The following is a 41,139-nucleotide window of genomic DNA, read 5'->3' as shown; positions in this document are numbered from 1 at the left end:
ACCCAATTGCAGACCACTGAAATTCAAAACGAGTGTGAGGATGTTAAACCCTTTTTGGCAGAGAATACAGACGGATTGACTGCACAGGAAAACCCTCAAACCAACATTCTGCCTTCTGCCTTCTGCCGTCTGCCGTCTGCCTTCCCTCAACTTAGATCACCAAAAGTTGCCAAGAACCAAATCATAGTCCGAGTGATTGATTCTCTGTATGTACTGATTGCCAAGCAAGGCGATGTTTCCAGTGCGATGTAAAATTAAGTTGAACTGCTTGCTTAAAGTCTTCCAAAGCTGCTGAAAACGCTTTCTCTTTTTGCTCACCTTGGTTGTTCAACTGTTTAGGGCATTGTGGATTCCATACATATTTTTGACAAGTTTGGTGGGCAATTTCTACATCACTGCCTTTTTCAGGATTTTGAAAGACGGGATGATAATGTAATCTGTTGCAGCAAACTTGCAACCATTCTTGCCACCCACACTGCCACAAGCGGACTGTTCCATCAAGACTACCACTGGCAATCAGTTTACCATCAGGGCTAAAAGCTGCGGAATTTACCCAATACTCATGCCCGCGCCAAGGTTGACCAATGGGGTTGCCGTGAATATCCCACAAGCGCACTGTCGAATCATTGCTGGCACTGACAATCCACTGACCATCAGGGCTAAAGGCGACAGAATTAACTTCTTTTTCATGTCTGCGCCAAGGTTGACCAATGGGGTTGCCGTAAATATCCCACAAACGGATTGTCGAATCATTGCTGGCACTGATAATCCACTGACCATCAGGGCTAAAGGCGACAGAATTAACTTCTTTTTCATGTCCGCGCCAAGGTTGACCAATGGGGTTGCCGTGAATATCCCACAAGCGCACTGTCAAATCATTGCTGGCACTGACAATCCACTGACCATCAGGACTAAAGGCGACAGAATTAACTTCTTTTTCATGCCCGTGCCAAGGTTGACCAATGGAGTTGCCGTCAATATCCCACAAACGGATTGTAGAATCATTGCTGGCACTGATAATCCACTGACCATCAGGGCTAAAGGCGACAGAATTAACTTCTTTTTCATGTCCCTGCCAAGGTTGACCAATGGGGTTGCCGTTGCTATTCCACAAGCGGATTGTAGAATCATTGCTGGCACTGATAATCCACTGACCATCAGGGCTAAAGGCGACAGAATTAGCTTCTTTTTCATGTCCGCGCCAAGGTTGACCAATGGGGTTGCCGTGAATATCCCACAAACGGATTGTCGAATCATTGCTGGCACTGATAATCCACTGACTATCTGGGCTAAAGGCGACACAATTGACCCAATTCTCATATTTGCGCTGCGATCGCCCGATGACCCGATCTTGTAATATTTGATGTAGCTCCCACAAACGCACAGTGCGATCGCCACCACTGATAATCAGCTTGCCATCGGGGCTAAAGGCTAGGGAATTAATCTGTCCTTCATGTCCACGCCAAGGTTGAGTGATGAGGTTGCCATTGATATTCCATAAGCGTATTGTGCGATCGCAGCTACCACTAATAATAAACTTGCCATCAGGGCTAAAAGCTACAGAATTTACATGTCCTTCATGCCCGTGCCAAGGTTGACCGATGGGATTACCTTGTATGTCCCACAACCGCACTGTCGAATCACTACTACCACTGACAATAAACTTGCGATCGTGGCTAAAGGCGACGCAAATAATTTTTGCCTCATGTTTGTGCCAGGGTTGAGTGATGGTGTTACCTTGTAAATCCCACAAACACACCGTTCCGTCAAAACCAACACTGACAATAGAATCGCCATTTAGGCTAAAGGCGACAGAAATAACTCCTTCCTTGTGTCCGCGCCAAGGTTGAGCGATGGTGTTACCTTGTAAATCCCACAAACACACCGTTCCGTCAAAACCAACACTGACAATAGAATCGCTATTTGGGCTAAAAGCGACGGAAATAACTCCTTCCTCATGTCCCTGCCACGGTTGAGTAATGAGATTACCTTGTAGATCCCATAAACACAAAATTCCGTCAATACTGCCACTAACAAGAAACTTGCCATCAGGGTTAAAAGCTAGACAATTAACCTCTTGCTCGTGCCCCAACAAAAATTGAGCAGTAGGATTGCCAATAATATTCCACAAGCACACCGTAGAATCGCTACTGCCACTAGCAATAAACTTGCCATCAGGACTAAAGGCTACACAATTCACCTCTTGCTCGTGTCCGCGCAAGCGATTCGTCTCTGTGGGTGTGTTCATTGCCTCCTTTAAGCTTCCTAAAACAGGAGCTAGAAGCTGGTTTGGGTATTTCTCTAAATTCTCACCCATTGTTTGAATTGCCAACACCAAACCCTCTAGCGGTTGGACAGGAAGTAAATTCAAAACCCTGGCGGACTGCTCGCGCAGTTTTAATTCAGTCAATGCAAGGTTTAACTTTTGAATTTCTTGTTCCTTTTCTCTCGAATGGCGATCACGCCATCCAACACTAGCATTAATAAATTGATTAGCTTGTTCGCTTAAATAACCAAACGTTTGCTCTTTTAGTTCTTTATAAGCCTTTGTCTTCAGAATTCCGTTTGCAATATTTTCTCTTTCCCACAATACATTCAGGGTGTATGCCAGAAGTGGTAAATAATCATTTTGTTGGTGAAAATCATGAATAATTTGCTCAACTAATCCTTGTTCAAAGGTAACGCCATTTCTAGCAGCAGGTTCAGCGATCGCTAACTTTAATTCTCCGTCGCTCATTCTAGTGAGTATACGACTATAGCGCTCGTGGATCTTTGCAAGTTGGGGATACTCACTAAATTTATCCAAAAAATCAGACCGCATTGTTAAAACAATTTTGACAGAGCTATCCTGCTGCTGGAACAGTTGAAATAGACTAGCAACAAATTTATCGCGTTCCGGTTTTTGAGTTTTTGTAAACAGTTCTTCAAATTGGTCAATAAAAATTAGAATGCATTGATAATCTTGTTTGAGGAATGTGACAATTTGAATTAGGGTATTTTCTCTTATTTCTCTAGCAATATCCGCTATTGGCGATTTTTTACCATAAGTAGAAGCAAGACAGTGATAAAGAGATTTAAAAGGATTTTTATCTGGGTGAAAACTTATATTAATTAATGATTTTTCATGAGATCCTAAATAAGGAATTAAACCTGCCCGAATCAATGATGATTTGCCAGTATCTGATGCTCCTAAAAGCAAAATTACATTATCTTTTTTTAAGCGATTGCTCAGATTAGCAATCCAATTCTCCCGACCAAAAAATTTGTCTTTATCTTTAATTTCAAAAGTTTTCCATCCTAAATAGGGAGAGTCTGTTTTCAGTGGACGACAATGAATGTCCTCAAAATTATTGTCAGAAAAAAAGTCGTATTCAGAAATACCTTGGACATTACACCCAATATTTATATCGCCTTCAGAACTGTTAACCATCTTATCTCTTTACCTTTGGACATCTCTGGCTAAATCTTTACCTCAGTTATAGTTCCTCGGCTAATCTTTGTAAGTAACTCAACAAAATTAATTACACATTCTCTTGTGAAGCTTTCCCTGTCGCCGCCCTATAGGATCGCAAGTCGAATTACCCCCCTTAATCCCACCTTGTAAAGGCTATCCATTACCCGGATCTTTCTTAACATTTGCGAGAGTATTGACTCAGGTTTTTATAACCCTGATTAGTTCGTTGTTCATTCTCAATAAAAACGCAGTTTTAGCGAGAAGATTAAAAGCGAATTTGTCAAGTATTCCTAAATTATCAGTGTCTAAGACGCTTATAGAACATGGGTTTCAAGATTGTAAAGAAAGATGTGGGTAACGCATAGCTTGTAAAGGGGGGAAAAAAGAAATCTAGTTCCCTCCCCTTTACAAGGGCAGGGTTAGGGTGGGGTAAAACCCGGATTTGTCAATTATTTCCAACTTGTGTGTACACGGTAGCTTATAGGATAGAAGTTTTGTAAATCCCATCCGTGAAAGATTAAGATTTGAAATACCTTTATTCAGGGAAATTACTTAAACAAACTTGAAAAATATGTAGTAAATTTATCCTAAAACGCCAGAAATGACAAACGGGATGGAACTTTTTGATAACCTACACCTTGCTATGTTTAGCGGCAAAGGTGGAGTCGGAAAAACGACAATCTCCTGCACCTTTGCATGTCGTTGGGCGCAGAAATTTGCTAATGAGCAAATTCTTTTAATCTCAACCGATCCGGCTCACTCTCTTGGAGATGTCTTACAAGTTAGCGTTGATGACATTCCTCGTCCCATAGCGGAACTACCAAATCTACGAGTAAGGGCTTTGGATGCAAAGCTTCTGCTACAAAAGTTTAAAGAACGTTACGGCCAGGTTTTAGAACTGCTAGTGGAGCGAGGTAGTTTTGTTGAAGGAGAAGACTTGTCTCCAGTTTGGGATTTAAATTGGCCTGGACTGGACGAGTTGATGGGCTTGTTAGAGATCCAACGCCTTTTTAAGGAGCAGCAGGTAGATAGAGTAGTAGTTGATATGGCTCCTAGCGGTCATACTCTCAACTTGTTTGGATTGATGGATTTTTTAGACACTTTCCTCCACTCTCTTGAACTGTTTCAAGAAAAGCATCGGATTATTAGCAAGACCTTTGCTGGAAGTTACACACCCGATCGCGCTGACGATTTTTTGCAAACCCTGAAAGCTGAACTGTCACAAGGTCGTCGTCTGCTTCAAGATCCCACCCATACAGCTTGTTTGTTAGTTGCGATCGCCGAACCAATGAGTTGGTTGGAGTCAAAACGATTCCTAGAAGCCTTACAAACCATGCAGGTTCCTTGTGGAGGGTTGTTTGTCAACCAAGTCCTTGCCAGTGCGACTGACCCAGATCGTTACCAAGAACAACAACCGCTAATCGGTCAGTATACGGCTCTTGCTAACGGAAAGCCGATGTTCATTGTGCCACAACAAGATAAGGAACCTTTGGGAATTGTCGCCCTCAGCAATATTATCGACCAAATCCATATTTCTCAGCTTGAACCGCTATCTCCTGTTCATCCACTCCCAATTCAATGGCCTGAAAAAATTCCTCCTAGCTTTGGAGATTTTCTGACCGAAGGTCGTCGCCTGTTACTAATTGGCGGTAAGGGTGGAGTAGGCAAAACCACAGTAGCAGCTGCCATTGGTTGGGCTATGGCTCAACAACATCCCGATCGCAAAATTCGCATGGTTTCTATCGATCCAGCCCACTCCTTGGGCGATGCCTTTGGTTTGAGTTTAGGACACGAACCATATCAAATAACTGCCAATCTTCGAGGTCAGGAAGTAGATGGCGATCGCATTGTCGATCAATTCAGAGCCGATTACCTATGGGAACTGGCCGAAATGATGAGTGGCGAAACCCAAACAAGCGAAGGTATTGAAATGGCCTATGCTCCTGCTGCCTGGCGCAAAATTGTCGATCAAGCTTTACCAGGGATTGATGAAATACTTTCCCTGTTAACAGTAATGGAATTGCTAGAGCAACAAGAAGAAGACTTGATTATTTTAGACACTGCTCCTACAGGTCATCTTCTGCGTTTTCTAGAAATGCCAACTGCATTAGCAGACTGGCTAGGTTGGATTTTCAAACTCTGGATCAAGTATCAGAATGTCCTTGGCCGTACAGAGTTTATGGGGCGTTTACGAACTTTGCGACAGCGCGTAGTCAAAGCCCAAAAAGTGCTAAAAGACCCACAACAAGCAGAGTTCATTGGGGTTACACTTAACCAGACTAGCGTACTTGCCGAACAAAAACGCCTGTTCAAATCTATGGAAGAAATAGGTGTAAGTCAGAATTACCTTCTTCTCAACCGTTTTACTTCTACAGCAACCATTAATTGCGATGACTGCGAGACAAATTTTCCAGGTTTGACAATAGTTCGCTTACCAATGCTTCCTCGCTCAGTTCAGCCTTTAGAACGCATCCAAGCAGCAGCAGGCTGTTTATTTTAACGGCTAATTAGACTAAATACTTTCATACCCAAAGAGATATTTATTATGCATCGCACTCCAAACCGCAGACAAATTCAAGCCAAACTTAGCACCATGCCTCCTCAACGTTCTCAAGCAACAGCTTACTTAAATGCTTACAAAATGATGTTAGAGAAGGAGCGTTTAGAGGAGGAACTAGAAAAACTCGAAGCACGCCGACATCAGATTCAGCAACGTCTTGCTATTTTAAATAGTCAAACAATTGCTGAAGAGAACACGATCCATCAGCAAGCAAATACTGGCTTAGAGGACAATACACCAAAATTCAAAACCTTAACATTGGAATACTAAGCAATAAGATTTCAGCTTGCCTATATCATTCTCATTCCCTTTGCTCTCTATTTTAGGAAATAAAACCCTGTACATACGTAAGGATTCAGGTGATACCAATTCACGAAAACCCTGATACAAATAAAGCATCAAGAATAAAACCCCAACCTGTAATAGAAGCAACAATTGATGTGTTTAATTTCTCAAGACGTTGCCAAATATCTGCTCTTAACTCATCTAAAGTTCCAAAGCATTCCCAACTTAAATACCTTTTAACTTCTTCCCATAATCTTTCAATGGGATTGACTTGCGGAGTATGTGGAGGTTGGAACAGGAGAATAATATTTTCTGGTATTTTCAGACTCTGGCTTAGATGAAAAGCACCATTATCTAATCGAATAATATGTATAGCTTGAGAATATGTAATCGCAAACTGTTCTAAAAAAATATTAAAACAAGCTGTATTGAGATGAGAAAATTCCCAGATATAATACTCTCCAGTTAATGGTTCCACTAACCCGTATAAATAAAAATTTTCTCTCTTCCATTGCATTCTACCGATAGGCTTAACCCCACGAAGTGTGATTAGTCTTCCAATTTCTGTTTTTAACCCCACACGGCTTTCATCACCACACCAGTATCTAATTCTTTTGTGTTTATCTTTTGGCTCTATGATGTGTTTCTTAATGACCTCTAGGTATTGTGGCAGTTTTTTTTAAATTCTGATTCGGCTTCGGAGTTATGTTTTATCCCTACTGCTCGTGGTACTTTTAACTTCGATTTCATTCGATAACGTACTGTATCGTGTACCACTTTATACGACGCCTCTACTCCCTCTTGTGCTTTCAACCATGTTCGTATTTCTTCATAACTTTTAAATCCTTCTGGCTGTTCAAGTTCTTTTGAAAGTTGTTCTCTGGCTGAAGCTTTAATAATTGGCGGTCGCCCTGTACTCTTTTTTGTTGATAACAGCCCATTTATTCCTGACTTTGTATAAGTTTTTAACCATCTCTGTACTGTCACCCTTTCTCTACCCACAACAACAGCCACATCCTGTATCGTTTATACTTGCCCCATCTTCAGCAAGTATAAAGCTTGAATTCTTTCACGGCTTGTTGCTGTTTTTTGTTTAATCAGTAGCTCATGTAACTCTCCTACTGACTCAAATATTTCTACTTTGGTGACTCCAGCCATTTTCTCTTGTTCATATTTGTCCTTTCACTATCTGTATCACACTTTTAGTGAATTAGTATGACCCTTTTTCCAAAAGCTTTGCCAGGATTCCATGTATGTATAAAACACCGGTGTTAAATACAGTGTGAGAAATTGGGAAAACAGCAATCCCCCCACCACTGCTAAACCAAGAGGACGGCGTGTATCTCCGCCTGCGCCCAACCCCAGGGCAATGGGTAAAGTCCCCATCAAAGCTGCCATTGTGGTCATCATAATCGGGCGAAACCTAACGACACAAGCTTCATAGATGGCATCATAGGGAGTCTTACCACTTTGCCGGGCTTCAATGGCAAAGTCAACCATCATAATGCCGTTTTTCTTGACAATCCCAATTAGCAGAATGATGCCGACAAAGGCGTAAATATTCAAGTCAACTTGGAATAGTAACAAGGTTAACAATGCGCCAAATCCGGCTGATGGCAAACTCGAAAGAATTGTCAAAGGGTGAATAAAGTTCTCATAGAGAATGCCCAGCACAATATAAATTACTAAAACCGCAACTAGCAGTAGTAATCCCAAACCTTGCAAGGAAGACTGAAACGCTTGGGCTGAACCTTGGAAACCTGTTGTGATGCTGGCTGGTAATGTTTGCCGGGCGAGTTGGGTAATTTTTTCTGTGACGTTACCTAGTGACACTCCGGGTTTGAGGTTAAAGGAAATAGTTACAGCAGCTAACTGCCCTGAGTGGTTGATAGTCAAAGGCCCCACACCTTTCGAGATGCTGGCGACGGCATTTAAGGGTACTATTTGTCCATTGGGGGAGTGAATTGATAGCAATTCTAAGGCGCTGGGGTCTCCCTGATATTTAGGTTCGACTCCCATAATCACTTGATATTGGCTATCGGAGGCGTAAATTGTGGAAACTTGCCGTGTACCGTAGGCATTACTTAGGGCAGTTTCGATTTGTTCGGCTGTTAGCCCCATAGATGCCGCTTGATCACGGTTGATGTCAACTTGTACTTGGGGGTTTTTGATTTGCAAATCACTGTTGACATCTTGTAAATCAGGTAGCCCTCGGAGTTTTTCTTCTAATGTTGGTGCATATTGATATAAATCTTGAATATTCGGACTTTGTAAGCTGAATTGATATTGGGCTTTGGTTTGTTGTCCACCAATATTAATCGCTGGTGGGTTTTGTAAGAAAACCTTCATCCCAGGGATGCGTGATAGTTTGGGGCGCAGTTCTTGGACAATTTCATCAGCACTCAGTTGACGTTCTTCGCGGGGTTTGAGGCTAATAAATAAGCGTCCTGTATTACTAGAAGCATTTGCCCCACCTGCACCAACGCTAGAGTTAATCGCTGCAATATTGGGATCACGATCTGCGATCGCCGCTACTGCCTGTTGATGTTTTACCATTTCAGCAAAGGATATATCTTCGGCGGCTTGGGTGGAGGCGGTGATTTGTCCGACATCCGCAGTGGGAATAAACCCTTTCGGCACAATCATAAATAGATAAACTGTGGCAACAACAATTGCCCCAGAGATAAACATTGTCGTGCGATGATATTTGAGCGATCGCTTTAAACTCCACGCATAGCCACCCAAGATGACATCGAAAAATTTTTCGGAAGTATTATACAGTCCCCGATTAAATCTTTGAATTCTGCCTTTGAAACCTTTTTTCGCTGGTTCTGATGCGTCTTCTTGCTGGTGATGGGGTGGAAGCAAGAATCGAGAACACAGCATTGGTGTCAAGCTGAGAGAAATTATTCCCGATACGAGAATTGCCACGCTAATAGTCACAGCAAACTCGCGGAATAATCGCCCTAAAATCCCGCCCATAAACAGCACGGGAATAAATACGGCGACTAAAGAAATGGTCATAGACAAAATTGTAAAGCCAATTTCCCGTGAACCATTCAAGGCTGCTTCTAAACGACTTTCACCCATTTCCATGTGACGGACGATATTTTCTAGCATCACTACCGCATCATCCACCACAAAACCGACGGAAAGAGTCAACGCCATGAGTGAGAGGTTATCGAGGGAGAAGCCCAGCAATAGCATTACCCCAAAGGTGGCGACTAAAGATAGCGGTACTGCCAAACTCGGTATAATTGTCGCCCGGAGGTTGCGAAGAAAGAGGAAAATTACCAACACAACCAAACCAATCGTCAGTAACAGCGTGAATTGTACATCATCGACCGATTCACGAATGGCTTGAGAGCGATCGTAGAGAATCTCCATATTCACCGCTGCGGGAATTTGTTCGCGGAATTTGGGCAGTAGTTTTTTAATCGCCTCGACCACTTCAACGGTATTGGTTCCCGGTTGCTTTTGAATGGCTAGAACAATTGCCCGCACACCAGAGTTAGATTTTTGATTTGGCTTTTGGGTCTTGCTAAAATACCAACTAGCAACTTTGTCATTTTCTACACTATCTAAGACTTGCGCGACTTCTCCTAGTTGGACTGGCGCACCGCCTTGATAGCTGACAATTAAAGAACGATAGCCAGCCGCATCATTAAGTTGTCCGTTGGCTTGAATGGTAAAATTTTGTTCTTGACCGTACAGTGTCCCCGTAGGAATGTTGGCATTACCTTTACTAATAGCTTCCGCAATTTCATCTACACCTATACCTTTGGCACTGAGAGATTCCGGGTCAAGCAAAACTCTCACGGCGTACTTTTGCGAACCGTAGACTTGCACCTGTGCCACCCCGTTGACCATTGATAAACGTTGTGCCAGTTGGGTTTCGGCATATTTATCTACGGTGGACAGGGGCAGAACAGCAGAATTGAGGGAGATGTAGAGGATTGGCTGATCTGCGGGATTGACCTTGCGATAAGATGGAGGGCTGGGCATATCCGCAGGTAATTGCCGCGTGGCTTTGGCGATCGCCGCTTGCACATCTTGGGCAGCCCCGTCAATATCTCGACTTAAATCAAATTGCAGTGTTACCTGACTACTGCCCAAGGAACTAGTCGAGTTCATGGAACTCAAGCCAGCAATACTCGAAAATTGCGCTTCTAAAGGTGTGGCTACCGATGCCGCCATTGTCTCTGGATTCGCCCCAGGCAAGTTAGCACTCACCTGAATTGTGGGAAAATCCACATTCGGTAAGTCACTCACAGGCAACATTCGGTAACTCATCAGCCCAAAAATCAACACGCCAACCATTACCAAAGTCGTCATGATTGGGCGACGAATAAATAACTCGGAAATATTCATAGATTTTCCTATTTTTTATAGCCAAGAGCATCTGGATAGAAAGTATTAATGTCAGAGTGGTTTACCTTCTGCCCTCCTGCCCTTTGCCTCCTGCTAATCCCTGCTTAACTTGCACTGCTGCTCCAGGTACAAGGTTGAATTGTCCATCGATGACTACTTGTTCACCTGGTTTGATGCCTTGGGCGATCGCAGTTTCATTATTGACTGTATCTCCCACAACTACAGGGCGCATTTCTACTGTTTTGTCTGGTTTGACTACATAGACAAATTGCTGTTGCTGTCCGGCTTGGATGGCTTTGGTAGGGACAGTAACAGCATTGGGTATTTCTGATAATTTGAGGACAACATTCACAAATTGCCCTGGTAACAATCGCTCGTCATCATTGCTAAATGTGCCTTTGATTTGAATTGTCCCAGTTTGCGTATTGACACCACTGTCAATAAAAGTTAAATAGCCATGTACAGGATTTCCTGCATCTTTGGGGGGGATGACATCAACTTCTAACTTGCCGTTGCTGGTGTACTTTTTTAAGTCGGGCAGCATTCGCTGGGGAAGGGAAAAGTTTACATATATCGGGCGAATCTGGCTGATGGTAATTAGGGGATCTGTGGAATTGGCGGTGACTAAATTACCTTGATTCAACTTGAAGCTACCAGTTCGTCCAGTAATTGGCGAATAAATAGAACTATAAGAAAGCTGGACTTTAGCATTATCAATTGCTGCTTCATCTGCGGCTACGGCGGCTTGGACATTTTTGACATCTGCCTCGGCGGCGACTACTGCTGCTTGGGCATTAGCTACCCCATCTTGATCTGCTTTGACTGTTGCTGTTTGAGCAACTGCACTTGTTTGGTATTGTTCAGATTGCTCTTTACTAATTGCTCCTTGTTGCAGTAAACCAGCATAGCGTTTTGCTTGAACATTGGCATTATTCGCCTGCGCTAAATCTTTGAGGACTGTGGTTTTGGCTTGGTTAACTTGGGCGATCGCTTTGGTAACATTAGCCTGGGATTGCTTGACTAATGCCTCGTCTTTGGCTTTGGCGGCGATCGCTTGCATCAGTGCTGCTTGCTGGGGACGAGAATCGATCCGAAATAGCAAATCCCCTTTTTTGACGTTCTTTCCTTGTTGGAAATAAACTCCTGTTAACAGCCCGCCAATTTGTGATTTGACAGAGACAGTTGAATATGCTTCAACTGTGCCTGTACCCCGAATCAAGATTGGTATCGTTTTTTGAGTAGCAGTTGCTACCATTACAGGTACAGGTCGTTTTTTCCCTGTATCTTTGCCTGTTGATTGCGCTTCGGAAGCTTTAGCACAGGCAGAACAGAGATAAGCCAAACCTAGAATCAATAGCCATAACCTCCTTTTTGGCAGGAAGTTGCGATCGCTCAAACTCTTGGGTAAGATTTGCAACACAGGATTTGTAATCAAGACAGAAAAACGGCTCATATTCACACAGAGTAGCTGGTGTTTTTCGCAAAAATGTTGAGTTTAATTAGTTAAGCCTTATGTTAGTTTATCTAAACATTAGAGCGCTAACAATTAATCCTAAGTAATAAACTAGTACAACAAGGCAAAAGTAAAAAGTCAAAAGGAAAAAGAAAGAATAGTGATACCACAAGCCTTTTCGCAATTCCAGATGGTCTGTTTATTTACGCCAACCTGTACTAGATGTAAGTATTAAAATTTTCCAGACATTTGGAAAGTGAATATAGATAGAATTTCTCTCCCCTCCACTGTGTACACACAAGTCAAAATAGGCAGTATGAAACGCATCCCGCCTAGAACTAAAGTTCCAGGCTCATAGCTAAAGTCCACAAAGCGTGGACTGGAATGAGTTTCTTGTTGAGTCCTCTTCAGAGGACTTGCGCTGTGAGACTCGGAATTCATTCCGAGGCGGGACTTAACCAAGATTTGTGTGTACACCATAGCCTGCACCCTTACACCCTTGCACCCATCTCAACATCTAAGATTCTGTCTTGAACTACTAACTACCCCCTAGCCGCAAACGCTCAGTAGTGTAAAAATATTCCTACCTTCGTAGCTACAAAAAACAAACTATGACAATACATTCTGCTCTACAACGTGCATTTACTAACGGCCGTGTTCTGAAAGTAATTAGCGGGTTACATAACTTTGACCGCGATCGCGTGGCTGCTACTATTAAAGCTGCTGAATTGGGTGGTGCGACTTTTGTGGATATTGCTGCTGATCCGGCAATAGTCGCAATGGCGAAAAGCTTGATTAATTTACCAATTTGTGTATCAGCAGTTGAGCCAGAAAAATTTGTCCAAGCTGTAGCAGCTGGCGCAGATTTGATTGAAATTGGCAATTTTGATTCCTTTTACGCCCAAGGACGCAGATTTGAAGCTGAAGAAGTGTTAGCGCTGACTCAGCAAACCCGCGCCCTGCTACCAGAAATCACCTTATCTGTGACAGTTCCCCACATCCTGAAACTAGATCAACAGGTACAACTGGCAGAAGAACTAGTCAAAGCTGGGGCTGATATTATTCAAACCGAAGGCGGTACCAGCAGCCAACCTATTCACCCTGGGACTTTGGGATTAATTGAAAAAGCTGCGCCTACTTTAGCCGCAGCTTACGAAATTTCTCGCGCTGTCTCAGTTCCAGTATTGTGCGCTTCCGGTATTTCTAACGTTACAGCACCTTTAGCGATCGCGGCTGGTGCGGCTGGCGTGGGTGTCGGTTCGGCTATTAACCAACTCAACAGCGAAATCGCCATGATTGCCGCTGTACGTGGTTTAGTTGAAGCTTTGGCGACTGCTAATAACCGCGCGATTGTCTAATTTGTCAGTAGAGGATGAAGGGTGAAACTTAAAACAAATGTTTCATCCTTCACACCTCATACTTTAACGCAATGTGCAACTTATTCTTGAAACCCCTCTCCAAACCTCTCTCCGCTTCGGGGAGAGGCTTTGAATCTTGCTCCCCTTCCCTACAAGGGAAGGGGTTGGGGGTTAGGTTTGAGAGAAAGTTGCACACTTCATACTTTATGGCAGTAGCCAAGTTGCTTAGGACATCGCTCAATAATAAAACTTAGACACCACAAAGCTTTTAACCCTGTCACCTGTCACCTACTACCTGTCCCCGGCTATATTTACGCCAAACAATCCTTCAGCGCATAAATTACCTGATCTTGTTGCGGGGTTGTGAGTTCGGGGAACATCGGCAAAGATAAAACCTCATGACAAGTTTGCTCGGCTACGGGCAATTGTCCAGGTTTGTAGTCTAAATGTTGATAGACTGGCTGTAAATGTAATGGATAGGGATAGTAAACCATCGAATTTACACCCCGTTCTTGCAATTGATTCTTTACCCAGTCTCGACGTGAAGCACTAGCACCGTTACGGGATTCACTCACAATGCGAATTGTGTATTGATTCCAGACACTTTTGCCACCGGGGAGTTCTTCAGGGACGACAATTCCCGGAATTTGCTTGAGAAACTGCTGATAATACGAGGCGATCGCTTGTCTTTGTTGATTCCAATTATCAAGATAACGCAGCTTAATTTGTAGAATCGCGGCTTGAATGGCATCTAGGCGACTATTTACGCCAATTTCTTCGTAGTAATAGCGATTTATTTGCCCATGTTCCTTAATTACCCGCATCTTTGCCGCTAATTCTGGATCATTAGTTGTAATCGCCCCACCATCGCCACAACCGCCAAGATTCTTGGTAGGGTAAAAACTAAAGCAACCAATATGCCCAAGGCTGCCAACTTTTTGATTCTCCCAAATTGCCCCAGTAGATTGAGCGCAGTCTTCAATTACAACCAAATTGTGAGTATTAGCGATCGCCATTAACTCTGTCATATCCACAGGCTGTCCGAATAAATGCACCGGAATAATCGCCTTGGTTTTGGGTGTAACTGCCGCAGCTATTTGCCGTAAATCTAAGTTAAATGTATTAATATCTATATCTACAAATACAGGCTTGGCTCCTACGGCGCTGATTACCTCAGCTGTTGCAATAAAAGTAAACGGTGTGGTAATCACCTCATCGCCTGCACCAATTTCTAAACCTCGTAGTGCTAAGTAGAGTGCATCAGTTCCAGAGTTACAAGCTATACAATTAGTAACACCATGATAGGCAGCAAATTGTTGCTCAAAGCTTTCAATTATTGGGCCACCAATATAACGCCCGGAAGCCAAAACTTCTAGCACTGCTGCACTCACTTCTGCTTCGATAGTGACGTATTGCTGCTTGATATCAAAGGCTGGAACAGAATTTACGCTTTGGAACATGAGTTTTTATGTGATTTGAAGATACAAAGGATGCACTTCGACAGCTAAATTTTAGCTGCTTGACTTTTGATCAAACAGTTGGCTAATAGACTGTCTCCCCGGATACGCATCAAGAAGGGTGATTACTGAAATTATTGTATGGGTAAAAATATCATACTAATTTGTAATTTGTAATTTGTAATTCCTAATTAGGCCACTCTGCAAAAGTGTCAATCTAAAAGCTTTCAAGGGAGTCATTTTATGAGTGCTGATACCATTTCACTTTATGGATGATGCAAATACAGGTGTAGGGGCAAACGGCCGTTTGCCCCTACTTGTCTGTGTATCAAGATTTTGGTGAATTGGTATGAGTGTTGAGTATAAAACCAGTAACTTAAGGCTTTGGTAATGAACACTGTTCTAAGCTCAGTGAATACGGCTATATATTAGGTTCATACTTAGCACTTGCTCAAGAGGTGGAAAGAAAAACTGTGCCGGATTTAATCAAACTAGATTTAGCTGATTTAGCCTTGGCTGTGGGGTTAATGGCGATCGCCATTGGTTTATCCGCTTGGGAAAAGTTGGGATTAGAGTTGAATTTGGCAATTGCTACGGGCAGAACTATTTTACAGCTGCTGGTATTGGGATACATTTTCGACTTTATCTTTGCTGTAAATAATGCTTGGGCGGTTTTGGGAATTTTAGCAATTATGCTGACAATGGGAGCGATTGTCGCCCGAAATCGAATCAGTCAGAAAATTCCTCTAGTATTACCTGTGGTTTGGGGCGCAATTTTAGTCAGTACCGCTTTTACGCTGTTTTACACCAACTTCTTAATTCTCCAACCAGATAGATGGTACGAAGCAAAGTATATGATTCCTTTTGCGGGAATCATCATTGGTAACGCCATGAATGCAGCTGCGATCGCTGGTGAACGTCTTGTTAGTACAGTAAATAATTCCTCTGGGGAAATTGAAACTCACTTGAGTTTAGGCGCAACTCCCCAACAAGCCGTTAGTCAGTACCGTAAAGAAGCTATTCGCGCCGCATTTTTACCGACGATTAATCAAATGATGTTGATTGGGATGGCTACCCTTCCCAGTATCACCGCTGGACAGTTATTAAGCGGAGTTAACCCTTTAGATGCTGTCTCTTATGAAATTTTGATTGTGTTTATGGTTGCTGTGGCTAATTTACTCACGACAATTTTAGTCACTAGGGGATTGTGTCGTCAGTTTTTTAATTCGGCGGCGCAGTTAATTAGATAATTGGAGAAATAAACAGGTAAAAAAAGTGAATCTCCCTTTAATTACTCGCGCTCAAGAACATAACCAAAGAACGGCGATTATTACAGATGTAGGAGCATTTACCTATGAGGATTTGCTGAATTTTTCCAGTCAAATAGCCACAAGTCTTTTGCAGAATGCAGCAGATTTAGAAGAACAACGAGTGGCTTTTCTGATTCCCCCAGGGTTTGAGTATGTGGCGACACAGTGGGGAATTTGGCGTGCGGGCGGAGTCGCTGTACCGCTTTGTACTGTCCATCCGCGACCAGAATTAGAGTATGTGATTATCAATTCCGGCGCATCAATTATTATTGCCCATCCAAACTTTGAGAATATATTACGTCCAATTGCCACAGAACACAATTTGCAATTTATCCTTACTTCTGACGCACTCCCAAATAATATTGCGCGGCTTCCAGAAATTGAGATTACTAAACGGGCGTTAATTCTTTACACCAGTGGTACAACAGGTAAACCAAAGGGTGTGGTGACAACCCACCAAAATATTCAAGCGCAAGTAACTAGTTTAATTACAGCTTGGGAATGGACATCAAGCGATCGCATTTTACACGTCCTTCCCCTACATCATATTCATGGCATTATCAACGTCTTAACTTGTGCTTTGTGGGCTGGTGCAGAATGCTATATGTTGAGCAAATTTGATTCTGAATTAGTTTGGCAGCGAATTTGCGACGGTGACTTAACTTTATTTATGGCAGTCCCGACAATTTATGTAAAATTAATCGCAGCTTGGGAAAACGCCTCTAGTGAACGCCAACAAATTATGACCGCAGGTTGTGAAAAAATGCGCCTGATGGTTTCTGGTTCCGCAGCTTTACCAGTGCAAGTTTTAGAAAAATGGCAGAAAATTAGCGGTCATTTCCTGCTGGAACGCTATGGAATGACGGAAATTGGCATGGCGCTATCCAATTCTTTACATGGTCAACGTTATTCAGGCTATGTTGGTCAACCTTTACCGCAAGTAGAAGTCAGATTAGTTGATGACAACGGAAAGTTAGTCCCGCCAGAAACACCAGGAGAAATTCAAGTTAAAAGTCCTGGAGTATTTTTAGAATATTGGCAAAACCCCCAAGCAACCGCTAAAACCTTTCAAGATGGCTGGTTTTGTACGGGAGATTTAGCGGTAATTGAGAAGGGAAACTACCGTATTCTCGGACGAATGAGTGTGGATATTATCAAAACCGGTGGTTATAAAGTATCTGCGTTAGAAATTGAAGAAGTGTTAAGAAATCATCCCGATATTCAAGAATGTGCAGTGGTGAGCGTGGCTGATTCGGAATGGGGTGAGCGAGTTTGTGCGGCGTTAGTTTTGAATCCCCAACGCCAATTAACATTAGAATCTTTGCGGAGTTGGGCAAAAGAGCAATTAGCAGTTTATAAAGTCCCCAGCAAAATTTTGATAGTTGCAGAGTTACCACGCAACGCGATGGGGAAAGTAACTAAGCCGACAGTGGTTGAGTTATTTTGTTAGTGTGCTGTTGAAAACGTTTAAATGCTGAGTGCAGAAATTAACAGTTATGCGGAAATGCGATCGCATTTTCTTTGTTTTGCGTAAGCTGTAGTAACTTCCGTTCTTGTTGTCAAAGCTTCCGTTCTCACGTTTCCGTGTTTTGCGTAAGCTGTAGTAACTTCCGTTCTCACGTTTCCGTGTTTCGCGTAAGCTGTAGTAACTTCCGTTCTTGTTGTCAGAGCTTCCGTTCTCACATTTCCGTGTTTCGCGTAAGCCGTAGTAACTTTTACTTTAACTATTGTTGTGTGAGCTACGTTGTAAACACAAGTTATTGAATTACTACTAGTTTTCAAATTACCCTACTCTCATTCCAATACATTTCGGTTAACATTTCAATCTTCTTCAGATCCCCCCAACCCTCTTAGAAAGGGGGGCTAATAACCATCTTTTACCCCCTTTTTAAGGCTACGGTGTACACACAAGTCATAAATTTTCATGTTCAACCACATCCCGCCTAGAACTAAAGTTCCAGGCTCATAGCCAAAGTCCACAAAGTGTGGACTGGAATGTATTTCTGGTTGAGTCATCTTCAGATGACTTGCGCTATAAGACTCGGAATTCATTCCGAGGCGGGACAGATGCACTCAACGAACATTTCATTTATTTGTGTGTACACCGTAGCTTTGCAAGGTGGGAATACGGAGGGTAATTCAACCTGTTTTCCAGTTAGTCCCTCATATCTTCGGCGGATTTGGTGGACACCAGAAAAGGTTTTTGCTGGAAATATCTAGAGATTCTAAAATTCCGCGCATGATTTCTGTGCAGTACATCCAATGTCCTAAGTCGTCATACATCAGATCAGGATTAAACTCGACATTGTAATGTAAAACATTTGGGATATCTAAAAACTCATCGGAGTTTTGGGGGGAAAGCAACAAAAGTTGAAATGGCTTACCTTGGCATTGTTTTTCCAGTTTATTCAGCAAATCTATCACGCCACCGCGATCGCAAATGCCAGTGCGAACAAAAAGCACTTCATCGCAATTTTTAATTGTGTACCAAAACCGTTGAGAACGTGCTGTATAACGTACACGCATCCGTTCATAAACGGGAGACATATCATTTACGGGGTCTTCTGTGTCTTCCACTTCATGGGCGAAGGATAAACCAGACCATTTGCTGTGGTAAATTCTCCCTGCTTCTGGGTTGTAATGCAGGAAGTTGGGATTCCACATATCATAAAACCGATTTTCAATAATATCTGCGATGTCGGCAATTTGAGTGGTGCGAGTTAAATCAAAGGGAAAAGCCGGGCCGTCATATTCCATTTTATACAGCATCATCCGCACAGCACAGCGATCGCCCAATGGTAAAATTGCCACGCGGCTAATGTCTGATAATTTACATTGATATTGAAATAACACCGCTGATTGTGCTGGTAGTTTCACCCGACTTTCTAAACCCTGATGACCAATCATCATCGTACGGAAAGGAATCTCAGGATGCAATGGGTCTGTATAAACACCTGTTGGCAGAGATTTTAAGGCGTTTCGCACCTCTTTCCACATTGGCTGGATATTGTATTCGTGGTCTGATTCGTTGATTACCCAGAGGTGATGTTCATCTTTTTGCAAAATTCCCAGATGCCCATCATAAAACAAAACTTGGGAGTTATTTGGCGCAAAGAGATTAAATGATGCAGTATATTCAACATCAGCACCGGGGGGTATTTCTACGGTTGTGGCGATCGCGCCATCCTCTTGTACCGCGAAGAAAGGGAGTGTTCCTGGCTGGGGATTTTTGGCAACATAAATACCAGGGAGCAATCCGGCTTTGCTTTGCAAGACTGTTTGGAGTTCTTGCCAATAAGGGGCAATGGTGTAACTATATTTTGATGGATTGCTGATTCGTAAACCCTTTTCTGCAATACAAGCGCAAACATAAAACCCTGCATTATCAAGATAAATGGGGATTTCGTTTGGTTGCCAGAAGTGTTGATTGTTCTTAGCTAATTCGGCTTTGTCGATGTCAAATAATTGTAAATTGATGGCTTTATACATCAAGCCATGACCGATAGTATTGGGGTGCGCTGGGTCAAAAGATATCTCCTCGCGCCAGCGTCCCTGGCCATTATCTAACACTGCCAACCAATCTAAAATTGGTACACCCCAATTTAACATTCGATTGTGTGTTTCCCGCAGTAGCCAATAATGCTCAAGAGAATAATCGTTATGGGGATAAACACCCCCCAAAATTGGCAACGCTCCCAGTTGGCGCGTCATTTTTACCAACTGCTGCAAACCGCTTTCAAACCGCCTTTGGATTGCTCGTCGTTCGTGAGGAGAACAGTAAGCTAATCCTTCGTTACCCAGAGATAGGGCAATAATAACTATATCTGGTTGTTCTGGTGTTACTACAGAGCCAAAGCGGGCGATCGTTCTGCTGACATTGGCTCCCACCTCAGAAACATTGACTAGTCTGCTGTGTCCATATTTTTGCTGTAAAGCCTCCTTTAGTAGTTCCACCCAACCGTCTAACAACCAGGCTTTATGACCCAACGCCACAGAACTACCAATGACGACAATTTTTAAATCTTCTGCTCCCAAAATTTGTTTAACAGGAGTTGGCTGTTGAATATAGCCGAAGGGATAAGGCTGTAAATAACCAAACACTCCATCATCTACAACAATAGTACCTGAATACTGGTGATTAATCGGCAGCCAACGATTAAAACCAAAACCTTCCCATTCACCCCAACCCTTAGCATCAAAACGGACATATTTATATTGCACCCTCTGGTCATCGCCTGATTCCCCAGATAGCTGAATATCAATTTCGTCTGTCCACCATAAAGGGTAGCTTTCGGCACTGGTGCGGAGGTGAATACATCTAGTAATATCCCACAATCCCAACTCGGAAGTAGAACCAACCAGAGCAATGGATTCACCAGTTTGTGTATTTGCACTAACCTGGAATCGATACATAGATTTTTTATTAATTTAAGAATAAAATGCTACAGAATAGGCTGAATCTTGAGATGTTTTGACAGTATCATATACTACATCTAAAGTTTGTATAGGAATCTGACTTGATTATTGAAATTATTTGTTTAGGTAGGGGATAGGGGACAGGGAAAGAAGTAATAGAGGTGTACTAAGTTTTTTTCTCCAAATCAAATATGATTCCTATATTCCTTAAATTAGGGCGAACATCCGTACCCTGTAAGAAGGCGGAGCCTAAGCCTTTGCATCATTTTTGGAGATGTTTATTCGCCTTGTATTACTTCTTGACATTCAAAATTTTATTTTATAAATAATCCTATTTTTGTTTCATAAATTATTAATCTGGACTTGATTATTTTATCCTAGATAAATTCAAAAGTAGTTTAAATTGTATTTTTAGAATTTTCTTAATAATGATTACCAAAGCTTAAATTTTAGTTAATCAATTAATAATTATTGCCTTTGCACCACAATGAAATTATTCCTGAATTTTTCCGCTGGCTTTGGGGAATTCTAAAATTAAGCAATTTATTCTCAAAATAAAGGTGATTTTATGGCTAGGTGGAAGATGCGTGACTTGATGAAATGGCGATTTCTTCCATTTATAGCGGGTTGGACAATCGTTATTTTGACAAATGTTTTGTGGCTTTCGGCTGCAAGTTTTACAACTGCGGTGCAATATCCGCTAAATATTGCCCAAATAAATGCGCCTAATGTGACTCGTGCGAATGCTCAACAAGTATATGAGCAAGGGAAAGAATTATATCAGCGAGGAAATCAGGAAGGCAAATCAGAATATTTGCTCCAAGCGATCGCTAAATTTGCACAAGCGTTGGTATTATATCGTCAAGCAGGCGATCGCACTTCAGAAGGTATTACTCTGGCTTACATTGGCAAAATTTACTCTAATTTTGGTGACAAATACAAAGCACTGGAATACTACCAGCAATCTCTAGCCATAGATAAAAATCTCGGTGACAAAGCCGGGGAAGCCACACTCCTCAACAACATTGGTAAAATCTACTCAGAATTAGGGGAAAAGCAAAAGGCGCTGGATTATTACAACCAGTCTCTACCCTTGAGACAATTGGTAAAAGATAAAGCAGGCCAAGCTATTACCCTTAGTAACATTGGGACTGTTTACAGTTTTTTAGGCGAACAGCAAAAAGCATTAGATTATTACAACCAATCTTTGATTCTCAAGCGACAAGTAGGAAACAAAGCAGCGATCGCTAGTACCCTAAATAGTATTGGCAAAACCTACTCCGATTTGGGAGAACAGCAAAAGGCGCTGGATTATTTAAACCAATCTCTGCCACTATTTCAACAAGGTGGAGACAAAGCCGGAAACGCCATTGCGATGAGTAATATCGGCAAAATCTACTCGGAGTTAGGAGAACAACAAAAAGCACTTGATTATTACAACCAATCTCTGCCTATCTTCCAACAAGTGGGCTATAAATTAGGACAAGCAATTACCCTAAATAACATTGGGGAAGTTTATTTTAAATTAGGTCAACAGCAAAAGGCTCTCGATTATTACAACCAATCTCTACCTATCTTTCAACAATTGCGAGACAAAGCCAGAGAAGCTCGTTCTCTCTATAATTTTGCCACTGTTGAATATGACAAAGGAGATTTGCACACAGCCCAAACCCAGATAGAGAAAGTCATCACAATTGTAGAAGACCTCCGTAACAAAATTGACTCTCAAGAACTCCGCACTTCATATTTTGCCACAGTGCAGAATTATTATCAGTTCTACATTGAAGTGCTGATGCAGTTGCACAAGCAGCAACCAGATCAAGGATATGCGGCTTTGGCACTAGAAACCAGCGAACGCGCCCGCGCCCGGAGTCTTTTAGAATTGCTAAATGAAAGCAACACTGATATTCGTCAAGGTGTAGAGCCGAAATTACTGGCGCAAGAACGGAAGTTACAGCAACAACTTGATGCTTTAGAAAAACGCCGCATCCAACTGTTAGAAGCTAACTATACTGAAGAGCAAGTGCAAGCTTTAGACAAAGAAAATGCCGCACTTTTAGCAGAATATCAACAAATCCAGGCGCAAATTCGGGCTACCAGTCCCCGTTATGCTGCACTAACTCAACCCCAACCGCTTACTCTGGCGCAAATTCAACAGCAAGTACTAGATGAAAACACCTTGCTTTTAGAATATTCTCTAGGGGAAAAACGCAGTTACTTGTGGTTAGTCACCAATAAAAATATTACTAGTTACGAACTACCCAAGCGTGCAAATATTGAAACAGCTGTGCAGAATTTCCGTCAAGCAATCACCACACCTTATTTAAAGCATAGTCAATCAATCGATGCCCTATCTCAGATGATACTTGCACCAGTCGCCCAACAACTACAAAAGCAACGGTTAGCGATCGTTGGCGATGGTGCTTTACAGTATGTACCATTTGCTTCTCTCACAACGGGTAATAGTCGTAAATATGAACCATTACTGCTCAACCATGAAATTATTACTCTTCCATCAGCATCAACATTAGCTATCCTCAGAAATGAACATAAACAACGTAAATCTGCACCTAAAATATTAGTTGTGTTAGCAGATCCCATTTTTAATCGCAATGATGAGCGTCTGCAAAATCAAGCCCCAGTGTCATCTTCACCTGTTGTCGAAAGCAATTTAGACAGTCTTGCTTTAAGCAAATCAGCCGCAGACTCAGATATTAATTTTGAGCGTCTGCACTTTACACGCCAAGAAGCCGAGCAAATTCTCGCTCTTGTACCCGTTAATGAACGCAAGCAAGCTGTTGATTTTCAGGCTAGTCGAACAACAGCCAATAGCGAACATTTGAGCCAATATCGCATCATCCATTTTGCTACTCATGGTATTCTCAACAGCAAACATCCAGAATTATCAGGAGTAGTGTTATCGCTATTTGATCATCAGGGAATCGCACAAAATGGCTTTTTACGCTTACGTGATATTTTCAACCTCAACCTCAAAGCAGAATTAGTAGTCCTCAGCGCCTGTCAAACCGGACTGGGAGAAGAAGTCAAAGGTGAAGGTTTAGTTGGGTTAACCAGAGGGTTTATGTATGCAGGTAGTCCGCGAGTTGTGGTGAGTTTGTGGAGTGTTGATGATCAAGCAACATCCAAATTAATGAAGGCTTTTTATCAGAATATGCTAAAAACTGGGTTAACACCTGCGGCAGCCTTAAGAAAAGCCCAGCTAGAAATTTGGCGCACTCAACAATATGCAGCACCTTATTATTGGTCAGCTTTCACTTTACAAGGTGAATGGAATTAACTGTGATTTAACTCTGTTACCTATCCCCTGTTACCTGTCACCTGTCACCTATCACCTATCACCTATCCCCTATTCCCTGCTATATTTTTTGGCGTTGCTGAATCATCGTAAAAATCTTTAACTCCTGATCCTCTCTGTGTGAGACAAATAATCGCACAGCAACGCCGCATTTTTTAAACAACCAAAGGTGTATTGCTAAATCTCTTAACTCCTGGTATCTCCAATACTAAATCAGCACCATAAACATTACCTGGAGTTTGAAATCCTGGCTTAACTTCACCGTTGATAATATGTTGAATCACTACTACAGCAGATAAAGCCGTAAAGTTATATGCTTCCGGGCCGATGAGTGTGGCTGTGACTTGGCGACCAGATTTATCTTTTGCAATACCCACCACTCCGACTTTACCTTTAGCGCGTTCTGCTTCACTTGGCCCAGGCGGAAGTTTTTTAATCAAATTAGCTAAGGTACTTTGAAAAAGTGATGAGCTAAATAACCAGCCTAAATACTGGCTACTTTCCATCAGAAAACTCACCGGGTTGGGAAAAACTGTGTAAGTTTCAATATTCGGAATTCCAGTGCTGTGAAATGCGGTGACAATATCAGCACGCCAGGGGTTAGTTACCGCTGTGACAACACCAGCACCAAAATCAACTTGACGTTTTTTCTCGGCTGGTCGAGCCGGAATCAATTTACCTTCAGTTCTGACTACACCCATTTCATGTAAGCTAGGCAAAACAGTGTTAGCAGTTCCCTGAGAAACACCGCCTTCAGTTTCGTAGATTAATGTGAGAATGTCGGCAGTTGGTAACTGAGATTTAAGATAAACTGCAAGACAATCAGTCGGGACGACACCAAACCCAACACCAGGAAGCAGCATAATTCCGGCACTTTTCGCTTCTGCGTCCCGTGCGGCTAAAGCTTGAAATTCGGGAACTTCCCCAGCAATATCTAAATAGTGGGTTTGAGTTTGCAAGCAGACATCAACCAGTGACTTGGCAGTTTTGGCAAAAGGCCCCGCACAATTGAGAACAACTTTAACATCTTGGAGAGATTGAGCGATCGCCTGCGCGTCATCCAAACTAAACACCCGAAAATCAAAGTTGAATTTCTCCGCAACTGATACCAATGCACCTTGATTTCTTCCCGCCAAAATTAATTCTACGCCCTGACGTTTAGCAGTTTCCGCTATTAGTTTCCCTGCATAGCCAGTTGCACCATACAATAACACCTTTGCAGCCATTGTTTTTACCAAATTAAATCTTCATAACTCCCCCTTTTGTATTCATCAATAACAAACATTCAAATCCCCCCCTTTTCTAAAGGGGGGTTAGGGGGGATCTAAACTTAAGTTGACTTAATGATTAACAATCTGCTGCAATAATTTAATTTCCGGTGGCTCTACCAAAAACTCTTCAGATTTAGCTCCCAAGGCTCGAATATAAGGCTGTTGCAAATGTAAATCCAAAATTGCTTGACTAGCCCAATTTTCATGCAGCAAAAATACAGAATGGTCTTCTATAGATTGATGTAAATCGTAATTAATACATCCATCTTCGGTACGGGTAAGAGCGATAACATGCTCAAATTCTTCTCTAAATCTATCTTCTAAACCTTGCTTGACTTTTAAACGAGCAATAACTGTAACTTGTTGAACTGACATGGAAATTCTCCTGTGTAAATAGATGCAAAATTAATCAAGTTAAAAATCACAAGTAAATTTGGTATTGCATAAATGTGGCATAAAATCATAAAATCCCACTTTACGCGATGTGCAACTTATTTTTGCAACCCCTATCCAAACCTCTCTCCGCTTTGGGGCTACGGTGTACACATAAATGTTCGTTGAGTGCATCTGTACCGCCTCGGAATTCATTCCGAGTCTCATAGCGCAAGTCATCTGAAGATGACTCAACTAAAAATATATTCCAGTCCACGTTTTGTGGACTTTGGCTATGAGCCTGGAACTTTAGTTCTAGGCGGGATACGGTTTCAGACTGCAAATTTTCGACTTGTGTGTACACAGTAGCCGCTTCGGGGAGAGGCTTTGAATCTTGCTCCCTTTCCCTACAAGGGAAGCAGGGCTGTTTCATTCTGAGAAGAAAAATCTGGAAGTCTTATTTTTTCGTTTGAATTTAGGTTAGTCGTAGAGGGCAGAGTCTCCCTGCCCCTCTAATACCCTGTGCTAAACTTATTTTCTCTGGAAAATGAAACAGCCCTGCTACAAGGGAAGGGGGTGGGGGTTAGGTTTGAGGGAAAGTTGCACACGACGTTACTTTTAAAACTCTTGCTCTTTGCGTCTACCCTGCGGGTTCCGCTTGCGGTATGCGTGAGAGCAAAAATTATCCCATCAATCAGCAACGCCGTAAATTTAAACCTCCTATCTAAGTATTGATACTGTTAATAATTTGCGAAGGTTTGAGAAAATTATAAGGTATAGGACGAGTTTGATTTCTAATATCAATTTTGCGTTCTATATCATGCAAATTCTGTTGGAATTGCACCACTAATTCCTGTGCCAATGGGTCAGCAAATTCTTCATCGTAATAACCTAATTTATCGTGGTGGTAAGATGTTAAAATATGCGTCCACATTACTTGATCAGCCGCTTGTTTGAAAGGTGGCAATATCTTCATGAGGGTTTGCATATCTACTCCCTTACTTTCTGGCGTTGGATGATAAGCTGCATAAGGCATATTCGGTACGAAAGCCATGTATTCGTACTGAGAGAAATTTAAAGCAGAGTGGAAAGGAGCGCAGGTGAAAATTACAACCGTGATAATTTGAATTAATTGGTCGATAGTTGCAATTTTTTCTGGCATTCCTTTCACTCGTCCACCATCTTCAGCAACTAATTCTCTTGCCCAATTTTGTAATTCATCATCTTCACTCAAATCCTGGGGAGCTTTATAATAAAGTTGCAGATAGTCGGTGACAAACTTTTGAATGGCATCCCAAATCAATATCCCATCATCCCGGAAAGGAAAATGCGGTAAGATTTCGGTATCATCCATGTTTTGACTTTTCATTAATGTCGGAAAAACAAACTTCTCAACACTCCAATCTTGATAAGTTTTGACGACAAAAGTTAAAGACTCTTCTAAAGAACCCGCCATGAATTCATCAACCGGGCCGCCTGGCTGTAAAAAATGAGTTCGTCCTAAATCGTTATCAAATAACATGAACCGAAAGTGCGGTTTCAATAACACAGCAATAGGGTGATTTGCGGCTAATTGACGCGCTGTAGCAATACAAAAAGGAGCCATAACTGCATGAGTATAAGCAAAATGACTACCTAATTCTTGATGATTTCCGTCGGCAATTTGCACGCTAGTTTTAGCCAGAAACCAATCTAGATAAGGGTCATCGGGAGTGTAAATCAATCCATCTGTGCCAGAGTCATTATTTAATTTGATGGCTACAGGACGTAGAGAATCACCATTAGGTACACCGTTGCTCTGCCAGTAAAATAAAGCTTGAGGCTTAGGTAAATACTTTCTCATATTTTGAGACGTACCACCTTTAATATCAAATAGTGTTGGATAATCTAACAGATAGAGTTTTCCTTCTTTTAAAGCCGCTTCTAAATTACTTTCTGTCCCAACAGCTTTTTGAAAATGGGCGTTTGTTACCCCCAAATTTTCAGGTAAGGTATCGATTCGGCGAATGGCTAGGGGGTTAGCGCCTGACAATCTTTGCTCGGCAAAACATGAATCTGTTTTGTAATTTTTCATCACTGCTGGTTTAGGTAGCAGTGTCAACAGTTCTTCGTATTCTTCTAATTCATTTAATGGGTCAAGGAAATTTCTCGCTTTGGCAGCCAGCATATTTGGGGCTAGATTTGCCATACTCGCTAGGCGTTTAGCTGTATATTCTGCGGAGAATAATTCTTGATGAGGTACTTTATCGATAACGGGAATAGGAGCTAGATAATTGTGATTAAATTTATAATCTGCTTGATTTTTCACTAGCTCATCTTTGCGGATATTTGGATTAGGATCTACCTGGGGTAAATATAGTTTCATGATGATTTTTGGGAAGTAATTTATAATTATTCGTGATTCGTAATTATTCAGTTTAGTGAATGGTAGGGATAGTGAAACCCAACAAAATTTTGATGATGTTAGGGTATTTTCTCTACCCAAACTGCTGAACTTTTGCAGGCAAGATGCCCGCACCACAAAAGTTACACTTAGACAGAACGCTAAAGTTAATTAGCTTTAGAAGCCTCTTGTTTGATAATTTGAATGATTTTTTTAATTACATCATCGTTGCGCCAGTAGCTACCATGTGGATTATCGGGTAGTAGGGACAGCAGTAAAGGTAATTTGGTTTGAGAAAGTGGAGTTTGTGCAATCAGATTTTCTAACCATCCTAACCATCCTGCGCTGTGGGTAATGGTATCTTGAATATCCAAGTATTCCGTGTAACCATCCACTAAATCTGTCATTATTTTTTGCAGTGGGTAGGCGATAGGATCACCAGGATGAATGTAGTTCCACCAGGGTAGTTTTTCTCTTGGGCTTGCTTCTTCTTGCAGAGATTTTAATAATGTTTGAAGTTTGGGTGTAATGTCGTGGCTACTGCTAGAACTAGTCTCGTTTTTACCTACGAATGTTTGGAGGTTGGGTGTAATGTCGTGATTACTGCTTGCATCTGTCTCATCTTGATCTGATTTGACATCGGTCAAACTAAAGATGGCGACAGGAGAACCCATTGTGTGAATACTCGCAATTTTAATACCTTCATAGCGATCGCGGTTTTCTCCGTCTACACCAAAAATGGCATCTCGGATAGTCATAACATCATTATGGCCAGGTGCGTTTTTATCCTCCCAACGACTAGCAAACAAGATGTCAAAAAAAATGACTGTTCCCCAACTGTGGGTGACTATATGCAATCGATCATCGGGTTTGGCGTTCAGTAGTCCACTGTCAGCTATTTGTTTTTTGAGTTTACGAACTATCTGTGCGCCTATATAACGGCTGATATAAAGTGCAGCATCGCCGGTAAATGGAAGAATTTGCTGTTCCCGAATGTTGTGGAACCACATCTTATCCCAATCGGATGAGCTTTTGAGTTGTCCCAGGAGTTTATTTTCTGGTTCTTTATTGACATCACCCCAGTAAAAAGGGATGTTTTGAAAATTGCGATCGCTGGCACTTTGTACTAAACGTTGAAACAGTTCATTGGCGTAGTTTGGGTTGCGGATAGTCACACCATGAATAAACAAAACGTAGTCTGTAGCCATTACAACACCCCTTTTCTGCAAGTTTGATCGAAACGACGATGCTGCTCAGGTCTACAAAGTTTTTAAGTACTCAATCAGTGCTTTTTTATCATCACTAGGCAAATCAGTACCATAAATATGTCCCTGATTGGAATTAGCAGCAACGGTCGTATCATATTTAAAACCTACACGTTTAGCTTCTTCTCCTGCGGAAATAAAGCCAATTTTTTGCGAATCGTAAACATCGTAACCCCGATAAAAGGTTTTGGGACGATTCTCTGGTTTTTCTAACAAATCTTGCAGAGATGGAACGGAACCGTTATGCAAATATGGCGCTCTAATCCATAGTCCATCTAGAGATACAGCCACATAGCCGTTGGTTTTGCGTAATTGGCTAAAGTCCCAAGGATAACCGTCACCAAAGTGGTTGTAGGTGTCGGCGGCTTGTTGTGTCCACATATCTAGTCGATGGCGGTCTGTTCCTACTTCGTCTACAGGGATAACTGTACCTGTTCTTTCTCCACCAAAGGCGTGACAAGATGCACAGGTGTTAGCAAAAATTTGACTACCTTTCGTCGCCAATTGATCATCCACCGTAAAAGGATATTTGGGTGGAGAAAGTTGGGTGATATAGTCTTCTACTCGTTGCAAATCAGCCACAGGTAAGGAATCTTTAGTTGCACCGTCGCCAATAGCGCCTGTTTGCACAGTTTCTTTGAGAGAAGTTTCTAAACCATCCCAATGCAAAGCAAATCCCTTGTGTAGTTTCTGATTCCAAATTGGCATCATATCGGAATTCCCAATGGTGTCATCTTTGGGCAGTTTTAAGGTATTGAATTTCACCGGATTAAAGGGATCAATCCGACCAGCCCCCCAGTTAGGGCGAGAATCCATCCAAGCGAAGTCTGCACTTTGTTGCAGTAGGGCTTTTTTGGTTTGGGGAATAATCAAAAAGCGATAAAGCAGGTTTTCTACCCAAGAAAACTCATGATTATATTTGATTTCGTCAAGGATATAGTCGGCGGTAAATCGAGGGTCGCTGGCGGCTGCACCCAAAAAGCGCACATAAGCTTGGGAGTTGAACTTGTTAGAAGGGCCAGCCGGAAAAATGTGGGGTTTTTCTAAGGGACTAGTTCTATAAGTAGCCGTATGACATACCGCACAAGTAATACCCACACGGGGAAAACCAATGGTTTTTTTCGTAAAACCCACTGGAGTTTCTTTGCCTTCTTCCCAGGTAATGCCTAAAGAAGTATAACCGCCTGGCCCTGGTAGTTTGTCAGGAAAGACGCGTGGAAGGACTAACCAAATCCAATAAGGTATACCTTGGGCAGCTTCTGTACCAATAGAACCATATTTAAAATGTTCTTCTGGCGATTCGTAGGTCACAGGTACATCCCGAAATAAATGATACCAAGCTGTGTATCCTACTCCCCCGACTAATAAAACAACAACTAAAGCAATGCTGGCGAGAATTCTGCCTAATTTCTCTTTAAATATTGTCATAACATTACATTGCTCCTTGGTAGAAATTAGGAGAATTGTTTGGCTGGTTCTGGAGCGATCGCATCAACATTTTCACTCCGCAAGGCTAGAGTCAGAAAAATCGCTTCTACTACACCAAAAAACAAGTCAACGAAGGCAATAGATAAAAAGCCTTTATCTTGCCCAAAAAAGAACACGGCACAGATAAAAAATGTCGAACCAAAGGCTCTGGAAGGAAATATTGAGATCCAAGCAGTTGCCTGATATCTATAAGGGTCAATGGCTCCGGGAATATAAAAGGCACTAATGATAAATAACAGCATTCCCGCCGTTCTTACCCAAATAATTGGGTCAGGTTGATGCATCTTTAAAAACCACAGCATAAACTCTGGAAAGAAGCAAGAGAAAATGACGAAAAGCATATTCACAATTATGCCTAGCCAAGTTATACGGCTAAACCATTTTGCGTAAGTATTCATTTTTTTGGCTCCTAATTATAGCTGCTTCATGTACTCAACCAAAGCATCTTTTTCTGCTGGTGAGAGTTCTACTCCATATACATGACCGCTGTTACTATTTCCAGGTTTTGTCGTATCAAATTTAAAATATTGCTTGCCTTTTTCTTCCGCTACAGTTGACACAAACCCGACTTTTTCTCGATCAATCACGTCGTAACCCCGATAAAATTCTTTGGGTCGATTCTCTGGTTTTTCTAGTAAATCTCGCAATGTCGGTACGGAACCATTATGTAAATAAGGGCCGCGTAACCAAATACCATCTAGTGGTGCATTGGCGTAGCCATTCGTTTTGCGGAAATCCTTAAACCGCCAATCATAACCGGCATACAAAGTATTTTGGTTAGATAGGGTTTGGTAGGTAAAGGAATTTAGGCGATGGGGATCTGTACCAATTTCTTGAATGGGGACAACTTTACCTGTATATTTTCCGCTAAAGGCGTGGCAACTAGCACAATTATTGGCAAATAGTGTTTCTCCGGTAGCAGCTAAAGTTTGATTAACTTCATAAGGATATTTGGGTGGTGGTAATGTCCACAACCAATCAGCTACTCGTTGAATTCTATCTAAATCGATTGTGGTGGGTGTAACTCCCGCACCTAAAGCAGCACTTTTGTTCCGTTCGTCAACAGATTTGTTATTTCCATCCCAATGTAATTCCATGCCTTTGCGTGGTTTTTGATTCCACACTGAGGGGAAATCTGATGTGCCAATTAATTCATCCTCACGCAATTTATCCATCGGAAAATGAAATTGAATTGCTTTATAAGGATTGAAAGTATCGACTCTACCTGGCCCCCAATCTGGTTGCTGATAGATGAAAGAAAGGCGACTTCTTTGATTAATTAGTGCGTCACGCGTTTGGGGAATGGCAATAAAGCGATAAACTAATTTTTCAATTGGGTTAATACCGCCACTCATCTTTTCAATTTCTGGCAGCATCCGGTTAGCAGTAAAGCGCGGGTCTATAGCAACTTCGGATAAGAATTTGATGTATCCCTGCAAGTTTAGTACGTTAGCTGGCATTGCTGTCTTGATTTGGCGATCGCTATTTGGTGTATCACGCAGTGTACCTGTATGACACACAGCACAATTCAAGCCAACACGGTTAATAATTACTCGCCGTTGCGAAAACCCAATCGGTAAATCCTTCCCCGGTTCTTGAATAAATCCCAAGGAAGTGTAACCTTTATCTGGCAATTTATCAGGAAATAATTCTGGCAGAACTTTCCATATCCAGTACGGAACGCCATTTACTTCTTCACTACCAATGGAACCGTATTTAAAATGGTCTTGGATATCGGCATAATCAACTGGGGAGTTAGAAATAGCAGGCCAAATCAGAAATACAATTACTGCGATAACTCCCACAATTGCACCCAAAACCCATTTGAAAACCGCTTTCGTTCCCTTAACAACGTTGGGAACTAGCGTAGGGCTTGTTTGAGTCATTACAAAGTCACTCTCTGGTTAATGGTCAAGAGTCAATGGTCATTTGTCCTTTGTAAATTAATGTTGTGTACAACTTTCTCTCAAATCTCAGCCCCAAACCTTTTCCTACAAGGGAAGATGAGAGTGTATACACAAGTTGGTGATTTTTATGTTAGAGCCATTCCCTCCTAGAACTTTAGTTCTAGGCTCATAGCCAAAGTCCACAAAGCTTGGACTGAAATAAATTTTTTGTGGAGTCCTCTTCAGAGGACTTGCGCTATGAGACTCGGAATTTATTCCGAGGCGGGACAGGTATTTTAGCAACATTTGTGTGTACACTGTAGCATCGCTAACAGGAGAGGTTTGGAAAGGGATTTAAAAATAACTTGCACACCGCATTAAATCTGAATGACCAAGAACAAATTAAACTCGTAATACTGGAACTTCTGCGTTATGTTTTGCTGACTCATCGCCATGAAAGACTGACATAACTTCTGCCATCATCGCTTCATAGTCATTATCAAAGCGACTTAATTCATAACAACCCAAGGGATTTTCAATGACGTTAAGTAGGCATTTATTACAGTAGGTACATGGTCTATCTGGTAAGTCTTTACCTTGTTGTAATTGTTTTGGTAAATCGTTATTGGCAATCAATTGTCGAGCAATTGTTACACCATCACAATAGCCATCATTAATGGCTTGGCGAATAAACGAACCTTGTTGAAAACCACCAGTACACAAAACCGGAATATTCACGGCTTGTTTAATTGCTTGGGATGAAAGTAAATTTTTCCCTTGGTTTTCTATCAAGAGTTTTCGCATTTCATCATCAGAAACATAATTACCACTAAATGCAGGTGCTGGAATTTGTTTCTTAACCTTATTCCAAAAAAATTTAAAAATTGGATTCAACAGTTTGTAACGGAATAAGATGTAGTTGCGAATTGTTTGATTACCACTGGAGAGCATTGTGTCATAGGTTTTAGTGATGACCTCAAAATTAAAATCTCCAATGGGGTTAAGGGGATGAGGAAATATACTTCCTACCGATACATGGACTGCATCTGCACCAGCTTCTTCAGCCCATTTACAAATTTGGACAGATTCTTCTAAGGTATTTCCTGGTTTTTCCCAAGGAATCACGGCGTTGTTGTAATCGACAGCACTAATTTTAAATTGCAGGTGAAAGTCATTCCCGACTTCTTTACGAATCGCCCGAATCACATCTAGTAAAAACCTTGCCCGATTTTCTAGTGAACCACCATATTCGTCGGTGCGATCGTTAATTCCTGAACTAAGAAACTGATTGAATAAATAACCGTTACCACTGTGTAGCTCTATCCCATCTAAACCAGCTAAACGCGCCCGTCTAGCACCATCAGCAAACATTTGGATGGTTTCTTTAATTTCTGTCAAAGTCATAGCTTGACAGAGTAAGCCGTGGAATGATTCAGTTTTGCTGGTAGAACTTAAGGCTTTTAAACCGTCATTTTCTACACCACCAATGTCTTGCTGTCTTCCTGAATGGCTGAGTTGCAAAATTAATTTACAGTCATATTCATGGACTTTTTCACCTACTTTGCGCCAAAAAGGAATTCTGTCATCAGAGTGAATTGTGGCGTAGTTGGGCATAATACGCCCACGAATCGCTACTGGTACAAAAGAAGTAATAATTGCCCCTACTCCACCACGGGCAAACTTTTCTTCCCAGTTAATTCTGGCTTGAGTACCGGAACCATCGTAGTTGTCCCACCTACCGGAGATACTGGAGCGAAAAATCCGGTTTTTGACAATGAGATTCCGAAATTGCAATGGCTTAAAAATAATATCGTTCTCCATACTCTCCTCTCTATTGGCAATAGAATCAAGTATTAAAATTGTTACTGTGTAAGCAAAAATTACCCAGATAACTACTGTTGTGTAGATACTCTGGGTTTGAGTTTTTAATACTTACAAGTTCAAACTTGAGATTTTCGGATGTGATATAAAAGATTGAGTTTTTGTTACTTAGTTTGCTGCCCAAATATGAAACTGAAGGCTTACCGGTTCACGGTTTAGCCATTAAATCAGATTTTTTTATAATTGAGTGAAACTAGCATCCTCAACAAATCAAATCTTAAGTTATCCTTTTTTTTGATACTAAGGTTAACGCAACATTAATACAATCTCCCATACAACGATTTGTTACAAAATTAACCCAGTTTGAAATGTCGCTTACACGATAACAAATGAACTTAGTCACACCCGGATAAGTTTACAATTTTTTAAAAAGATTCAGTTCATATAAGGATCAATTTTTTTTAGTGACGTTTGGCAAACTTGTGTAGTAACTTCATAGATGACCTTGCCTAAGTTAAGGAGCAATATTATTTATTCGCCCAAAATATCTGAAGGATAAATCAGTAAAATGGTGAATTAATGGTGAAGCTTTGCTATTAAGAAGCACCTGACTAGGTTTAGGTGTTACTCATTGAGAGTTTTATGAACAAAATACGCCTATTGTGTAAAGGCTGTTTGGTGGTTTTCGCCGCGATCGCAATTACATTTTGCAGTTGGCATAGCACACCAATAGCTCTAGCTAGTGAGTATAGTGAAACACCTGCTTCCATCTCTAATGAGTATAATGATGCGGCTTATACCGATAACTGCGATGGTATCGGATATCTCCCGCCATATACTAAGGAGAATCTTACCGAAGCGGAAAAAAGAGGTCGATGTACTTGGTACTTATGGACTGGTGGTAATGCTACATACTATCGGGATATTGCCAAGCGCACCCACGGTGGTGTTGACCTACTCCAGCTGATTAACTCGAAGCAGTATGACCATGATCAACGTTTGAAACGCTTTGGCGCAATTAACGACCCTGGATGTGAAAAAGCCACCGAAGCAGATGAATATGGGTTTTTGTTGGATAAGTGTAAAGACCCCCTTTCTACTGGTGTGATTGGGTTACGCAAGTTTCCCAACCCCAAATTTGACAGAGCAAAATGGAACTATCAGCAATATATTAAGAACTCAGAAATTGAGCCACCTTATCTGATTGGCCAGTCTTGTGCTATTTGTCACGTTGCTTTAGACCCACTGAACCCGCCCAAAGATAAAGAACACCCGCAATGGGAAAACCTCGTTCCCGCTTTGGGCAATCAGTATATTAAAGAAAGCGAATTATTTTCTACGAAACTAAGACAAGATAGTTTCATCAAGCAAGTCTTGATGGCACAGCGTCCTGGTACGTCTGACACTTCCCGGATTGCGACAGATCACATTAATAATCCTAATGCGATTAACGCCATTTTTAATTTAGGCGATCGCCCCACATACCCAGAGGTGATGAACGACGGTTCCATCAAAAATGTCAATCACATTCTCAAAGATGGTGCAGACTCCACAGGGGTAGCTATTGCTTCTTTGCGAGTCTACGTCAATATTGGGATGTGTGGTGACTATTGGTTAACTCTCCACGAAGCGATGTTAGGCCGAACTCCCCAACGTCCTTTTGATATTGAAACAGCCAGAAAAAATTGCGAAGGCTGGAGACAAACAGAAGCACGTATGGCTGATGCAGAAGCATTCCTCAAAACTATCCAACCGATGCACCTCAAAGATGCACCCGATGGTGAAGCTTTCTTAACCAAAGATGAAAAGGTTCTCGAACGCGGCAAGATAGTTTTTGCTGATACCTGTGCATCTTGTCACTCCAGTAAAAAGCCAACTGCGGAAATTGCGGCTGACCCCGACCAAGCTAAAAAATGGTACGAAGAATCTGTATCAAGTAGCAATTTCCTCGACCATAATTTCTTATCTGATGATCAGCGTTATCCAGTCACACTGCTTGGTACGAATATTTCCCGTTCTTTAGGAACTAACGCCACCAAAGGCCATATCTGGGAGCAGTTCTCTTCCAAAACTTATAAAGAACTACCTTCTCCTGGTGAACTGACACTGGATAATCCCTTCGACAAAGCCAAACCGATCAATTTCCAAATACCAGAAGGCGGCTTAGGCTATTACCGCACACCTTCCCTAATTAGTATTTGGGCAACAGCACCATTTCTCCATAACAACACCCTAGGTTTATATAACGAAGATCCTTCGGTGAAAGGTCGGATAGAAGCCTATACCGATGCGATGGAAAAACTGCTTTGTCCTGAAAAACGGGAAAACATTATCAGCAGAACAGACAGCAAGACTAAATTAGATTTGCCCCCAGGAGATCCCAATCCCAAATTGCGTTTACCTGTACCTAAAGGCACTCCTGTAAACTTGTTGGCAAACGTCAATATGAGAGAGGCAATTACTTCTCTGAATCTGGGTAACTTATTCCAAGATTTAAGACCAGAAGGCGGCATTAAAGGTAAACTTGCCCGTGTATTATTAAGAGCGAATAAGTCTCCTGACTTCATTGAAGATAGGGGTCATACTTTTGGCTCTAATTTGTCAGATGATGACAAAAAAGCCCTGATCGAGTTTGTGAAAACTTTCTAAAACAACTCGTCAGAATGCTTGTTATTTAACTAGTCGTTCCCAGGTGTAACTTGGGAACGATAAATGTTTGTATTAAGAGGTTGTTTGAAAAGTGGTTAGTTGTAATTTTAATCACATTATTATCCCCCTTAATCCCCCCTTATAAAGGGGGGAAACTGTTATCTCCCCTTTATAAGGGGTGGGTTAGGGAAGGGTAAAAAATATTTGATACATCAATCATGACTTTTCAAACATCCTCTAAGAGTCAATAGTCAAGAGTTACTACTTAAATAACTAATGACTAATAACAATAAATAAGGAGGATATCAATGAACTATTTGCCAATTATTTATGTTCGTGGCTATGCAGGTTCAGATAAAGATGTTGACCAAACTGTAAATGATCCATTTTATGGATTTAACAGTGGTTCAACTCATATTCGTGTGGGAGAACAAGGTACTCCAGAAAAGTTTTTTTTTGAAAGTCCATTATTGCGATTATTAGCTGACCACGGTTATCGCCCTGTGTTTGATAATAAGCAGTTGAGCAGTAACATCAAAACTATTTGGATTTATCGATTTTATGATATTACTTCTCCTAGTTTTGGTTCAGACAGTATCATCCGCCTGGAAATGGAGGAAATTGCTAGGGGTTTAAGAGACCTAATTAATGTAGTCAAACAAGAAAGTGGAGCGAACAAAGTTTATTTAATTGCTCACTCAATGGGAGGTCTTGTTTGTCGCAGTTTGATGCAAAAAATTTATCCAGATTACGGTGAGAAAGCTGAAGATCATATTGATAAATTATTTACTTATGGTACACCGCATGGGGGAATTTATTTTCAAGTTGGCGGCGGCTTAATTGAAGGTGTCAGAGATACGGTGAGATGGAATAATTCTGATGATTTTGGCCCCCAAAGAATGTATGAATACTTCACTCCCGAAAATAAACTCAACTCAATGCGTTCCTTACCGCAAACTTTTGACCCCCAAAGTCTAGATGATGCTTTTTCGCCAGACCGCGTTTTTTGTATTATTGGTACAAATGCCCGTGATTATGAAAATGGGGCTGGTTTGTCCCAAAAGGCTGTAGGGCCGCAAAGTGATGGTTTAGTTCAGATAGATAAAGCTTATGTCAGAGGAGCGCATCGAGCTTATATTCATCGGACTCATGGCGGACGTTATGGAATGGTGAACTCGGAAGAGGCTTATCAAAATCTGCAACGGTTTTTGTTTGGTGATATCAAGGTAAAGCTGTCTTTGGGTAATGTAGAATTAAGCGATCGCCAAAATACTTTTTATCAGATGGAAGTTCGGGTGGCTTTGCGCGGTCTACCTACTCCCATCCATGAACAAGCAATTGACCGTTATTGTCCCATTACGGTGGAACTAACTAGAGATAAGCCTGTACCACTGTTTACGGCTTTCTTAATTCCCCGCTATGCAGTTAATGCCGATAGTACTTGTAGATATGCAATTCGTTTGGCGTTGCATTCTTTTACAAAGAAAGAAAGAGATTGGTTGTTTGATAGTCACATCGACCAGTTACCTTTATGGTCTGATTATTTAATTGTGGATGTCACAGCCGAAGATGATACATACAAAGCAAAATACTGTTGGAATTCGGAAAATTCAGAGCCTAATATTGACTTAAGTGTAGGTGCTGATATTCTCTTACCGCAACGTGGTCGAGATGTTGTGGGGACAAAAGCAGCAGTGAATTTAGAAATTTCCCAATGGCAATAATTTGTTAAATGCAGAGTTGCGCTAAGGTATACGCAGCGAAAAGTTCTCAGGAGGGTTTCCCTCCGTAGGAAACTTTTCAAGACAAAGGTTTGCGGAGGAGGGAAGAGAGGAGGTTTTTTGAGTTTTGTTAGGAAACATTTGCAGTTTTATTGTAGTCAGTTATTAGTCATGGATAATAGCTAACTATTTTTGTTTTCTAGATTTTAATTAAGGTAAAGTTATGCAAAGCGATCGCCAAAAAACGGCTCTGATTACTGGTGCTTCTGGTGGGATTGGCTATGAATTTGTCAAGTTATTTGCTCAAGATAAGTACAATTTGGTTTTAGTCGCTAGAAGTGAGCAAAAACTCCATCAAATTGCTGCTGAATTAAGAACTAACTTTAGGATTAATGTCAAAGTTATCGCTAAAGATTTGGCGAATCCTGCTGCACCAGATGAGCTTTTTTCGGAGTTACAACAAGCATCAATTAAGATTGATATTCTGATTAACAATGCGGGTTTTGCTAGTTATGGTTTGTTTAACGAAACAGATTTAACTGCGGAGTTACAAATGCTGCAAGTTAATGTGATGTGTCTCACTCATTTAACTAAGTTGTTTCTCAAGGATATGGTGAAGCAAGGTTATGGCAAAATTTTGAACTTGGCTTCAACTGCGGCTTTTCAACCAGGCCCTTTAATGGCGGTTTATTATGCAAGTAAGGCTTATGTATTATCATTTTCAGAAGCGATCGCTAATGAATTAGAAGGTACAGGTGTCTCTGTAACTGCACTTTGTCCAGGGCCGACAGAATCAAATTTCCAAAAACGCGCGGCGATGGAAGACTCAAAGCTTGTTAGCGGTCAAAAAATTATGGATGCGGAAACTGTGGCAAAAATTGGCTATGAAGCTTTGTTTGATAACAAAACTGTGGTGGTTCCTGGTTTGAAAAATAAACTACTTACCGAATCTGTCAGATTCACACCCAGAAAGCTTGTGACTAAAATCGTCAGAAGTATGCAAGAAAGCAAATAGTGGTGGTCGGTTGGGTACAGGCGCACGGATAATATTTGCGCTGTAACCCAACATTTTTTGAATAATTTCACGCAGAGACGCGGAGTCGCAGAGAAGATGAGAGGTGATAGTGTTGAATGACTCAGCACTTTCAACTCAGCACTCTTTCAGCATCAGGATTTACACTAATACACAAATTAGTAAGTACGGTGTTACGCTGAGGTATTCAAATCTACATAAATACTAACTGTGTAAATTCTGTTATGTCTAAATTAATATCAGCTTTTTTAATTACCGCTACTTTGCTATTGACAGCCAGCAATGAACCTAAGATTTCAATGGCTGGAACTTGTGCGTCTAACTGTGGTAAGGCTCCAATTCAGTTTACACCAGGGCAACGTATCCGCGTGCTAGTGGTTAACAGAACTCCGCGGGTGCTGAAACTACAAAAGCCTTCAATTACTGACCCAATTTCCCTAAATCCTGGACAAATTCTCAATTTAGATCAACTAGAAGGTACTGAACCAAATACATCTTTAATATTTTGGGATGAAACGGGTAGGTCGGTAGAAGTTAATCTTGCTAAACCCAATTTAGCAACTTTGCGCGTAGAATTGCGTCCGACTGCGCGGGTTCCTGGCGATCGCTCAGTGTACATTCAAGATGATGGTAGGATAAACGTGTTGTAAACCTACAATATTATGATTCTAGAAGCAGTAATGCTCAATGTCAAAAGTGGCACTGAGCAAGAGTTTGCAAAAGCTTTCCAACAAGCCTCTCCTCTCATTTCATCAATGAATGGCTACATATCCCATGAACTTCATCAATGTTTAGAAGTCAGGGGAAAATATTTATTGTTGGTTAAATGGGAAACTTTAGAGGCTCATACAGTCGGGTTTAGAAGTTCGTCTGAATATCAGCAATGGAAACAACTTCTCCACCATTTTTATGAACCCTTTCCGATAGTTGAACATTTTCAACCTATTTTATGAGTTAGGTTTTGTTGTATTAAAAGGTTTGACTTGAATAGTTACACCTTTTTGATTTTAGTGCGATCGCTCTGTCTACATTCTCGACAATAATTAGAATAAATAGACCTCTTGCAAAAGTCAGTTAAGCAGATTCAGTTTTAGGGAGACGAAGCTCATAGTTGTACAAACCAGCGATGAGATTAAATCTCAAACTAAATCTTTTTCTCCGATTGCGATAACGGTCAGACAAGATTTTAAATATCTTTAGTTTCCGATTAATATGCTCACCGACAACTCGAACTTTGGCTAAGTCTCGATTACTCTTTTTATCTTCGCAA

The 41,139-nt window shown here is 41.4% G+C and carries 31 protein-coding genes and 1 pseudogene; 12 read left to right on the top strand and 20 right to left on the bottom strand.

Translation table 11 applies throughout. From position 1 onward, the window contains the following. Positions 1-252 (top strand): hypothetical protein (locus IQ244_RS32730; protein WP_228059147.1); only part of this gene is annotated, 252 nt, incomplete at its 5' end. On the opposite strand, the gene IQ244_RS25675 is transcribed toward IQ244_RS32730, so the two are convergent. Continuing rightward, positions 182-3,430 carry a WD40 repeat domain-containing protein gene (locus IQ244_RS25675; protein ID WP_193899237.1) on the bottom strand — a complete coding sequence of 1,083 codons (3,249 nt, stop codon included), beginning with the start codon at positions 3,428-3,430 and terminating at the stop codon, positions 182-184. The genes IQ244_RS32730 and IQ244_RS25675 overlap by 71 nt on opposite strands. Before the next feature lie 637 nt (positions 3,431-4,067). Between IQ244_RS25675 and IQ244_RS25670 the strand changes: the two genes are divergently transcribed. Beyond that, positions 4,068-5,954, top strand: coding sequence for an ArsA family ATPase (locus IQ244_RS25670; RefSeq protein ID WP_193899235.1), 1,887 nt, complete (start codon positions 4,068-4,070; stop codon positions 5,952-5,954). Between the two features lie 45 nt (positions 5,955-5,999). Continuing rightward, positions 6,000-6,284: a hypothetical protein gene (locus IQ244_RS25665; RefSeq protein ID WP_193899233.1), complete on the top strand. Its 285-nt coding sequence runs from the start codon at positions 6,000-6,002 to the stop codon at positions 6,282-6,284. Between the two features lie 100 nt (positions 6,285-6,384). Here the strand turns inward: IQ244_RS25665 and IQ244_RS25660 are convergent, their stop codons facing one another. From IQ244_RS25660 to IQ244_RS25645, 5 genes are all read right to left on the bottom strand, one after another. Then, on the bottom strand, positions 6,385-6,909 hold the full coding sequence (locus IQ244_RS25660) for an IS630 family transposase (protein WP_322746105.1): 525 nt from the start codon (positions 6,907-6,909) through the stop codon (positions 6,385-6,387). A 47-nt stretch (positions 6,910-6,956) separates the two neighbouring features. Continuing rightward, entirely contained in the window at positions 6,957-7,313 is a 357-nt protein-coding gene (locus IQ244_RS25655; RefSeq protein ID WP_193899231.1) for a helix-turn-helix domain-containing protein, read from the bottom strand. Positions 7,314-7,325: 12 nt separating this feature from the next. After that, positions 7,326-7,457, bottom strand: a complete 132-nt coding sequence (locus tag IQ244_RS33070; RefSeq protein WP_265578953.1) for a hypothetical protein — start codon at positions 7,455-7,457, stop codon at positions 7,326-7,328. 36 nt (positions 7,458-7,493) lie between these two features. Then, complete coding sequence (locus IQ244_RS25650; RefSeq protein WP_193899229.1) at positions 7,494-10,670, bottom strand: efflux RND transporter permease subunit; 3,177 nt, start codon at positions 10,668-10,670, stop codon at positions 7,494-7,496. A 61-nt stretch (positions 10,671-10,731) separates the two neighbouring features. Then, positions 10,732-12,123 carry an efflux RND transporter periplasmic adaptor subunit gene (locus tag IQ244_RS25645; protein ID WP_193899226.1) on the bottom strand — a complete coding sequence of 464 codons (1,392 nt, stop codon included), beginning with the start codon at positions 12,121-12,123 and terminating at the stop codon, positions 10,732-10,734. 611 nt (positions 12,124-12,734) lie between these two features. On the opposite strand from IQ244_RS25645, the gene IQ244_RS25640 reads away from it, so the two are divergent. Further along, positions 12,735-13,481: a DUF561 domain-containing protein gene (locus IQ244_RS25640; RefSeq protein ID WP_193899223.1), complete on the top strand. Its 747-nt coding sequence runs from the start codon at positions 12,735-12,737 to the stop codon at positions 13,479-13,481. A gap of 311 nt (positions 13,482-13,792) precedes the next feature. Here the strand turns inward: IQ244_RS25640 and IQ244_RS25635 are convergent, their stop codons facing one another. Continuing rightward, entirely contained in the window at positions 13,793-14,941 is a 1,149-nt protein-coding gene (locus IQ244_RS25635; RefSeq protein WP_193899221.1) for a DegT/DnrJ/EryC1/StrS family aminotransferase, read from the bottom strand. Positions 14,942-15,411: 470 nt separating this feature from the next. On the opposite strand from IQ244_RS25635, the gene IQ244_RS25630 reads away from it, so the two are divergent. Both IQ244_RS25630 and IQ244_RS25625 read left to right on the top strand, forming a co-directional pair. Then, entirely contained in the window at positions 15,412-16,188 is a 777-nt protein-coding gene (locus tag IQ244_RS25630) for an ABC transporter permease (protein WP_193899219.1), read from the top strand. A 25-nt stretch (positions 16,189-16,213) separates the two neighbouring features. Continuing rightward, entirely contained in the window at positions 16,214-17,698 is a 1,485-nt protein-coding gene (locus tag IQ244_RS25625; protein WP_193899217.1) for an acyl-CoA synthetase, read from the top strand. A 44-nt stretch (positions 17,699-17,742) separates the two neighbouring features. Here IQ244_RS25625 and IQ244_RS25620 read toward each other — a convergent pair whose 3' ends face one another. From IQ244_RS25620 to IQ244_RS25610, 3 genes are all read right to left on the bottom strand, one after another. Beyond that, positions 17,743-18,030, bottom strand: coding sequence for a hypothetical protein (locus IQ244_RS25620; protein ID WP_228059146.1), 288 nt, complete (start codon positions 18,028-18,030; stop codon positions 17,743-17,745). An 81-nt stretch (positions 18,031-18,111) separates the two neighbouring features. After that, positions 18,112-18,264, bottom strand: a complete 153-nt coding sequence (locus tag IQ244_RS25615) for a hypothetical protein (RefSeq protein WP_193899215.1) — start codon at positions 18,262-18,264, stop codon at positions 18,112-18,114. A gap of 147 nt (positions 18,265-18,411) precedes the next feature. Continuing rightward, positions 18,412-20,661 carry a DUF1796 family putative cysteine peptidase gene (locus tag IQ244_RS25610; RefSeq protein ID WP_193899213.1) on the bottom strand — a complete coding sequence of 750 codons (2,250 nt, stop codon included), beginning with the start codon at positions 20,659-20,661 and terminating at the stop codon, positions 18,412-18,414. Between the two features lie 571 nt (positions 20,662-21,232). Here IQ244_RS25610 and IQ244_RS25605 point away from each other — a divergent pair. Continuing rightward, positions 21,233-23,962 (top strand): CHAT domain-containing tetratricopeptide repeat protein, encoded by a 2,730-nt coding sequence (locus tag IQ244_RS25605; RefSeq protein WP_193899211.1) that lies wholly within the window; start codon positions 21,233-21,235, stop codon positions 23,960-23,962. Between the two features lie 173 nt (positions 23,963-24,135). Here the strand turns inward: IQ244_RS25605 and IQ244_RS25600 are convergent, their stop codons facing one another. From IQ244_RS25600 to IQ244_RS25560, 9 genes are all read right to left on the bottom strand, one after another. Beyond that, complete coding sequence (locus tag IQ244_RS25600; protein ID WP_193899209.1) at positions 24,136-25,206, bottom strand: saccharopine dehydrogenase family protein; 1,071 nt, start codon at positions 25,204-25,206, stop codon at positions 24,136-24,138. Between the two features lie 114 nt (positions 25,207-25,320). Continuing rightward, complete coding sequence (locus tag IQ244_RS25595; protein WP_193899207.1) at positions 25,321-25,626, bottom strand: putative quinol monooxygenase; 306 nt, start codon at positions 25,624-25,626, stop codon at positions 25,321-25,323. Between the two features lie 100 nt (positions 25,627-25,726). After that, positions 25,727-25,987 carry a hypothetical protein gene (locus IQ244_RS25590; protein WP_193899205.1) on the bottom strand — a complete coding sequence of 87 codons (261 nt, stop codon included), beginning with the start codon at positions 25,985-25,987 and terminating at the stop codon, positions 25,727-25,729. A gap of 360 nt (positions 25,988-26,347) precedes the next feature. Beyond that, positions 26,348-27,988, bottom strand: coding sequence for a lipoxygenase family protein (locus IQ244_RS25585; protein ID WP_193899203.1), 1,641 nt, complete (start codon positions 27,986-27,988; stop codon positions 26,348-26,350). A 185-nt stretch (positions 27,989-28,173) separates the two neighbouring features. Continuing rightward, entirely contained in the window at positions 28,174-29,214 is a 1,041-nt protein-coding gene (locus tag IQ244_RS25580; RefSeq protein ID WP_193899201.1) for a hypothetical protein, read from the bottom strand. Between the two features lie 51 nt (positions 29,215-29,265). After that, positions 29,266-30,699 (bottom strand): c-type cytochrome, encoded by a 1,434-nt coding sequence (locus IQ244_RS25575; RefSeq protein ID WP_193899199.1) that lies wholly within the window; start codon positions 30,697-30,699, stop codon positions 29,266-29,268. A 26-nt stretch (positions 30,700-30,725) separates the two neighbouring features. Further along, entirely contained in the window at positions 30,726-31,157 is a 432-nt protein-coding gene (locus tag IQ244_RS25570) for a hypothetical protein (protein ID WP_193899197.1), read from the bottom strand. Positions 31,158-31,172: 15 nt separating this feature from the next. Further along, on the bottom strand, positions 31,173-32,645 hold the full coding sequence (locus IQ244_RS25565; protein ID WP_193899195.1) for a c-type cytochrome: 1,473 nt from the start codon (positions 32,643-32,645) through the stop codon (positions 31,173-31,175). A gap of 402 nt (positions 32,646-33,047) precedes the next feature. Continuing rightward, on the bottom strand, positions 33,048-34,466 hold the full coding sequence (locus IQ244_RS25560; RefSeq protein WP_193899193.1) for an NADH:flavin oxidoreductase: 1,419 nt from the start codon (positions 34,464-34,466) through the stop codon (positions 33,048-33,050). Positions 34,467-35,108: 642 nt separating this feature from the next. On the opposite strand from IQ244_RS25560, the gene IQ244_RS25555 reads away from it, so the two are divergent. The 5 genes from IQ244_RS25555 (at position 35,109) to IQ244_RS25535 (ending at position 40,822) form a co-directional block, all read left to right on the top strand. Further along, positions 35,109-37,115, top strand: a complete 2,007-nt coding sequence (locus IQ244_RS25555) for a hypothetical protein (protein WP_193899191.1) — start codon at positions 35,109-35,111, stop codon at positions 37,113-37,115. Positions 37,116-37,423: 308 nt separating this feature from the next. After that, entirely contained in the window at positions 37,424-38,839 is a 1,416-nt protein-coding gene (locus IQ244_RS25550; protein WP_193899189.1) for an esterase/lipase family protein, read from the top strand. A 220-nt stretch (positions 38,840-39,059) separates the two neighbouring features. After that, positions 39,060-39,851 (top strand): SDR family NAD(P)-dependent oxidoreductase, encoded by a 792-nt coding sequence (locus IQ244_RS25545; protein ID WP_193899187.1) that lies wholly within the window; start codon positions 39,060-39,062, stop codon positions 39,849-39,851. 242 nt (positions 39,852-40,093) lie between these two features. Continuing rightward, positions 40,094-40,519, top strand: a complete 426-nt coding sequence (locus tag IQ244_RS25540; RefSeq protein WP_193899185.1) for a hypothetical protein — start codon at positions 40,094-40,096, stop codon at positions 40,517-40,519. Between the two features lie 12 nt (positions 40,520-40,531). Continuing rightward, complete coding sequence (locus tag IQ244_RS25535) at positions 40,532-40,822, top strand: antibiotic biosynthesis monooxygenase family protein (RefSeq protein ID WP_193899183.1); 291 nt, start codon at positions 40,532-40,534, stop codon at positions 40,820-40,822. 121 nt (positions 40,823-40,943) lie between these two features. Here IQ244_RS25535 and IQ244_RS25530 read toward each other — a convergent pair. Further along, a pseudogene (locus IQ244_RS25530) lies at positions 40,944-41,139 on the bottom strand (IS5/IS1182 family transposase); the annotation flags it as partial.

The sequence above is a fragment of the Nostoc sp. LEGE 06077 genome (assembly GCF_015207705.1).
Classification (GTDB): Bacteria; Cyanobacteriota; Cyanobacteriia; order Cyanobacteriales; family Nostocaceae; genus Nostoc_B.
This window is presented reverse-complemented; position numbering and strand designations above follow the sequence as displayed.

What these genes read in the sequence shown, in the direction of transcription:
- IQ244_RS25535 (WP_193899183.1), top strand. Translation starts at nt 40,532, where the DNA reads ATGATTCTAGAAGCAGTAATGCTCAATGTCAAAAGTGGCACTGAGCAA.
- IQ244_RS25555 (WP_193899191.1), top strand. Translation starts at nt 35,109, where the DNA reads ATGAACAAAATACGCCTATTGTGTAAAGGCTGTTTGGTGGTTTTCGCC.
- IQ244_RS25575 (WP_193899199.1), bottom strand. Translation starts at nt 30,699, where the DNA reads ATGACAATATTTAAAGAGAAATTAGGCAGAATTCTCGCCAGCATTGCT.
- IQ244_RS25540 (WP_193899185.1), top strand. Translation starts at nt 40,094, where the DNA reads ATGTCTAAATTAATATCAGCTTTTTTAATTACCGCTACTTTGCTATTG.
- IQ244_RS25580 (WP_193899201.1), bottom strand. Translation starts at nt 29,214, where the DNA reads ATGGCTACAGACTACGTTTTGTTTATTCATGGTGTGACTATCCGCAAC.
- IQ244_RS25610 (WP_193899213.1), bottom strand. Translation starts at nt 20,661, where the DNA reads ATGTATCGATTCCAGGTTAGTGCAAATACACAAACTGGTGAATCCATT.
- IQ244_RS25545 (WP_193899187.1), top strand. Translation starts at nt 39,060, where the DNA reads ATGCAAAGCGATCGCCAAAAAACGGCTCTGATTACTGGTGCTTCTGGT.
- IQ244_RS25600 (WP_193899209.1), bottom strand. Translation starts at nt 25,206, where the DNA reads ATGGCTGCAAAGGTGTTATTGTATGGTGCAACTGGCTATGCAGGGAAA.
- IQ244_RS25640 (WP_193899223.1), top strand. Translation starts at nt 12,735, where the DNA reads ATGACAATACATTCTGCTCTACAACGTGCATTTACTAACGGCCGTGTT.
- IQ244_RS25565 (WP_193899195.1), bottom strand. Translation starts at nt 32,645, where the DNA reads ATGACTCAAACAAGCCCTACGCTAGTTCCCAACGTTGTTAAGGGAACG.
- IQ244_RS25615 (WP_193899215.1), bottom strand. Translation starts at nt 18,264, where the DNA reads ATGACTCAACCAGAAATACATTCCAGTCCACACTTTGTGGACTTTGGC.
- IQ244_RS25645 (WP_193899226.1), bottom strand. Translation starts at nt 12,123, where the DNA reads ATGAGCCGTTTTTCTGTCTTGATTACAAATCCTGTGTTGCAAATCTTA.
- IQ244_RS25650 (WP_193899229.1), bottom strand. Translation starts at nt 10,670, where the DNA reads ATGAATATTTCCGAGTTATTTATTCGTCGCCCAATCATGACGACTTTG.
- IQ244_RS25605 (WP_193899211.1), top strand. Translation starts at nt 21,233, where the DNA reads ATGGCTAGGTGGAAGATGCGTGACTTGATGAAATGGCGATTTCTTCCA.
- IQ244_RS25635 (WP_193899221.1), bottom strand. Translation starts at nt 14,941, where the DNA reads ATGTTCCAAAGCGTAAATTCTGTTCCAGCCTTTGATATCAAGCAGCAA.
- IQ244_RS25675 (WP_193899237.1), bottom strand. Translation starts at nt 3,430, where the DNA reads ATGGTTAACAGTTCTGAAGGCGATATAAATATTGGGTGTAATGTCCAA.
- IQ244_RS25670 (WP_193899235.1), top strand. Translation starts at nt 4,068, where the DNA reads ATGGAACTTTTTGATAACCTACACCTTGCTATGTTTAGCGGCAAAGGT.
- IQ244_RS25665 (WP_193899233.1), top strand. Translation starts at nt 6,000, where the DNA reads ATGCATCGCACTCCAAACCGCAGACAAATTCAAGCCAAACTTAGCACC.
- IQ244_RS25570 (WP_193899197.1), bottom strand. Translation starts at nt 31,157, where the DNA reads ATGAATACTTACGCAAAATGGTTTAGCCGTATAACTTGGCTAGGCATA.
- IQ244_RS25550 (WP_193899189.1), top strand. Translation starts at nt 37,424, where the DNA reads ATGAACTATTTGCCAATTATTTATGTTCGTGGCTATGCAGGTTCAGAT.
- IQ244_RS25595 (WP_193899207.1), bottom strand. Translation starts at nt 25,626, where the DNA reads ATGTCAGTTCAACAAGTTACAGTTATTGCTCGTTTAAAAGTCAAGCAA.
- IQ244_RS25585 (WP_193899203.1), bottom strand. Translation starts at nt 27,988, where the DNA reads ATGAAACTATATTTACCCCAGGTAGATCCTAATCCAAATATCCGCAAA.
- IQ244_RS33070 (WP_265578953.1), bottom strand. Translation starts at nt 7,457, where the DNA reads ATGGCTGGAGTCACCAAAGTAGAAATATTTGAGTCAGTAGGAGAGTTA.
- IQ244_RS25560 (WP_193899193.1), bottom strand. Translation starts at nt 34,466, where the DNA reads ATGGAGAACGATATTATTTTTAAGCCATTGCAATTTCGGAATCTCATT.